We start from the raw sequence: 57,259 nt of genomic DNA, 5'->3' as shown, positions 1-57,259 counted from the left end.
GGAGCCGGGGGAACGCCCAAAAACTCCAGGTACTTTGAGGGGCTTTGTCCCGGCGAAGTTGCGCCAAAGCAGCGGAATTTGCTCTGGGAATTCAGAAATCGTAACTAACAATTGCAATTTTTTCCCGCATTTACTAAATTTTACCCCGTCAAAAAACCATTAGGTTTTAACCCCCAAATAAGGAACATTATCATGGCTAATAAGGTCTATAACTTTAGCGCAGGCCCGTCTGTCCTGCCCGAACAAGCACTCAAGGAAGCTTCTGAAGCATGCATCGACTATGCAAACTCCGGCATCAGCATTCTCTCCATGAGTCACCGTTCAAAGCCCATCGAGAACATGTTCCTCGAAACTGAACAGCTCCTTCGCGACCTCATGGGTATTCCCGCCAACTACGATATCATTTTCCTCGGCGGCGGCTGCTCTCTCTTGTTCTGCATGATGCCGATGAATTTCCTCCCGGCCGACGGCGTTGCCGACTACACCGACACTGGTGTCTGGGCAAACAAGGCTCTCAAGGAAGCTAAGCAGTTCGGTAACGTTAACGTTGCTTGCTCCACCAAGGCTGATGTGTACAACCACATCGACAAGAACCTGCAGCTCTCTGACAACGCAACCTACCTCCACGTTACTGCCAACAACACCATTTACGGTACCGAATGGCACAACTTCCCCAAGCCCAAGTCCGGCTTCCTCATGGCTGACATGAGCTCCGACTTCCTCGCCCGCAAGGTGAACGTGGAAGACTTCGGCGTGATCTACGGCGGCGCTCAGAAGAACATCTCCTGCGCTGGCGTTACCGTTTCCATCATCCGTAAGGACTTGCTGGGCAAGGTCGATCGTCAGATCCCCACCATGCTGAACTTCAAGACTCATCTCGACGAAAAGACCGGCGTGAACTCCATGTTCAACACTCCTCCGGTATTCGCAGTCTACACCATGAACCGCACCCTCAACTGGCTCAAGCAGATCGGCGGTGTTGACGCTATCGAAAAGATCAACCGCGAAAAGGCTGCTCTCCTTTACAGCGCCATCGACAACTCCAAGGTGTTCGTCGGTACCGCTGCTAAGGAAGACCGTTCTCTCATGAACGTTCCCTTCGTCTTCAACCGCGAAGTTGTTTCCGAAGAAAAGGATGCAGACATGGCTAAGGACTTCATCGAATTCGCAAAGTCCAAGGGCCTCGTCCAGATCAAGGGTCACCGTTCTGTTGGCGGCTTCCGCGCTTCCATCTACAACGCAATGCCTATCGAAGGCGTCCAGGCTCTCGTTGACTGCATGGGCGACTACGAAAAGAAGATCTTGGGCTAATTAGGTTCGAGGCTCCAGGCGCGAGGTTCCAGGATTCTGGTTCGCACCGCAAGTTTAAAGGTTGAAGGATTCGTCCTTTAACCTTTTTTGTATATTATTCGGTAATGAAGCTTATTCGAATCGCTTTGTTATCCCTCGCATTACTGGTTAACCTAAATGGTTGCACTCCCGCTGTCGGAGCAACTGCTGGTCTCGTTGTCGGTGGAACAGCTGTGTTAGTCAATTCATCCTCAAACAATCCCACCAACGCCCAAAGCGGGACAGCCGCATCTGTTCAGGATTCCACCTCCCAGCAGAGCGAATCCAACGATGAACCAGCGCCTGCGGAAAATAAAACAAGTGCCGCGGAAATCATTTTTTCCACTACCATGGGCATTCTCGCCATAGCCGGTGGAGTTCTCGTATTGGCCATGTTATTCTGCATAAGCGCAAGCCCCGGTCTTGGGGGCTGACATTCGGAAAAAAAGAACCCGAGTCATGGACCCGGGTTTCTTTGCTTACAAAAGGTTTGCGGTCGCGTTCAACCGCTACACTCGTCTCGAAATACTTTTTTAGAAAGTATAACGGCTCGGCAATGTCGGTGCATAAATGTCCCGCCGCTGCTCTCGCCTTGATATACTTTTTTAGAAAGTATAACGGCTCGGCAATGTCGGTGCATAAATGCCCCGCCGCTACACTCGCCTTGATATACTTTTTTAGAAAGTATAGCGGCTCGGCAATGTCGGTGCATAAATGTCCCGCCGCTGCTCTCGCCTTGATATACTTTTTTAGAAAGTATAACGGCTCGGCAATGTCGGTGCATAAATGCCCCGCCGCTGCTCTCGCCTTGATATACTTTTCTACTTTATGGGTATGAAGTTTTTTGTTAAAGTATGTTTTGCTGCAATGGCTGCCTTTGGGTTGGCCAGCCATGCAAATGCGGCGTCCGTCAATATGCCGGTCCATAAGGAAGTCCTAGATAACGGCCTTACGGTTTTGCTGCATCCCAATAAGCAGGCTCCTACGGTAAGTTGTCGCTTGTTCTACGTAACCGGTTCCGTTCACGAAGTCCCTGGTAAGTCTGGCCTGGCCCATATGCTGGAACACGAACTGTTCAAGGGCACCAAGAAGGTCGGTATCCAGGATAGTGTTGCCGACGCTAAGTTCATGGCAACCCAGGATAGCTTGCAGGCTTTGATTCGCCCCGCAGTCTTGTCTGGTGATACGGCAACCGCTAATAAGCTGATTGCAGAACATGATTCCGTTGTGAATGAACACCGTAAGATCTTTGTGAAAGATGAACTGTGGAGCGCTTACCAGGCTGCCGGCGGTACAGGCTTGAATGCCTTTACCACGGACTTGATGACAGCCTACATTGTTACTTTGCCAAAGAACAAGATTGAGCTTTTTATGTGGCTTGAAGCAGACCGCATGCAGAATGCTGTGCTTCGCGAATTCTATTCTGAACGCTCCGTTGTCCGTGAAGAACGTCGTATGCGTTATGACGACAAGCCGACGGGTCGTTTCTATGAGACTTTGAACTCCATGATCTATGAGGCTTTCCCTTATCGTGTTCCTACCATCGGCTGGCCCAGCGATATCATGAACCTGACTCGTGAAATGGCTGATGAACACTATCGCAAGTACTACAAGCCTCGTAACGCGATTCTTGTTCTTGCGGGAGATCTTGATACCACCTCTACCATGGAAATGGTGAAGAAGTATTTCGCAAAGATTCCTGCAGGGGAAACATTCCCGCCCTTGACAATCCGCGATCCGGAACAGGTCGGCGAAAAACGCTTGACGGTAAAGCGTCCCGATGCTCCGAACTTGTTTACCTTGGTGTTCAAGACGCCGGAAGTTGGAAACCAGATTCTTTATCCTCTGGACATTGCAGAAGGTGTGCTGAACGGTCGTTCTGGTCGCCTTTACAAGAGGCTTGTGGAGCAGGAAAAGTTGGCTGTAAGTGTTAGCGCAAGCAACAGCCCCAACAAGTATGTCAGCGAGTTCAGTGTTCGTGTGACCATGCGCCCCGATGCAGATCCTGCTAAGGTGGAGGCTGTTGTTTGGGATGAACTGGAAAAGCTTAAGACAGAAACGGTGAGCGCCCGTGATTTTGAAAAGGTGAAGAACCGTGCCTACGCAGGCCTTGTCCGTAGCCTTACGGATATGGAAAACGTGGCTACCATGCTTGCCTGGTACGAAATGTATGGAGACTATCGCATTTTCTTGCAGTGGGCTGATGAATTGAACAAGGTCAGCGCTACGGATGTTCAGGAAGCCGCCAAGGAAATCTTTGTTCGTGAAAAGTCTGTTGCAGGATTCTTGCTGAAGGAAAAGAAATGATTAACGAAATGCTTGCTTTTAACAAGGAATTTGTTGCTAGTAAGGGCTACGAAAAGTTCGCTACCAGCAAGTATCCCGATAAGAAAATTGCAATTGTCACCTGTATGGATACCCGCCTGGTGGAACTTCTTCCGGCAGCCCTTGGTATCAAGAATGGCGACGTGAAGATGATCAAGAACGCCGGTGGAACCATTACCAATCCCTTTGATAGTACGGTCCGCAGCCTTCTTGTTGCCATCTACGAACTTGGGGTGAACGAAATCATGATCATCGGTCATACCGGTTGCGGCGTGCAGGGCATGGATGCCCAGGAAATGCTTCACTTGATGAAGGAACGCGGCGTAGACGATGAGCATATTAGCTTGATGCGCCACTGCGGAATCGACCTGGATTCTTGGCTTCATGGATTTGAAGATACGGATGCCGCAGTTCTTGAAACCGTTGACTTGGTGAAGAACCACCCGTTGGTCCCCAAGGATATTGTGGTCCGCGGTTATATCATGGATTCTGAGACAGGTGCCTTGAGGGCTCTGTAACCGAACCCTGGATTGAGGATGCAAAAAGCCTCCCGTAGGGGAGGCTTTTGTACGTTAAAAGTCTGCCGGTATTATTTCTTGCGGGGCTTAAATGCGTTCCATGTCATGTAGCCGATGAACAGTACGCCAAGTCCCACAAGGCCGATGGACATTTCGTGGCTGTAGGCCTGGATAAGGTCCTTCTGGCCGTGGGCCACATAACCCAGCACTGCCAGGATGACGTTCCACAGGATGGCGCCAATGGCCGTAAAGATGGTGAAGGGGAGTAGCTTCATTCCGGCGATGCCTGCGGGAATTGAAATGAGCTGACGAATGACGGGGATGAATCGCCCGACCAAGGTGGAGATTGCGCCATGATCTCTAAAGAAGGCTTCCGCTTTTTCAACCTTCTGGCTGTCCAAAAGCAGGAAGTGTCCTAGGCGGCTGTCTACGAACTTGTAGATAATGGGGCGTCCCAGGAACTTTGCCAGGTAGTAGTTGATGAAGGCTCCGATAAGGGCGCCAATGCTTGCAAAAAGGACGATGAGGAAAATGTTGAGGCCGGAGTCTGACTGCAGAGCCTTGTAGGCTGCGGGAGGAACCACCAGTTCCGAAGGGAAGGGAATGAAGGAACTTTCTACGGTCATCAGGAGTGTGATGGTGCCGTAGTTCAGGTGGGCGTTATACCAGTCAATAATTACGTCGTAAATCATGATGGCAAATATAAAAAAGCGCGACTGGTAACAGCCGCGCTTCAATACTTTAGAACAAGCTAGAGTAAGTTACTTCTTCTTCTTGCCCTTGGCAGGCTTTGCCTTGGCTTTAGCTTTTTTGTCTTTCTTGCTAGCCTTGCCCTTCTTCTTGTTCTTGACAGGAGCTTCTTCTTCAGGTTCTTCGGCGACCGGTTCTTCGGGTTCCGGCTGGGCTTCTACTGCGGGAGGTTCGCTGTTTTGAACGTTTGTCTGGTACTCAATCATGGAGGCATCTTCGTTGGCCTTCTTGAGTGCAGCCTTTGCTTCTTCAACGTACTTGCCTTCGGGGAAGCGCTTCAGATAGATTTCGTAGTCTTTCAGGCGGTTGCCGGACTTGACCAGTTCAAAGATACCTGCTTCGGCTTCGTCGCGGAATGCCCCGTTGGGATTGTCGTTCAGGTAGGCGAGGTAAGCCTTGAAGGTGTTCTGCGCCTGAATGACGCGGAACTTGTCGTATTCGCTTAAGGATCTCAGCTTGTTTTCGACTTCAGCACGACGGGGAGAATCCGGATAGTACTGGAGGAACATTTCAAGCATTTCGGGGTCGTTGGAGGCCATGACCTGTTCGAAACGGCCGTCTTCCTGGCGGACCTGGTATTCCTTAAGTTCAACCTTGCTGCTATCCATGGCGGCGTAAAGCTGTTCCTTGGTGGCAAGGTCTGCCGGGTGGCAGAATGCCAGGTAGCTTTCAAGCACGTCGGTAAACTGGGTGCGGGTGTATGCTTCAGTCATGTCGGGCAGATTGCCGTCTTCGTCAAGATAGAAGCGGTAGTCGCGTTCAATGGCCATGCAGTCCCAGTCGGACAAGGTATCCTTGACTTCGCTGTTCTTGCGCAGTACGTCGTCGCGGTCATGAAGCTTGAAACGCATCTTGCGGTCTCGGCGGCTTTCGCGGCCGAAGTCAAAGGACAGTTCCAAGCCGACGCGTACGGGCCACTTGTATTCAATCTTGCTCATGGTCAAGCTGGAATAGGGAGAGGGGCTGGGGCTCCTGTCCTTCTTTCTAGCCTTGATGTCTTCGTAGGGGAGGAATTCCTTACGAACATTGAGACCAATCTTAAAATCAACATCCTGGAAGGCTTCGGTGATGCGATATTCCAAAGCGCCAGAAACGAATGCGGTGGGAGCGACTTCGGTATGCTGCTCAGTATTACCGGAGTAGTCGTCATAGAAAGAGAAGAAGTGCAGACCATAACCGCCCAGGACGCGGAGGTCAAAGTCGCCGGCCAAATTTACGGTGAAACCAGCCAACAGGGAGGGGGCGTAGGTCATGAACCACAGCTCGCGGTCGTCCTGTTCACCCTTGCGGTCACCACCGTATTCGTCGTCCCTGATGGTGTACTTGGGGTTGTCTTCAATGGTACCCAGCTGGATGGAGTTTACTTCGACGCCAAGCCAGATGGTGAAGGGAATGTCGGCCTTCCAGAACGGGGTGATCAGCGGAGACCACAATGCACCGACGGATACGGGAACAGTCAGGACTTCGGTATCGATACCGTCATCGAGAAGCTTGTTCTCGCCTTCAAAAGTCAAGAACGCAGGTTCACCCTGCAAATACAGCTGAGTACGCCAATTCGAACGTTCGTAATCGGCGGCATAGCCTGCAGCTGTCAAAAGTGACAATATGGTAATAAGTTTACGCATCGTCATAAATTTAAATTTTCTTATTTTGAGAGGAACAAAAAAATCAAAAATCTTTGTTTTTTTAGGGTGTTTTTAGGCTTTGAAGGATTTTTTGCTTAAAAAGCCAGGACAAATCCCACACTTAGCATTATAAGCCCCCCTCCTATGAGGGATCCCCCTGCAATCATCTTTCGGTCACCCTTCTTTACCAGATCATGGTTTTCCTTGATTTTTTCCTGGAATGTGGCTCCTGCAGAGGAAGCAGGGCGCTCCAGTTCCTGCTTGATTTTATCGGCATCATCATAGTCCTGGTTGGCCAGGTAGGTGAAAAGGGCTCCTATAACGATGGGGGCGATGGATGCTCCCATCAGAGTCTTGCCGATTCGTGATACTTTGCGCTGGTGAATCCATTCCTCTTGAGCTTTCAGTTCTTCAAGGTCTCGTATCGGTTCCATTTCCACGTTGATATCGGTCAGTTCGGTGGGCGGGACGAATACGGTAACCATTGTGTCGCGGTATCCGGCTTTTCTCAACTGGACGGTGGACATTCCCGGCTCGTAGATAGGATACTTGTCCGGCGTATGACCGATGGGCTTGGAGTCAATAGAAAGTTGGGATGAACCAGCGTAGATTTCGGCATCTCCAGGAATGGAGAAAACTCTCAGTTCCGGGCGAACGGGTTTAAGCTTAAGGGAAATCTTGATGGTGTCGGAACCAATGGGGTTTACGGTGCTGCTTGCTCCCCAAAGTTGCTTGTCTACGCCCCAGTAGGCGTACAAGGTTACTTTCCCGGAATCCTTGGTGGCAAAGGTGCACGGGGTCCTGCAAATGTCACCTTGACTGGACAAGGCGAGGGTAGCCCCTTCTGGATCGGTTTCAACGTGAATGTAGCTTCTCTTGGCTGCTTGAACGGGAATAGCTTCGCCCTGTAGCTGCATAATGAAATGCTTGAGCTTGTTGCCGCTTGTGGCATCGCTAATGGACTTGAATACGGACAAGTTCATTTTGGCGATATCGCCATCATGGTTGGCTGAATCTATAAAGGAATAGTGGCTTGCCTGGATGCTGATGGAATCGTTGGACGATGCTGGGGCGATTCTTCCCAGGTAGGCGGAGGCGGCTCCATAGGTGGCGAGAGAATCCTTGATGCAGGCGTTGTCGCGGCAATATCCGAAATCGGTTCTCTTTGCGATAACAACAGGAGTTCCAGATTCCTGCAGGAGACGGATGATGATGGGTGTGATTTGTTCTGCAAGAACTGAATCGATAGCTCGATGTTCCATGGCTACAAAAACATGCTTTCCTTGAACGGAATCAAGGAATACGGGGGCGGGTTGCGGCAGGGGCTTTGTACTTGAGTCCTGTTGTGCTTCTGCTGCTTGGCTGCTGTCCTGGACAACGCTGCTTGAGTCCGAAGACAAGGCGGCTGGAGTCTTGGATATGTTCATCAGGTCGTTACCCTGTTCGTCCACAATGCTCTTGATTCGATCCTTGAGGATATGGACGACTGTAAACTTTCCCTGGATGACACCGCCAAGGCTGACTGTGTCCTGGTTGACTCCTAGAAATTGAACTGTCTGCTTAGTGCCGGTGACCAGTTCAATATTTGCCCTTATGCCGGGAAGATCATCGGCAAGTACCGCACTGAGGGGTGCGAGAACTAACAGAAGAAAAAATGATAAAAGTCTTTTCATAAAATGCCTAGAACGATAAAACGAACCCAATGGAAAGCATTGCTAGGCCTGTGATTGCGCCTGCAATGGCTGTTTTTTTAGCCAACTTTGCGTTGTCTTTGTAGTCTCTGAAATCTGATTGAGTCTGTTTTAGCTTATCTCCTGAAGATACGACCGTTTCTTCTATGTTCTTCTTGGCTTTATTTGCCTGGTCGATTTCGTAAAAGGTTATAAGACCTGCAGCACCACTAACAACGAAGGGAATTATGGAAGAAAGCATTATCTTATGGCCAAAGGATCTGCGGCTTCGCTTGGATAGTTCTCGATTCTGGTCCTCGATGACCGACGACTCATAAACAGGAGTCATGGATACAATGAGATAGGACGTGTCCTTTGGAGACAAGGCTACATAGATGGAGGTATCTCTAAATTCGGGCTTGAAGAGAGAAATAAGGACTCGTCCGTTTTCAAGGTCGTTGTCGGAAATCTCAATGAAGGAAGGTGACCTGTAGTTTGGAAGGTCGCTGTGATCAGGGTGAATGTTGCCGAGGTATATGTCGGTCTTCCCGGGAATGGTGGAAACGTGTAGAACTCTCTTGGGTTCTTCAGCTAGGCAGAACGCGGTAAGGCTCAGTAATATCAACAAGACGATTCTTGCGCAAAATCTCATGCTAGTAGTCCTCCTTTGGGAAAGGACCGTCTAGAAAAACTGAGTCTCTGGTTGCGTGAATGTTCCAATAGACATCGGGTAGTTTGTTTCTTGCGTAGTCCTCGCCCTGTATGGTGACGCGGCATAAGGATGCGCAAGGCGTAGAAAAGCGCAGGTATGGCTGCTGATAGGAATACTTCAGTGTGTCGTTCCCGTATAGGATCTTGAACTTGTTGGGGTTGATTCCTGATCCGTCATCGTATACGTTGAATGTGAGACCGGATTGAATTCTATTGGCGGTTGAATATGGTGCAATCTGGGGGATGTCCTTGTCTACCATGATTACGGGGGGAGTAACAAGGATTGTGCTTGGAGGAACGTCAACGGTGAGTGATTCCGGCCTGTATTCCTGTCGATAGGTCTCGTTGATGATAATGCGCAGGCCTGATTGGGGTTTTACCTTTGCAGAAATTGTATCCGAAGGCAGAGTGTTATAAAGGAATTGCAGAGTGTCACCTTGAGCAGAAAGCAGGATGATTTTCGTAAGAATGACGCTGTTGTCCCTGTAGTTAGAAAGTTCAAGGGGAATCTTTACGGTGGAATATTTCTCGTCAAAGGTTTTGGTCGAGAAATGATGGATTTCTGTGGAGTCGCGGTATTCTCGGCCACTTTCGCTGGACGTGATCAGCTTGACGGCCCAGTAGGTGGTGAAACTGGTGTCCTTGAGATTTACGCCCTTTTTTACAAGAGATGCGGAATCTCCGATTAACGATCCATTCAGGTAAACCTGGTCGTTACAATCTACGGATCCGATTTCGCTGGACCAAACATCCTTATAGGAGTCGGACATGTATACGACACAGGTGTTACGCTCCCATTCGTCTGTGCCGATGATGTCCCATCGTAGAGGCAATCGCTGGGTTGATGTAGGCTCTGCCTGGTTATAACCATTGTAAGGAAAGTTGATGGAAACCCTGTTTGGATTGTTGACGTAGATGTCTAGGTCTGTATGGATTGTGTCTCCCAGCAGATCTACGGTTTCAAGGTATCCGTACTTGTGGCCCGGTTGTGAAAAAGTGTGCCTTAGGTTGTTTATGTTGTAGTATTCCCCGTCGATGTTCCACAATATGCTTTTGACGTAGTTGGACAAGATGTCATCTGTGTGAATCTCTCCGTTGACGGCGATACCCGCAATAAACTTGATTGTTTGGCCAAGTTCAACGTACACGTTGGTGGTGGGCGGGAAGTAAATTCCTATGTCATCGTTAAAGTGCTCGGGTACTGCGTATACCTGTTGCTTGATGATGGATACGTCGGATTCATCCAGGTAGTGACTATCTCCACAGGCCAGGAGAAGTAGGGCAAAAAGCAGGGCTATAGGGCTTTTCACTGTATTACCTCCGGCAAGGTGGAGTTTGGACGTAGGAAGAATGTGCGGGTTGTCTTATTGCCGCTCATATCCAATGTGGTGACAATGAGAGTTCTTGTGCTCCAGGACTGATTCAGGGCTGCCCCTATCGAGTTCAGAGGAACAACAAGAGTGTCGTTGTCAAGGAATATTTCTGGAATGACGATGGATTCTAGACGAACGCTGATTCTAGATGAGAGAACCTTTCCGCCGCCGTCCTTTACGATGAACTTCAAGGTGTCAGCGATATCCAGGGAATCGTTGTTGCTGACGTGTCTTATGGCGGTCTTGACATTGTCGATGAGACGAATCGTGTCTAACAAGGTTAGCTTGTTATTGATAACTTTGGCATGGGTGGAAACTTCCCCAAAGTCTGGATAAGAATCTAGGGAAACCTTCAATAGGTAATCTCCAGGAACCAGGGGCGCAATGCTAAAAAATGCCTGGCCGAATCCGGATGATTCCTGAATTTTATCAACAACGGTCTGTTCCAGGGAGTCCTGGAGAATCAGGTGATACTTGAGTCCGACTTCGTTGGAGGAGGCTGCAAGATTCCCTTGAACCCCGCCTTCTCCTGCATAACCTGCTGTAAACAGTGTTCCGTAGACGGTGTCCCGAGATGACTGATTTAGTTCATTGGAGGCGCTTACAACCCATTGATACTTGGTAAGAGGCTTTAATTCGCCAAGGTAAGAAAAGTTTGTTTTAGTGATGACAGTATCTACCAGGATTTTTGAAGAGTCCTGGCCGGCAGAACTGGCTTCCTGTAGCTTGAAATGGTAGAACACATCCCAAAGGCTGTCTGGGTCGTCTGCAGTCCAGGCAAAGCTTATGATGTCGTTAGGGGAAAATTCCTGCGAGTTGTTTGCGGGAATAATGTTTTCTGTGACTAGACTAGGCGGAGTTGCAACGTAAAGATGCAATGTGTCGCTGAGGGTGTCTCCAAAATAGTCGACAAATACGAAGGCTATTTTATGACTTCCCGGTTCAGTAACGGTGTTCTTGAAACTATACTCGTTGGCAAAGGGCTTGCCGTCAAGAGTCCAGTAGTATCTCGTCCTTCGAATAGACTTGGACGGATAAATTTCTGTAAGGAAAATGAGAGAATCCCCAGGACAGATTGTTGCAGTCTTGTTTCTGGTGTAGGCGGTGTCAAAGGATTCAGTCATGAAGGCATCTATGCTGATATCCCTTGCGTCATTTTCGTCAAAGAGATAATCGTCGGAATTTACGCATCCTAGGAAAACGGCTGGAATCAGCATGGCCAAAAGGAGCAGAACTGTTTTCATCAGTTGTTCTCCTTGGGTGCGATAACGTAGAAACTTTGAGTTCGGGTACTATCCATGTCACCGTATGCATCGGTAACGATGACCTTGAATAGGTGTTTTCCTTTGCCAAAGCCTGATTGCTTAATGCTGGTTATATCGTCTAGTTCATAGTGAACTCCATCCAGTACTAATGTGTGGCTCAGATGGTCTATGTAGTCAGGGTCAAAGGATTTCCATTGGAATTGGATTGGGGTGTCCCTGCTTGCAACAATGGTGTCTCCATCGGCGGGAACGGTTTTTGGACTCAAGGTAGGTGGTGCGTTTACGATCAGTCGTATACGTTGGCCAATCTTGTTTCCTTCTTTGTCGACAATGACCAGACTGTCTGGTACAAAGGGGTACTCCTTGATGTAAATGAGGTAGGTGGATCCGCTGTCAAGAATTTCGCCTCCGTTTATCCAGTAGAACTGAAGGTCTTTTTGTGCTTTTTGCGGATGGACCTTCGCAACGATGGCTGCGGAGTCATTGGAATTAATCTTGAAATAGGTGGAGTCCTTTTTTCCGTACTGTTCAACGAAAATGCTTACGGAGGTCACCAGGGAACTGGTGTCGGGGTCGCTTGGTATATCTAGACAGCCCCAAAGTAGACACCCTGCCAAAAGAAGGGGCCCGAGCTTAAACAGTCTGCAAATGTGGTCTCGAATAAAACTCACTTCCATAAATGTACTATATTCTGGCTATGAGTCAGGAAAACTTTGAATACAAAAACGCCATGGATCGATTGGAAAGCATCCTTGAACGTATCGATAACTCGGAAATGGAAATTGACGAGCTTGCCGGACAGGTTCAGGAAGCGACGGAATTGCTTCGTAAGTGCCGTCAAATTCTGCTGAAAACCGAGAAGAATGTCCAAGAAGCGCTGTCTAGTCTTGATGGAGAGGTTGACCAGTAGGCAAATGTCCTGCCGGGTATCCCCAAGTCACTATGGAATGTGTTGACAAAGAAAATTTGCCCTTTGCCTTGGAAGTGGATCACCTTTCGGTGAAGTTTCCCGTTCGAGGTGGCGTATTCAGCAAAATCAAGAGTTATTTTACCGCTGTAGACGATGTGTCCTTTAAGCTTCCTCAGGGAAAAATCCTGAGTGTTGTAGGAGAGTCCGGCTGTGGAAAGTCTTCACTGGTTAAAGCCTTGGTTGGCTTGAATCCTATAGCGGGTGGGCAGATTAAGCTGTTTGGAGAACCTGTCCGAAATGGTCTGGTGGGTAAGAACCGCCGTGTGTCCGATGTGATGCAGATGATTTTCCAGGACCCCTTTAGCAGCTTGAATCCGCGGCAGACCGTGGGTGAAATCCTGACGGCTCCGGTAACAGCCCGCGGAGTAAGCTTTGATGTAGCGCAGGAACGTGCTAAGAAACTGTTGGAACGAGTTTCTATTCCTGCTGGAGCATTGGACAAGTTTCCCCATGAATTTTCCGGCGGCCAGCGACAGCGTCTGTGTATTGCCCGTAGCTTGATGGTGGAACCCAAGGTGCTCTTGTGCGACGAAGTGACCAGCGCCCTGGATGTTTCTGTCCAGGCGCAGATTCTCCATCTCCTGGACGACTTGCGTAATGACTTGGGCCTATCCATTGTGTTTATCAGTCATGACATGCAAGTTGTTCGCGCCCTAAGTGACGAAGTCCTGGTGATGTATTTTGGCAAGGTTGTTGAACGAGGTCTTGCCGATGATGTGCTTGTCAATCCAAAACACGAATACACCCAGAAACTTCTGGCTAGTGTCCCGACTATAAGACGTGCTTAAGTATGGCTGATTATCGAAAGAGATTTTCCCGAAAGCCGGTAGCGGCAGCCCCTAAGGAATACACCCTGCGTATTGAAAAGATGGTGCAGGGGGGCGATGGGCTTGCCCGTTTGGAAGATGGTCGAGTGTGCTTTGTTTCTGGCGCATTGCCGGGAGAACTTTGTAAGGTTCGTTTGACTTTCCAGAAGAAGGATTTTACCAAGGGCCGTTGTATCGATGTCTTAGAACCGAGTGCAGACCGTGTTAAACCGCGCTGCCCTTTGTATGGCAAGTGTGGTGGTTGCAGCCTGCAGCACCTGGATCCTGAGAAACAGGTGAAGTACATGGAACAGGTGGAACGCGAAAACTTCAAGCGTCTGGCCCATGCTGAGCTGCCGCTGGATTTCAAGATCCATCATGGTTCTCCCTGGGGCTATCGTAATCGCGCCCGTGTGGTTGCCATGTTCGGCAAGCCCCTCGATGGCGAACCGCCCATGGTTCGTTTTGCTTTCCGCGAGCAGGAAAGTAACGATGTCATTCCCTTTAAGAACTGCCCGGTTTTGACAGATTCCCTCAACAAGTTCCTGCAGGAATCTGCTCGTGAAGCTTTTGTAAGGTCTTTTCAAGACAGGATGCCTCCTCGAGAGATTGATGTCAACATCTTTGACAATGGCAAGGGGGAAGTTTCTTTCTTCTATCGGGGAATGAACTCTACTGCATTCAAGGAGTGCGCAAATTCCGTGGTGGAAATTGCTGGAAAGAAAATTAGGTCCGACGCCTCGGTCTTTTTCCAGAGCAATCTGGGGCTCCTTCCTGAACTTGTGGAGTCTGTGCGTAAGGCGGTAGACGAGGGCTTGGCAAATGGCGAAGCAAACGATGAATGGCTGATAGACCTCTTTAGCGGAGTCGGGTTCTTTGCGTCCATTTTGCAGGACAAGTTTAAGCGAATCACTACGGTGGAACGTGAGGATGGATGTCTTCGACATGCCAAGATAAATCTTGAAGGCAAGGCGGAAAACGTTTCCGCTCCCGCAGAAGAATGGCTTGTAGAGAACGTTGTGGATACTCCGGCGACTCTGATTGTTGACCCGCCTCGAACTGGTCTTCCCAAGGAGGCTCTGGACGCCATTGTTGCAAGCTCGGTCAACCGTTTGATTTATGTTTCCTGCGACCCGGTTACATTGGCTAGGGATTACGCAAAATTTGCTGCCGCGGGATTTTCCTTAAAGCATGCGGAGGGCTTTGCCTTCTATCCTCAAACTCCTCACTTGGAAATGTTGTTTGTTCTAAGTCGCTAAGAGGCCTTCATAACCTCAGTTTTTGATGTGTTAACTCTATTTAACCTGGGGTTTTGCTAATTTGAAAAAACGGAGGTCTTATGAAAAGATTTTTTGTTGCTCTGTTGATGCTTGCTGCAGTTTCTTTTGCGGCAAGTCCGGCTTCTAGCAAGAATATGGCCGTTGGCGGCTGGCTTCAGGGTGGAAATCACGGTGAACACGCCGGTCTTGATTTCCAGATGCGTGCCGGAGATGCGAACGTGTGGGATATCTATGCTCATTTGTACTTGAGCAACGGAGATAATTCCCTTGGTGCCTACATCGGTTACTATTGGAACTTCTTTCTGAACATGCCCAGTGATATTGGCCGTATGGGTTTCTATGCCGGTCCTGCAGGTGGTATTGGCTGGTGGGACGAAGAATGGTATCATGACAAATTTAAAACGGACTGGGATGAAGGTGGCCTTGCCATTAGAGCAGGTGTCGTAGGTGGTTTCCAGTGGGAATTCCCTGTTATTCCGCTTCAACTCTTTCTCGAATTGAATCCGGTTGGGGAACTTCATTTTGTCTGGTGGGATGATGACGCTGGCCATGATGATTCCGAAGTGCAGTGGAAGCTTCCGGATTTCTATTTCCGCATAGGTCTGCGATTCTGGTTTTAATTAGATGGGTATAGGGTTTAACATGAAAAAGATCTTTTTGTCTATTGTTTCTGTTGCTGCATTCCTTATCGGTTGTTCTTCTGAGGAACCTTCCATAGTTTGCGGCCGTGACTGGAATCCCGGTTCCTCGGTTGTAGCAGATACCACCAGTGAATTTGACTTGGCTGACCAGTTGATTGTCCAGCTCAAGTATGGCCGTAGTTTTGACTTTACCAAGCTGAAGACTTCCTTTTACGAAGGCTCCTTGGCAAATAAGGGCAAGGAACTTTGGTCTCATGAGGTTTCTGTGTCCGAGAAAAATGATTCCTATACGCTGCAAGGTAAATCCAAGCACGGAGGTTTGATGACAGCTCGCGAAATGTGCCGTCAGAGACAGCCGGGTTCTGTGGTTATAGAATTCAGCGCCGATGGAAAGGTAATTGCCCAGAAGGAAATTTCCCTGGTCAAGACCCGCTAACTTTTTGTTGGTCTTTTTGTATTTTGAAAAATACGATTTTCTGTAGATTTTAATGGGACGGTCTTAGTTATGCTTAAAAAGATTGCTGCTTTTTCATTTCCGTTTTTAATGCTTGCCGGTTGCTCCTCTGATGAAGTAACCGTTAGCTACAAGGTTTCCGAACCGACAACGGTAAAAGTTGTTGAAAACGGTTTCTTCTCCACTATTGATGAACAGGGGGAAGAACGCGTGGGTACGGAAGTAAAAGTGTTTACGGAGATGACCTATTCCAACGCAGGTGATACCATTAAGGCTCATCGTAAGTATGTGATGAACGATTCCCGTGGGTACCTTAAGAATTACATGCCGTCGGAATTGGCTTGGCGAGTTCAGTCTGTGGACTTGGCTGCAATTGATCGTGAAGTTCTGAGCATTGACGGACTTCTTGAAGGTTATGATTCCCTGGTTGAAAAAACTCCCATGCCTAAGAAGTGGAAGGAAGAACTGCTGAATCCTGAGTTCAAGCCTCACTTGAAGCGACTTGAAAAACAGCGCTGGGAAATGGAACATCTGCTTTCGGGTACAGTTCCTACCAAGGGAAACATTACCCAGTTGCTAAAGGACCAGGGCCGTTTAAACTATGCCTTGATCAAGATTGATTCCGTGGTGGTGAAGGGCTTTGAAAACAGAGACCATAGACGTTGCCTCGACTACGTAGTCTACATGCAGGACACCGAACATTTCCCCTATTACATTTGGGAGCAACATGTCAATAGCAATATTGTTCCTGAAAAGTATAAGCATTATAATACTGGTTTGAAGGGCGAATACATTACAGCGTACGAAGTGATGGTTGAACCCAAGACGGGTATTCCTTGCATTGTCCATATTTCCAAGCAGGGAACTCATACGATGGTAAATCCGGCAACAAAGGATACCGCAACGTTTAAGAGCCTGATTACCCTGGAACAGCTCTACGAGTTGAAAAAGCCGGGTGATGAGGAATAGAGTTAATCCATTGAACTCCGTTTTGACGAGATCACATATGTCTTCAAAGTTTCTTTTTGCGATTTCTTTTGCCGCGATGACCTTGGCGGGATGTGCGACTCATCCGTCTCCTCAGCAGACTATGGTAGACGATCGCTATCTGGTGTACCGCCAAACCTATAGCGCCTATAAGGAAGCCGAAGAAAACTATCTGAATCTGCTGTTCAATATCGAGCGAATGCCCGAGGAAGAAGAACTGTGGATGATGAAACGAGACCGTATGCTGGAACTGAGTCAGTTGAAGGAACTCATGCTTAATGCCCGCGCGGAACTGGATGAGGCTATGCGTCAATGGGAAATGCATCTGACCGATATTCAGGCAGATTTAAAACGCTCCCAGATGAAAGTGTACAATCCCAATTTTACGGGAGTAGATGGACAGAGAACCAGTCCTGGCCAATTGCTTCCTGGAGAAGCAAAAGCTATCAAGAAGTAAAAAAAAAGCCGCGTGTTCGCGGCTTTTCTTTTGTTCAGTAAATAGCTTACTGCCAGGTATTGGCAAAGCCCATTCCGATGGCAAACTTGATTCTGGTGGGGGCTGCCGCTTCGGGAATGATGGGCAGGTCTATGGGGGTAAGTTTCTTTCCGCCCTTCAAGTTGTCGTCTTCTCCAATGCGGCTAAGACCTCTTGCCAACGTAAGGCTGATGTCGAAGGGAATGCTGTAGAACAGTTTGTTGCTCCAGCGGAGGCTAAAACCAACATCCCTGTCCCAGAATCGATGGTCGGTAAGCTTGTCGCTGTCGATCCACTTGCCGGTCCATGCTGCACCGATCTGTGCGAACAAATCAAAGTAGAAACTACGTGTGCTGAAGATCCAGGCGGATTTACGCCAGTCGTCGTAGATGGGGAAGAGGTAATGGACTTCAGCCATGGCGGTCTTGGTTCCGGCCAAGGTGTAGTCTTCTGAACTGCGAAGATAGGGGTAGCCTTCCAGGAACAGGGGGCTGTAGTAATAGGAGTCCAGCGTGTCTTCCTTGGCGTCGGTATCCCACTTGATGATGCCGCTAAGTTTACCGCCGGCGGCTAGACGGGCGCCGGTCCAGGGACTCTGAAGACTTCCGTAGAGGTTGACGCCGACTTCGTTGATGTTGAAGTTTCTGTACTTGGGCTTGATGGAGCCGCTGGATGTTACGGTGAAGCTTTCGGAGAAGGTTCCCGGACGGTAAAGGTCGCTGTTGGCGTACTGGTAGTAGAGCAAAAGCCCGTTGCCTTGGCCGCTGATTCCTGTTCCGCCTTCACCTTCCTGGTCGCCATAAAGACCCAGGGCAATCATGGCGCTGAGACGCTTTTGGTAGGTCCATTCGAACTGGTCTTCGTAAAGATTGAAGTTGGCCCAGTCATAACCTACAGCGACCTGCAGGGTATCGATTGTCTTGAAAATGCTGTAGCCGGCTGTACCGACGATCGATTGCATGGGGATGGCGTAATTGCTTGTGCCGATGCTGTCGCCCCCATGAGCTCTGACGTCTTCGTAACGAACGGTATCTCTACTAGTGTAGTTTGCGTAGGTATAGGAAACGCCAAAGTCTAACGGAGTACTGTGGTTTTCCCAGGAGACGAAGAATTCCTTTTCCTGTTCGGGGTTCAAGCCAGAACTGTTGATGTAGTCGAATCCTGCTCCCAGTTCCAGCAATAATCCCATTTGTACGGTATTCTTCTTGAGAGGATCGCTAAGAACAACTGCGAGGCCAGCCTTTGTCTTGAGCTTGCCTTCGCCGAATACGGTCAGGTCAGGTGCATTTTCGTTAAACACCAGCATGGGGACAAATAGGGGTACATTGGGAATTGGCTTGTAATCTTCTTCAATTCCGCCGAGTTCACGATCCTGAAGTTCAAGAGGTTTCTTTACGCGCTTGGGAAGTGTGCCATGGAGGACGATTTCCCGGGTACCTTCCTTCGGGGTAATCGTTCTTGTGGTGTCCTGAATCTTGATGGTGCTGTCACGGTGTGCGACGGATGGAACAGAAATGCAATCTTTTTGAATAAGGAGTAAACTGTCCTTGGCTGTGGAGTCTGCCAGGAGGTTCTTTTCTGCAAAATAGGTTTCCGGAGAAGTTGAATCTGCGGAAACAGAATCAGCGGAAAGGGAATCTGCAGGATTTTGCTCCGTGCAGTTGGCCCACGTGGTATCTGCAATCTGGATTACTGAATCACGTTCTGTCACAGAAATTGTCGTGTCTGCGCTGGCGGGAATAAAGATGCTGTAGGCCAGCTTGTACAGGGAGAATCCGTCCTTGTCGTAATTAGTATAGTAAAGGGTGTCTCCTGCAAGAACCGGGGTAAAAGCGCCGCCTACTACGTTTGTCAGGGGATGCTCGATGCCTGAACTTAGGCTCTTTTCAACCAGGTTGAAAATGCCGTTCCTGTTGCTTGCAAAGACAATTTTGTCGTTATCAAGCCAGTTTACGTCTCGTTCGTCATAGTCCGGATTGCTTACGGTCTTGAATCCGCTACCGTCCGCATTGATAACCGCAATACCGCGAATTTCGTTGTCGAAATAGCTGAATGCGATTCGCTTTCCGTCGGGGCTGAACTTGGGACTATAAATGTTGTAGTAGTTGAATTTTTCGTCTGGGACGTAGATGTCCTCGGGATCTTCGACGGCGTAATCCTTCAAGTCGGAGGGAAACTTTGCCTTGCTCAAGATAAAGCGTGTTGTTCCCTGGGGACGGCGCACAAATACGACGGATTTGCCCGTAGGGTCGATAACGGGGTAGACTGCGTCCGCCAGGTAGGTAACGGTAGTCTCGTTCTTGTTTGTGTCTGCAATGGCGATGTCAAAATGGGCGTGTCCATCGCGGTCGCGATTCTGGTAGGTAACGTAGGCCAGCATAGGGCCGCGGGAGGAGTCTTCGTAGACGTCGATGCCCTTGTCGAACCAAGCCTTCTTGGCCTTAAAGCCGGTTTTTGCGTAGTCGCCGATATTGATTGTGCTGTCTGCGCCCTCTATGTCGACTTCGCCGACTTCGACGTTGCCGGTTTCTGTGCTGTCAGTCTTGGAGGAATCCTTTGCCAGGGAGTCCGGGGTGACACTGGTTGAGTCTTCCAGCGGCATCTTGAAAAGGCTTCCGTCAAACCAGGCTCCACCGAAGTTGGATATGCCGTAGATATTCTTTCCTGCAACTACAGGAAAGTCTTGCCAGTAGGCGTCTGCAGTAAGCTTGGTTCCTTCGACAAGTTCACCCAGGGAATCCTTTTGCGCCTGGTAGGCTTCGGTGATTTCCTTTTTCCAGTTGTCGTAAAGTTCCTGTTCCCCGATGCCGAGTACTGCTCTCATGGCTCCGTCCAGGGTCATGCGGTGGTACTTGGAAAGGTTTGCCCAAATCTTGGGAACAGCGTCTTCGCCGTAGTGCTTGTCTATGTAAAGCACAAGGGAGAAACCTTGTGTGTAGGGCCCCAGTTCAGACAGCAGGGAATTGTCCGCGAAGTCGTGCATGTATTCAAGAGACATGAGACTGTCGTTCAGTGTTGCAATTCTCAATAGCATGTCGCGGTGACTGTCCCAACCGTCAAAACCCATGCGGCTGGATTCGTACTGGGCAGTACCTTCTGCAAGCCAGAGGGGCTGCATGGTGAATGGCAACAGTGAAACGAAATCGCTGGTGGTGCGTTCGTTGTAGTAGTCCGTGTAGCTTACCTGCAATCCGTATACGTGGGGATTGACCTTGCTGCCGCTTTCGATACTGACAAGATGGCTGAATTCGTGAGTGACCACATCGGTAAGCCACCCATGACTGCTTCGAACCTTGAAATCCCAGTTGGTGAGCCAAAGGTTAAGGGCGTTCTCGCTGGGAACGGCACTGCCATTACTGTACAGGGCGTTGTTTAAAGTGACGTTGACGCGACCGGCTAAACCTTTCTGGTAACGACTTACAACGCTGTCGTAAACGGCTTCTGCATAGGCGGATGCCTTGGATGCGTGGTCTGTGTATTCAGCAGGGTAATGGAACTGGAAATGTTCCGTTCCCGCCGTTTTCCAACGGATGTCGCTTTGGTTACCGTAAAACTGAACTGCAAACGTGGCAGAGGCGCAGAAAGCGGTTGCGGCAATGATCTTTTTCAGGTTCTTCAAAATTCAATCCAATGGGTCGTTTATTCTGCTACAAGATACAAAAAATGCCGTCTCCAAAAGGAAACGGCATGTTCATAATCACGATGGTTATGATACTTAGACCAGATATAGTATCGAGTCTAGGTTACTTAGCTTCGGTAAGCTTCATGGCTTCGGCCAAGCCTTCATAGAGCTTGCCGTCGTTGTCTACAACGGAGAAGCCGCCGGTGTAGCCCCAGTGAGTCCAAGGAATCTGCAGGGTGTCGCAGATTTCTGCCATGGCCTTGTAGTAGTTCAGCACGGATTCTGCGTCAGACTTGTCGCGGAGGGCGCCGAATTCGTTGATAATCACAGGAACGTTGTTTGTAACAGCCCATTCCTTGGCCTTGAGTACAGACTGGAGAATGGCTTCCTTGCTACCGGTCTTGTAGTACTGCTTGATGGCACCAAGAACCTTGCTCTTGTTGGCTGCGCTAACGCCGAAGTCAGCGGAGTATTCAGACCACTTTTCAACGCTGTAGGGGAACGGAATGTTCTTGACTGCTGCGTAATCGGTCCAGGAACCGCCCTGGTGAGTGAACACGAAGGGTTCGTAGGTGTGGATTACGTAGATGATGTTGTCGTCGGTGAACGGAGTACGCTTGGCGAGGAGGCTCATGGAGTACCACTGAGCATCACCGAAGAGGATGGAGTGCTTCTTGTTCACTTCGCGGATTGCGTCGATCATGGCCTGGGCTGCAACAGTCCACTGGGCTGCGGTAACCTTGCCAGCGCTCATGTCCGGTTCGTTCAGCAATTCGAAGAAGATGTCTTCGCGTTCGCTTGTGGCGAAATGTTCTGCAACGTGCTTCCATACGCCAGCCATCATCTTGATGTAGGTGGAGTCGTCTGCAGATTCCTTGTTGTAGCTGTTGTCATATTCATGGTAGTCGATGTCGAAGGACATGCCGTTTTCCTTGGTCCACTTGTCGAAGGAGTCGAGAACCAGGAACAGGGTGTCGTCATCGAATTCCAGCTTGTCGGCCTTACCTGCAAGGAAGTCCTTCTTGTTGGTCACGTAGAGGTCCAGGTCGATGGGGAGACGCAGGGACTTGAATCCGTAACCGGCGAGAAGTTTGATGTCGTCTTCGCCGAATTCAAACTTCTTGAACTTGCCATCGGCATTTTCCAGCCAGTTGGTGAAGTTTACACCCTTGTTCAGGTACTTCATGGCCTTTTCCTGCAGCGGGTTGCTGATGGTAATGTCGCCAATGGTGACTTCAGGAATGACTGGTTCATTCTTGGTCAGGTCGGCAACGTCTGCGGGGAGAGCGTCTTCGTCAAGGAAGGCGATGTTGTCAATGATGAGGGAACCGGTGGTAACCTTGGAACCGCCCTTGATATGGAAGCTAATCTGATTGATGTTAGCCTTGTCGAAGGGAACAGCTGTACCCCAGCCTTCCTGGGACAGGTCGCGGAACTTAACATCGACGCACTTCCATGCGCTGGTGGATGCCGGCATCACAGAGCCGTGAACATCGTAGTCGGTTACATCGGAAGTTTCGACGCGAACGGTGTGCTTGCCACCCATGTAGCAATAGTGAATGCCGCCAATCTTGGAGAAATCTTCTGCGCTGATGGCGACGCCAAGTGCTACGTACGGGTCGTAGGGGTAATCGCCCTTATCCAAGGTGTAATTTACCTGGAAACCGTAATTGGAATTGTAACCACCAGGAACGGCTACGGGGTAGCCTTCTTCGCCAACAGCAGTTTCAATCACGGAAGCGCCACCGTTGGTCTGGTCGTCGTAGGTGAACCAGCCGTTACCCTGTGCGGTTTCGCCGTTGCCGTCTTCAAAGTCGTCAATCAGAATGCCCTTGGGAGCAAACTCTTCAATGACACCCGGAGTTACGTCCGGATTTGTTCCCGGAGTGACGTTAGAAGGATCGTCGGGTGTGGCTGCGGTGGAGTCACCGGGGACAACTGCAGTAGAGTCGCTGGGTGTAGTCGCAGTGGAGTCACTGGGAAGGTCGGGATTCTCAATGGGGTCCTTGGTGGTGCCGCTGCTGGAGTCATCGCCGCAAGCGGTTGCCAGCAGTGCAAAAGAGGCCACTGCGGACAGGGCCACTACAGATTTGATTTTGGAGTTAATATTCATTACAACCTCATTTTAACCTTTAGTCCTATAATCTAATCTTTAAAAAATCATAAAAAGTATATTTTTTCGCTAATTTTGACATTTGCTGTACTAAATGGTGGCGTATTTTGCGTAGAAAATACTTATATATTTAGTACTGTTTTCCATGAACTTCTATTCCGAAACATACCACGAGTCGATCAAGTACGCATCAAAGGCTGTTGCGGACCCCATTGTGCTTCATTGGGAAAATCAAAAAATCGCCGATAGACGTTATAAGGGCTGTGATCGGATCGATGTCCATGAAGGAGAAATTCCCGGTTATGGCTTTGTTTCGGGTGACGGAATAAAGCCCGTTGGCGTTTATGTGATTTTGCGTGGAAGAAGTTTTCCAGATGGCGTATATGCCTTTGATGGAAATTCGCAGTCGTCCCTGCCCGGAGTAGTGGGACAGTTGGTGAAAATCGGCGGCAAGGATGAAATGAAGAAGATTGCTGCCGCATTCCCCGATAAGGATTTTGTTCTGGATACTCCGATTCTATACATTTTTACAGGAATTCTGGAACGAGCTGTTTGGCGTTACAAGGAATCTGCCTATTCCCAGGTGCAGCGTGATGTTGGCGCCTGCGTGGGTAGTGTGCTTCTGCATGCAAAGTCGAAGGGCGGAAAGTCCTTTGCACTCGGTGGTTTCGTTGACGACGATGTTTCTGTAGCCTTGAAACTGGGAGCGACTGAAGTTCCCTTGGCAGCTCTGGCGGTTTTTCCAGAATATTGTGAAGTTGCCTATAATTCCGTAGATGATGGTGTAGGTGAAGCAGCTTATTCCAACCGCAGTGAAATGGATGTGATGACTGGTGTTTCCATGGATTTGTTTGCTAATTACGATGCGCTGGCTCGTTATCCGTCGCGCTTCATGAAACAATGCCATGGGGAGTGCATTACAGACCTGAGTCGCTGTATTCGAGTTAGGCGTTTGGCGACTCAGGCATTGCCCGGTGACGAATTCCCCCTGACTCCCGCCAAGTTTTCCAATGAATCCTATTTTAGCCGTTTGGCGGAATTGGGTACGGCAAATTTGAAGCATGTGCCCTTCAGAAAATCCAGCATGGATCTAGATGATTTTTCCAGTTTTATGCGCTGGCTGGAATTAGGACAAATTAATCTTTTTGGCGCAGGTCTTTTGAAAATCTGGTTGGTGACCTTTGACGTGATGTTCGTGTACCCTGGCGTGTACCGCTATGTGCCTGTGCGCAAGTCCATTTACATGCAGTCTGGCCAGGTGATGATGAAAAAGTTTGCCAAGTGCCATGCCGCCGCCGAAGAGGCTGATGGCGCCGCCTTTGCTGTGCTGCTCACCGCCGACCTGAAGGAAGCCTGCAACTTGCTGGGCGAACGAGCCTACCGCTACTTGAATTTGAATGCGGGATACATTCTGCAATCTCTGCACTTGTCTGGACGAGTGTTGAACAAGACCGTTCGCAGCCCTCATTTCTTTTTCGAGGACGACCTGAAAAAGCTCTGCAACATTCCCGAAGGGGAGTCTGTTATTTCCGAAATCCTTGTGGGGAAGTAGATTCCGATGTCATTCTGAGCGGTGCCGCAAGGTGAAGCGAATGAATCCAGGGATGGTTATGCAATCGCTTGCAATAGAATCGGTGCCACCACGGCGGTAAAGATGCCGGCGATGCCGATGGCCAGGGAACTCATGGCGCCTTGGGTTTCTCCGATTTCCATGGCGCGAGTGGTGCCTAGGGCGTGGCTCGCGGTACCGATGGCGATACCTTGGGCAACCTTGTGCTTAATGCGGAAGAACTTGCAAACCACAGAGGCGGTGACGGCGCCGGTAATTCCTGTAATCACGATGGAAATAATGGTAATGCTGGGAATGCCGCCAATCTGTTCGGAAACTACAGAGCCCATGGGAATGGTGATGGACTTTGGAACCAAGGAAAGCATCAAGGTTTCGCTAAGACCTACCAATTTAGAGGTTGCCACCACACAACAAATGGAGGTGAGGCTACCGACGGCGATGCCTGCCAAAATCGGGAGCCAGTGCTTTTTGAGGTTGCCCAGCTGCCTGTACAAGGGAACTGCCAAAACCACGGTGGCGGGGCCAAGCATCATGGAAATGTAGTCGCCGCCTACCTTGTAGCTGTCGTAGCTGATTCCCGTAATCATCAGGAATCCCACAATGAGAATGAGGCCGATGAGCAGCGGGTTCAAGATAGAGTACTTGAATTTCTTGTTCAGAGCCACGCCCACTTCGAAGGCGGCCAAGGTCAGAAAAATTCCGAACAGGGGCGAGTTGATGATGGTGTTCATTTCTTCCCCCTAGTGGCTTGCTTCATCTCTTCATCTTCAAGTTGTTCGATGTTCAGACGCTTTTCTTGACGGCCAATGAGAAACTGCGTGGTAAGGCCGGTGGCTGCCAAGCTGATGAGCGTCAGCACAATGCAAAGAAGGAGTAGGGTGGGCCACTGGCTGAGAATGTCGTCGCCAACGGTCATAATGGCGATGCTTGGCGGCAAGAAGAAAAGTGCCAGATGGTTCAAGAAGAAACTGGAAACGCCGGAAACCTGTTCCGGTTTAAGAATTTTAGTACAAAGTAATATAAGGAGCAGAACCATGCCGAGAATGTTACCCGGAATAGGAATGCCAACCACTCGGTTCAGAAATTCGCCTGCCAGGCAAATGACGAAAATTACGGCAATTTGAAGAGGTATTCTCATAGCGGCCCAAATATAAAAGTTATTGGTTAAAGGAACAAGGGTAAAAGAGAAATATGGTGATGTTGCCGCGGTTATATCTGCTAGCGGCTAAGGGCTCTTGGCTGATAATCCTGCTTTAATTGCTATATTCCTACATATGAAAATTGTATTTATGGGTACGCCGGAATTTGCGGCTTGTTTCTTGAAGCACTTGAAAGAAAGTGACTTCGCTGATGTAGTTGGTGTTGTAACTCAGCCGGATCGCCCCGCTGGTCGTGGCCGCGTGCTGACTCCGCCGCCTGTGAAGAGCCTGGCTCTGGAATATGGCTTGCCGGTGCTGCAGCCTGTGGACTTGAAGGCCCCGGAATTTGAAGAAGAACTCCGCGCCTTTGGTGCAGATCTTTTTGTGGTGGTGGCTTACTCCATCTTGCCCAAGAACATTCTTGGTGTTGCCAAGTTTGGTGCCGTGAATGTTCACGGCAGTATGTTGCCGAAGTACCGCGGTGCCGCTCCTGTGCAACGCGCTATTGCCGACGGCCTGCCTGCTACTGGCGTTACCGTTTTCCGCCTGGACGAAAAGATGGACCACGGTCCTATTCTTGCCCAGCGCGTGATTCCCATCGACCATCAGGATACTACTGCAAGCCTGCTTGAAAAGATGGTGGCTCCCGGTTGTGAAGCTTTGGATGATGCCATCAACCAGCTGATTACCGGCACCGAAAAGGATTTGACCCAGGATCACGCCCAGGCATCTGGCGCTCCCAAGCTGAAGAAGGAAGAAGGTCTCATTGACTTTAGCCTGTCTGCTCTTACCATCCATAACCGCATCCGCGCCTTCAATCCGTGGCCCGGTGGATACGGCAAATTGGGTGGCCGCATGGTTTATCTCCGCGTTACCGATGTGGTGGGCGTAGGGGAATGCAAGGCTCCCGCAGGCGTTGGCACTCTCACCGTCGGTGCAGTCGCCTTCAAGGACAAGCGTTTCTTTGTGGGTACAGGTGAAGGTCTTCTGGAAGTGATTGAAATCCAGGCCGAAGGCAAGAAGCCTATGCCCGTAGCTGACTTTATGCGTGGCATCCAGAATCACGAGGGACTTGCATTTTGCTAAACGAAGTCAAGGATCAGCTTAAGGAACGTCGCGACGCCTATCGTGTCTTGATGCAGTGGGTAGACGAAGGTGCTTTCATCAAGGATAGCGGGCTTTCTCCCTTTGCTATGGAAATTGCATTGGGCGTCTGCCGCCGCCATCTTTATCTGGATTATTTCATCAAGACTCTGACCAAGAAGAAACCCCTTCTGGAACTCCAGATGATTATGGAAATGGGTCTCTTCCAGATGTTCTTTATGAGCGTTCCTGATTACGCCGCCATTAGTACCTGCGCAAATCTTGCAAAGCTGGTGGGCTTTGGTGATGGCGCCGTCCGCTTGGTCAACGGTGTACTGAATGCCGCCAAGAAATCGGGTGTCCCCCAGATGCCGCCCCAGCGTGTTCGTCGAATCTCTGTAGAGAACTCTGTGCCAGAATGGCTTGTACGCCGTTGGTTTGACGTGTATGGCGCCGATACCGCAGAACTGCTTGCCAAGCGAACCTTGGAACGGCCGGTGGAGTGGCTGCGTGTAAACCTGAAGAAAACTTCTGCGCCTAAACTTGCTCAAAAGCTGGGCTTTGAAAACGCCTCCATCTTGTACGATCGTTACATTCAGGTTCCCGCTGATGCAAAGCTGAAGGCTGTCCTAGAATCTGATTCCTTTGCAAAGGGCGAGTTCAGCCTGCAGAATCCTTCTGCCTACGAGGTGGTAAGACTGCTGGACTTAAAGTCCGACCTTCGCGTGTGGGATGCCTGTGCTGCGCCTGGAGGCAAGTCGGCCCTCATGGCTGAAATGGATCCCTCCCTGGATATTTACGCCAGCGATGTCTCTGCAAATCGCCTTGACAAGATGAAGGACTTGGCGGATCGTCTTGGACTGATGAATATTCGCACGGCATGTGTAGACGTACTGAACCTGGATCAGGCCTCGGGCCTCGAGCAGGGAACCTTCTTCGACCGCATTCTTCTTGATGTGCCCTGCAGCAATATGGGTGTCATAGCTCGTCGCCCGGAAGCGATTTACCGCTTGTCCCTGGAATCCATCAAGGAACTGGCAGAACTTCAGTACAGGATTTTGGAAGGTGCTGCAACCCGTTTGAAGAAAACGCCGGATGCCCGCCTGGTTTATGCAACCTGTAGTCCGGATCCTGTGGAAACTACGCAGGTCATTGCAAAGTTCCTGAAGGCCCATCCGGAATTTGAAAAGGCTGGCGATGCCGTTCTCCCTGGCAACATGGATTCCCGTTTTGATGGATTCTTTGCACAGGCTCTAGTGAGAAAGACGTTATGAAAAAACTAAAACACTTTGCCATTGCAATCCTTTGCTTTGCTTCGTTGGTTTTCGCACAGGATTCACTGCAAACGTCGGTGTCGAAACATCCTGCAGATTGGGCATTTGCCAATGGTTTTGTATCTGTTGAAGCGGGTGAGATATATCCTTTTGGTGATCTCATTGACGCTGTAGACAACTCCGCTTATGTCGGCTTGGGCTTTCGCTACGCCTATTGGGAAAATGTAGATGGAATAGTCAAGTTTGAGTATTCCTACTTCGAACCCGTTCCTAAGACGAAACTCTATGGAGTCCATCAGTTCTCAGGAAAGGTTGGCCTAGATTTTAGGTGGACGTACATAAGTCCTGTAATATTCGGTGCTGGATTTACCTGTAACTGGACTCGAGCAGATGTCCGTGAGGGGAAAACTCTTAATTTCGAAAAGGATCTTGGAGGCACCTTGGCGGACAACGAAACTGAATTTGGTTGGTTTGCCCGCTTGAATCTGCCCATCTGGAAAACCGAAAATTATCGCGTTGGTCTTAACGTTCTTTGGGAAGAACTTTGGACCTTGCCGGAACGTTCTGACATGTTGAATGTCGGTGTATATGTTGAAAGGAGGATTTGGTAATGAAAAAATCCTTGATTCTATTCGCCTTGGCGGCATGTACATCCCTGGCTTCCGCTCAGGTAGTTGAAGAAATGGAAGGCATGGGCTATGAAACCCGTGCAGATGGTACGTTCCTGATTGGTGGACCGACCTTTGTATACGATCGTATTTTAGGCGCAGGCGGAATTCATTCGGAAAGCGAATTGTGGAATCCGTCGAAGCTTCGCGATCGCCTGCTTTTTAACCGGATGTCAGTAACCCCTTCTTGGACACCGCTGGAAGCAGGCGTCTGGATGAAAACAGGTAATGAACTGGGTGACTTGATTTATCAGGACTTTGTTACTCCTGAAGACCGACCTGCCAATCGAACTCCGATTCTTGAAGCCGGCTTTAGGACTCCTGTGGTAAAGGGATTCTGGGCCACAGCACGTCTTTTCCAGGATGACCATTTTTCTTCTGCCGCATATGGACCTCGAGTTCGTATGGTTGATGATAGTTTCAGTTTCTTTGGTGAAAACTGGCCCTTGTTCAGCTCTGCCTATGGTGGGCTAGGTTACACGAATTCTCTTGTGAATGCGTCTGTCTTGGCAGGAGAGGAATATATTTGGGTGTATTCCGAAACATCCCGCTGGATTCCGATTCACTATAAGCCTCGCGTTGAAGCACGTGTCGACGTAGGTAACCTGTCTGTCACGGCGGTTTATGAGGATGCTGAATACCAGAATGTTCCTAAGAAGGAACAGGGCAGTCGCAAGGAAGTTAGTGGATCCATTTACTACAAGTGTGGCGAAGCCTGCAAGAAAGGCATGCTTCAATTATCTGCGGGCTTAGCCTTTAGGGCTGTAGATGATTCTGGTACAGTTTATACGGAACTGGAAGATGATAGAGTGTTCCTGCCTTTCATGGAACTTCGCGTACAGCCGGTAAAACGCTTGACTGCCGATGTCATGTTTGCTGTAAATGAAAGGGACTGGCTTGTTCAGGATAGTGTCCAATTCCATATACCAGTCCCCAAGGACATGGCTGCTGTTGTGGGTGTAAAGAATATTTCAGGAACCCGAATGAATCCCATTGCAGACACAAGGGAGTTTTATGGGGAACGATCCATAGACTTGGTTGCCGATGGTCAGATGAATTTAATCCAAGGCTACGCTGGACTTGTTGACACCCTTGGAGACAATGTAAGTATTGGCGTTCGTGGATCCTATTGGGCTGAGTATGGCGCAGAAACTTTTGATCCGGATGCCTTTGGTAATGAAGAGGGCATGAGGACGAGATATGGGGATGCGTCTAGAATCAACACCTGGATCAAGGGCATTACAGGTGAGCTTAGTTTCGATGCGTGGTATGGAAGATTCTTTGACTTTGAAGCCTCAGCAGGCTTTGAACACATTGACGGCCCCGTGCGTCGTTTCGAAGTTACGCCCGCTGAATATTTTGTTGGCTTTGCCGGCAACTGGCTGATTAATGAAACCTTCAAGATTAGTCATTCCGTGCATTACCGCAGTGATGCAGAATGGAATCTTAGAACTATTGGCCCCATGGTGGCCAAGGGTGGCTGGTTCTGGGATGCGTCCTTTGAACAGCAGTTCCCCAAGTATGGTATTTACCTGACGGGAACGCTGATGCACGCACTTGGCGATGAAATGATTGAAGTTCCCAATGGCGGCTTTGATCGTTTCCGCTTTATTTGTGGAGCAAAGAAAACCTTCTAGGCCTAATGCTTAAAAACGCAGTCTAAGGCTTTAAGGCAAAAGCTATTGGCGAAGATCTCTGAGGTCTTCGCTTTCTTTATCCATTGAAACTTGCCATTTGTTCTGCTTGGTATGACTGCGCGTTTTGCAGAAGTTTGCAGCAGAATGTGCATAACGGAACAGTCCATTTTATGAATGGTGATGTTATGCTTGAAGGAACCGTGACTGGTGACCTCTGCAACCTGGTCTGCGTTGACATAATCTTCTGCCTGTGCGGGGAGACCTGTCGACGCATTTCGAGACGTTTCGAAATGAGGAAGGGAAAGCTGGTTCTTGAAAAATTTTTGGCCACCGTGTACAGCAAGAATATGACCGTCGGCACTTTCTATGACGAGAACTGTTCCGTGCCAGTCCTTATGAACATGTATTTTTGAAGGGGGATAGTCGGCTGTTTTCCCGAGGCTAAATGCCTTGCAACTCTTGCGGAGGGGGCAGGAATCGCATTGAGGATTCTTGATTTTGCAAACTGTTCTGCCCAGTTCCATCAACGCCTCGTTATGCATGTAGGCCTTCGGTGAATCTGCTACTGCCTGGGCATATTCCCAGTAGGTTTGCGCGCAGTTCTTGTCTTGGGTGGGGAGAAAATCCAATGCGTAGAATCTTGAAAAAATACGAACCAAATTGCCGTCAAGAATGGCTTCGGGCTTATGGTAGGCAAGGCTGAGGATTGCGCCTGCTGTATAGGCGCCAATGCCAGGCAGTGCTTCCAGTTCTTTTCGGGAAGAAGGCATTTTTGCGGGATTGCATCCGCTTTCGCGGACCAAACCGTTTACAATTTGCGCTGTCTTGAGGATGTTGCGAGCGCGGCTATAGTAACCCAGTCCCTGCCAGTATTTAAAGACTTCTTCCTCACTCGCCGCAGCTAATGTCTCAATGTCCGGGAATCGCTTCATCCAGCGTATGTAGTAATCCCGAACGGTGGAAACCTGCGTCTGTTGCAGCATGGTTTCGCTAATCCATACGGCGTAGGGATCTCTCGGGGCGTCCAGATCGGGCAAACGCCACGGTAGTTCCGCAGCGTTTTTCTTGAACCATTCCCGTAGGGATTTTAGTATGGTTGCGTCCATGAGAGATGATGTTCTTTCTAGAGGTTATTTGAGATAGTAATCCTTGACAACCTGACGGAAGAATTCGAACTGGGCCTTGCTGGAATTTTCAAGAGTGTAGCGGGTGCTACGTTCGTGGCAGTCCTTACGCATTTGCTCGTAGGCAGCCTGGTTTTCCAGTTTCATCTTGCGGCAATCTTCCAAGGCTTCAAGCCATTTGTCTTCTTCGATGGGGAGAATCTTGCCGTACTTCTCGTTATCCACAATGTTACGGGGGCCGCCGTAGTTGCTGACGATGGCGGGCGTACCTGTAGACATGGCTTCTACGACCACGTTTCCAAAGGTGTCTGTGGTACTGGGGAACAAGAAGAAGTCGGCGTCGGCATAGAGACCTGCCAGGGTTTCACCGCCTTGTTCTCCGGCGAAGTTGACGCTATCCTTCACGGCGTCGTCGTTAGAGAATCGTTTCTTGATTTCTTCCAGGTACCAGCCGTAGCCAACGTACATCAGTTCAACATCGTTGTACTTGGTGGCGAACTTGGTCCAGACATTGTTCAAGAATTCAAGATTCTTTTCCTTGGAAATTCGTCCGATGAAGGCGAAACGAACTTTCTTCTGCTGGCGGGTGCAGCCGAACTTTTCCCAGGTTCCCTTGTCGCGCATTTCCGGGGAGAATCTTTCTAGGGGAAGACCGCGGGGCATCAGCTTTACCTGGTTTCTGGGAACCTTCAGTTCATTGACCAGAGCGTCGGAATAGTCGTCGCAGGGACTGATTACCGGGCGGGCCATTCTGTAAAATACCTGCATCAGCCAAAGAACATAGACGTGCATCCACTTGGCCTTAACCAAGGTTCGTGTGTACTGAGGAACGTCGGTACGGTAATGACTCATGACCTTGATGCCGGCAATCTTTCCGCAAATGGCGATAAGCCATGCGCCGGGGCTCGGTGTTTCAAGTTCGATGATGTCGATGGGATAGCGCTTCATTAAGCGAATCACGGGGCCGACACGGGGAATTGCCAGTTCACTGTTGGCGTAACCCAGCTGTTCCATGCTGAACATTCGAGGCAACAGCATGCAGTAACCGTTTTCAACAACACCGCAGGGGCGAGTGTTGAAGGCGCTGCCTGCAAGGAAAGCCTTGAGACCGTGCGCGCGCATGTAAGGGATTACATTACGCAGGTTGTTTGCGATGCCGTTTGTTTCGTCAAGATTGTCTGAATAGTAGAGCACGCTGACATCGTTTGGGTCTTTGGCAAGACGGGCCTTGCGTTCCTTATTCAGATGAAAACGAAGCTTCAAGAGCTTGGGCAGGTTCAGCAGAGCAGAACCGAAAACGATAGGCGGAATCCAGCAAGTGCGAACATTTCCAGGGGGCTTGTGCTTGATGCCGTACTGTTTATGGAATGTGCTGGTTACGGTGCGTCCAAAGATTTCTGGACGGGAATCCAGGTTGTCCGTCGCTTTAAGCTTTGTTGAATTCGACGCATTCGTCATACTTCACTCCTTTACCACCAAAAAGGTCCAATGCGCTTCCGATGGTGAGGTCAATCTTTCCGCCAGAAATTTCCTTGCAATGCTTAAGGTCGTCGAGACTCTTTGCGCCGCCGGCGTAGGTTACCGGAATGGGGCTGTTCTCTGCGAGGAATCGAATCAGTTCGTCGTCCATTCCTTGCTGCTTACCCTCGACATCGGCTGCGTGAATCAAGAATTCGTCGCAGTATCTTGCAAGGTCGTTGAGGTTTTCTGCGGTGATTTGAATGTCAATTAAGGTCTGCCAGCGGTTTACGGCAATGTTCCAAGTGGGCTTGCCGTTGGCATCGACGCCAGTACGCTTACAGCTAAGATCAAGAACCAGGTGTTCCTTGCCGACAACATTGACTAAAGCGTCAAGGCGGCTGCGGTCCAGCTTTCCCTCTGGAAATATCCAGCTGGTGACAATGACGTGGCTGGCCCCTGCATCCAGGTATTCCTTGGCGTTGTCTGCAGTAATTCCTCCGCCAACCTGAAGCCCGCCGGGGTAGGCTCCCAGTGCCGCCTTGGCTGCTGCTTCATTGCCTTTTCCCAGCATAATCACGTGACCGCCGGTAATATGGTCTTTCTTATAAAGTTCTGCAAACCAGGCGGGGGAACGGTCCGTCTCGAAATTGGTCTTAAGGCCTGCTCCGGAATCGCTAAGGGAGCTGCCAACAATCTGTTTTACTTTTCCGTCATGAAGATCGATGCAGGGTCTAAATTTTGTCATCAGTCCTTGACTCCTGTAATAGCCCAATCCAGTTTCTTGCCGTTTTCCAGTTCGCTGCGGCCCCTGTAGAACAGGACTTCGCCGCCGGCGGCAATCTTGAAAGCCTTCTTCGCAATCCAGCCCTCGACCTTGTCGAGGATGCTTGCCTTTTGGAAGGGCTTCTGGGCGTTAAACTTTAAAGGGGGAACATCCTCATTCCACTGGATAGTAATGTCACCCTTGGGGAAACCTTTCCCGCTGTAATTTTCTTGTCCGTCACTGATGGACTTTGGTGTAACAACCTTGATTCCGTTGCCGCTGTTATAAAGAGCGTATCCCACCAGTTTCTTGTCGTGGGTAATGGAAATTCTTCCTGCGTATAGGGGAGAACGTCCATTAGTGCTAAAGTTGATGGAACGGATGGCGATATCCGTTGCCTGGCTTGTTTGCCAGGTTTGATCCATGTAGGCGTAACCCTTGACTTGCAGTGTATCTTCGTTGTAGGCAATCTTTCCGGATACTCGTCCGTAGGGAATGTGAACGTACTGTGCGAACTTATCTTTGCCAATATTCCAAACGTGATTGCTTGCGTTGGGAGCGCCTTCGGCACTTTCGAAGGTTACATCCAGAAGGAATTTACCGCCCTTATCGGCGGAATACATGACTCGGTGGCCCTTTCCAGGCTTGTGTTCCATCAGGTATTCGCCCTTGATATCTAGGGTAGCGTTTGCCTTGTCTGCCTTGAGACGTTCCGGAGGATACTGACGGCCAACAGTGTATGTCTTGCCTTTAAAATTCCAGAAAGTCAGGTCACAACCGATTTTCTTTCCGGTGGCGGGAATGTACAAGGTTGAGTAATTTACGAATGCCCTGGTGCCGTTGTCAAATACGAACTGGTAGCTCCAGGTTTCGTTGAATTCCTTGGTTGTATTCTGGTGTGGCATGAAATCGTCAACGGAGGTTGCTCCTGCAAGGCAGATGCAACCTAAGACCACTGACGCGATTACAGAAAGGATTCTAGCCATGCTTACAGACGAAGGTCCTTGCCCATGCCAAGTTTCAATTCGGTTCTTCTGCGCTGGACCATTTCATTGAAGAGGTCGGTAAGGCTGTCTTCCATGCTGATCATGGGCTTCCAGCCGATGTCCATTGCCTTGGTGGGATCGCCGATAAGCAGGGGAATTTCGTTATTGCGTTCGTAGCCGGGGTCGAAACGGAAGTCAACGCTGACGCCTGCGATGTCTACCAGGGTTTCCACGACTTCGCGGAAGGTGTAGGACTTGCCACAGCAGAGGTTGTAGACTTCGCCGGAGTCGGCCTGGTTCAAAATCTGGATCATGCCTCGGGCCACATCACGAACGTCGATCATGTCACGGCTGATATCCAGACTGCCGGAATAAATGGTTGGCTCGGTTCCGTAGTACTTGATCTTTACTAGCTGGTAAGTGATAGACGGAATTACGAAGCGGCGGCTGTGATGGGGACCGGTGAAATGGAAGGGACGGACGAACACAATATGCAGGCCGTATGCGTTACGGAATTGGTTTCCCAAAAGCTCCATGCATGCCTTGGAGGTGGCATAAGGCGTCAGGGGATTGGGAAGGTCTGTTTCCTTGTGGAGGTAGGTCAGGTTCCTTTCTGTTCGTCCATAGATTTCGCTGGAACTGAGCAGCATGATTTTTGCCTTGGGGCAAACCTGTCGTGCAGCTTCCAGAAGATTCTGGGTACCAAGCAAATTGATGTTCAAGGTCTCGTAAGGCTTCTTGTAGCTGAGACCCACAGAAGACTGGCTTGCCAGATGGTAGATGTGGGTCGGGGAGACCTTTTGCAAAACGTCAAGCATGTCCTTGAAGTTAAGCAGATCTCCGTTAAGATACTGAACTCCTTCAACCTTTTGCCAAGGTTGGGGCTGTTCATCGCTAAAGCTGTACAGGTCATGGGACGTTCCCATTAGGCTAGAAAGAATGTGGAAGCCAAGAGCTCCTGTACCACCAGTAACTAGAATACTCATAAACACCTCAAACTTAATATACTACTAAACGGCCCCTTGCGAATCTTACAAATTCGTTGCCTTACTTGATGGCCTGCCAGGACTTGGCGACAATTTCCTTGTCCACGTTGGTCACCTTTTCTACGACGCCAATCTTTGTGGGGAGAATGTACACGCGAGTTCCCTTTTCGGCCTTCTTGTCTACAGCCATGGCATCCCATGCGGCATTGACGTCGATATCATAGGTCTTGGGGAAGTTTAGGTCGTCCAGCAACTTGTTCTGTCTTGCCTCGTCTTCGGCGGTCATCTTGCCCAGGAGAACGGAGCAGCGGGCTGCAACGCGCATGCCGAGGGAAACTGCAATGCCGTGGGTGAACTTTTCGTAGTGGGTCAGGTTTTCGATGGCGTGACCGAAGGTGTGACCGTAGTTCAAAATAGCGCGAAGACCGGCTTCCTTTTCATCGATGCCGACGACTTCGGCCTTAATGGCGCAGCTACGCAGAATCAATTGCTTCAGGACTTCTTCGTCGTGGTTCTTGATCTTTTCGACGTTTTCTTCCATGTACTTGAAGAAAGCTTCGTCGTAGATAACGCCGTATTTCACGATTTCAGCAAGACCGGCCAGGTATTCGGTTTCAGGCAAGGTGCTGAGAACGGAAATGTCGCAGACCACAGCTTCGGGCTGGTAGAATGCACCGATCATATTCTTGCCTTCGGGATGGTTCACTGCCACCTTGCCGCCGACGGAACTGTCCACCATGGAAAGCAAGGTTGTGGGGAACTGGATAAAGGGGATGCCACGCTGGTAGGTTGCTGCGCCAAAGCCTGCCATGTCACCAACCACGCCACCGCTGAACTGCAACAGGCAACTCTTACGGGTGTAGCCACGATGAAGCATAAAACTGTACAGCTGGTTCAGGTTGTGCAAGGTCTTGTTGCGCTCGCCAGCCTGGAACTTGAACACCGGGCAGCGTCCTGCTTGGATTCTCAGGTCGGACAGGGTGCGGTTCTGTGCCTTGGAAATGTTTGTGTCCGTGCAGACCAGGAACTCGTACTTGGGAGAAAGCTTGAGAACTTCCAGCAGGACTCCTACATCGGAAATGATGTTCTTGCCGATAAAGATGGGATAGCGACCGCCGCTGCTGGGCATGACGTTCAAGGCGTGACTTTCCCAGAACTTCATTATGTGCAAAATCTTTTCGATGACATGGTCTTCAGAAAATTCGTTGGAACTTTCTACGCTGAAATCGGCATTGGCATAGTTAGGCTCGCGGTCCTTCAGCATCTGCTTGATCTTTTCGAGGCGTTCCTCGTCAGAGAGATTTGCCAGGAGAGGGCGGGTGTTCTTGCGGCCAATGCGTTCAGAGAGAACTTCGGGCTTAGCCCACAGGCGGATGATGGTTCCGTTTTCGCGGATGACTTTCAAGTTTGCAGGCTGGGTCAGGGCGCCACCACCCAAAGAAATGATGTGGGGCTCTGTCTTGACAGCAAATTCAGCTACCACGTCTCGTTCCATTTCGCGGAACTTGGTTTCGCCGTCCTGTTCAAAGATTTCACTGATGGTTTTGCCGGCGCGTTCTACAATGACAGCGTCGGTATCTACGTAGGGGCGGTTTAGACGTTCTGCAAGGGCTCTTCCGGTGCGGGATTTTCCGCTGGCCATGAATCCAGTAAAAAATACGTGCTTCTTCATAATTAACCTTGCATTCCTTTACGCATGATTTCAGCCATTGCGTCGTTAGTGATATTCTTGGTTTCGACCGGGAACCATTTGCGGAAACTTTCAATGCCCTGGTGGACAAGCATCCCTTCGCCTGTTACGGTCTTGCATCCCTTGGCTTCTGCCATCTGCAGGAGTTTTGTACGGGGCGGGTTGTAGACGATGTCGTAGACCACCTGGCCCGGGGTAAGGTCGTTTTCTGCCAAGGGAGATTGATCTACGTTGGGAGACATGCCTACCGAGGTGGCGTTGATGATGATCTTTATGTCCTTGGAAATGGACTGGAACTGGTCGAAAGTGACTACCTTGACCTGCTTTGCCTTGCCATTAAAGAACTGGTTCAATCCATCTGCAAGAGCGCTTCCTTTTTCGGGCGACCTGCATACGATGGTAAGTTCGTTGCCTAGTTCCACAAGGGTGTAGGCTATGGCTTTTGCTGCACCACCGTTACCAAGGAGGGCGACTGTGGTGTTGGCCGGGGAGCCCCCGAATTCTTCCAGATTGCGAATGCATCCGTAGGGGTCTGTAGTGGTTCCACAGAGGGTTCCGCCTACGATTCCGTCCTTCCAGTACAGGGTGTTGACGCTTCCGGTAAATCTCGAAATGTCAGAAAGTTCGTCTACAAGGTCCATTACGGGAGTCTTATAGGGAATGGTAACGTTTGCTCCACGAATCTTTAATGCCCTGAAACCCTTGATGGCGTCAGCCAACTTTTCGGGTTCCGGAGAAAAGGGAACGTAGGCCGCATTGATGCCAAGAGCTTCGAAAAGAGCGTTGTGCATCAGGGGCGACTTGCTATGACCGATGGGATTACCGAAAATACAGAGAGTTTCGGTCTTCCCGTTAATAATTCTTTGGCTCAAAAAAACCTCTTTTTTTACATCATAAAGATATATAAAAAAGAAAAATAGTAGCACTCAGGGTATTCTTTTAACGGGGTATTTTTACTAACTTTGCGCCCTATGAATCCCAATGGCGCTATTATTGTTCAGAGTAACATGGAAATTATGGTGGAAGTGGATGCTCCCACCTATGAAGCAGCACGTGATGCAATCGCTCCCTTCACCGAACTGGTAAAGAGTCCGGAGCATCTTCACACATACAAGATTTCTCATTTGAGTCTATGGAATGCTGCTGCAACAGGCCTTCGCGCCAATGACGTTGTTGAACGCCTCGAAAGCCAGAGCCGCTATCCCATTCCCCAGACGGTCATTACCGAAGTCGAAGACTACATGGCTCGCTATGGCCTTCTCCGCCTAAAGAAGGATGATGGCGACAACCTGCTGATTGAATCCGATGACAAGTTCATGTTCACCGAAATCTGCAAGCTACGTGAAGTGGAACCTTTCATCAAGGAATTTATTGATGACTGCCATGCAATTGTTGATCCTGAACGCCGCGGCCATTTGAAAATGGCTTTGACCAATGCAGGTTTCCCGGTGGAAGACCTTGCTGGTTATACCGTGGGCGATCCTTTGCCCATCAAGCTTCGTGATACAATGCTTTGCGGTAAGGAATTCAAGCTCCGCGACTACCAGAAGGAAGCTGCCCAGATTTTCTATGCCAGTGGTTCCGAAAAGGGCGGCTCCGGTGTAATCGTGTTGCCTTGCGGTTCCGGTAAGACTGTCATTGGTATTGCTACCATGGCTTTAGTACAAACTAAGACTTTGATCTTGACTCCGAATATTTCTGCATCCCGTCAGTGGATTCGCGAAATTTGCGACAAAACGGACTTGACTGAAGACATGGTGAAGGAATATTCCGGCGAAGTCAAGGAAATCGGACCTGTAACGGTTGCCACCTACCAGATTCTGACTCAGCGTAAGCGTGCCAAGAAGGCTGGGGAAGAGGTGACTGAGGTTGACCTGTCCGAGGGAACCGAGGAAGAAGTCAAGAAGGAACTTTCCAACTTCCCGCTGTTCAGTCAGCAGAAGTGGGGACTGATGATTTACGACGAAGTCCACTTGCTGCCGGCTCCTGTGTTTCGCCTGAGTACTGAAATGCAGGCGACCCGTCGCCTTGGCCTTACCGCTACCTTGGTTCGTGAAGACCATAAGGAAACTGAAGTCTTTAGCTTGATCGGTCCTAAGAAGTACGACATTCCTTGGCGCATTCTTGAAGCCCAGGGCTGGATTGCTACGGCGGACTGTAACGAAATTCGCATTCCCATGGAAGCGGAACTGAAGATGAAGTATGCCTTGGCTCCTGTTCGCGATAAGATTACCCTGGCCAGCACTAATCCCGAAAAGACTGACATTGTACAGCGCTTGCTGAAATTCTATGATAAGCCCGAAGACCGTGTGCTTATTATTGGCCAGTACATTGAACAGCTGGAAACTCTTTCCCAGACATTGGAAATTCCTCTGATTACAGGAAAAACTCCTAACAAGGAACGTGATCGCCTGTATGCTGCCTTCCGAGATGGTAGCCTTAAGAACCTGATGATCTCTAAGGTGGGTAACTTCGCTATCGATCTTCCCGATGCAAATGTGCTAATTCAGATTTCAGGTACTTTCGGAAGCCGTCAGGAAGAAGCCCAGCGTCTTGGTCGAGTGCTTCGCCCCAAGAGCGATGGCGGTGCCGCTCATTTCTACAGCATAGTGACCCAGGATTCCAAGGAACAGGAATTTGCAATGAATCGTCAGCTGTTCCTTACCGAGCAGGGCTACGCCTACAAGATCATCAAGCGTGGTGATTGGGATATTCTTGCAAGAACTCCTGAGGAACTGGCTGCCAGGTCCTAGCTTATAGGATAAAGCGGAAAGGATAAAGATTAAAGTCTTTACGCTATATCCTTTTTCGCTTTACACTAAAAAATGCCCGCCTAAGAAAGGCGAGCATTTTTTAATCGAGCCACCCAGCAGACTTGAACTGCCGACCTGCTGATTACGAATCAGCTGCTCTACCAGCTGAGCTAGAGTGGCGAAGCGGCGAAAAGGTAGCAATACGGCACTAATTTGTCAAGACTGGCTGACAAAGGCCTGTTTTTTTGCTAAAATGTGCTTCACAAAAATTTAAAATGGACATTTACAATGGCTAACGAAAACAATACCAATAATTCTGAAATTAAGGCATTCTTTGTTGCTCACGGTTCTAAGATTGCTGCTGCCCTGGTGGTAGTTATTGCAATTGTAGTGGGTGTGGTCCAGTACAAGGATTACAAGGTCGCTGCCGCTGCAGAACAGGCTGAACTCCTCGGTCCGGGTATGGCTCTTGTCTATGCTGGTGACAAGGAAAATGCTGTTGCAGAATTTGAATCTAAGATCAATTCTGGCAAGCTGAGCGGTGTTGCCCTTGCAAAGGCTGCTCTCTACGCTGCAAACATCAAGTACGAAAATTCCGACTACGATGCTGCAGCAGTCCTCTTCCAGAAGTCCTTGGACAATGCCGGTTCTGTTGCCTTGGTTCGCGCAGCCGCTCTTCATGGTCTTGCTTCTGTCAAGATCGAAAAGGCCGACTACTCTGCCGCTGCCGGTCTGCTGGAAAAGTTCGTTGCTGAATTTGGCAAGCGCACTGGCGATAAGGAAGACCGCTACCAGAAGGACGAACCGGTTGACGAAGTTGCAAACGTGGCCGACGCCATGTGGAAGTTGACTCTTGTTTATCAGCAGCTCGGTGCAAACGACAAGGCTAAGAAGACTGCTGAACGCATCCTGGTTGTCTACGGCGACAATCAGAACTATGCTGACAAGGCTAAGAAGTTCCTCGCCGAATAGTGACCACGCCGATCGTTCGTTGGTTATAGAACCTCCGGTTATCGGCACTAAGCGCAGGATAAAAGCGCGTACTTGAAAGAAATATCATAAAAGCTCCGCTACAGGCGGAGCTTTTTTTACAAGGCAAGATTCCAAGCCAGGGCGAAAAGTCCGTAATAAGCAAGAAGGCCCAGGCCGTCTACGGTAGAAAGAGGTGCTCCCCAGCGGAGCGCCTTTGTTGTAGGGATCAGTCCGCAGACAAGTCCTGCAACGAAACCGTATGCATGCCCAAGGATATCTGCGTTTTCGCCAAGGCCAAGGAATACGGCTAGGGATGCCGCGCCACAAAGAGGGGCGAACCGACGAAGGAGTCCGTGACTTTCCCTGGGCATTAGACGGAATTCCATAACGGCTAGGCAGCCGATGGCCGCGAATACAAAAGTTGAAAAGCCAAGGGAGCGGAAGTCGGTCTTTACTGTTAGCGATACGCAGATGTTGGCTATGGCGCTGGCGACCGCGATGAAGGGGGCCAACCGCAAAAGAGGAATGCGGTAGGTAATCATGTTCATGACGATGTATCCGCAAAGCAGGTTCGATGCCAGGTGTCTTGCGTCTCCGTGTAGGGTCAACGCGGTAATGCTTCGCCACCATTCTCCCCGCAGGACTTTGCTTGCGTCCGATATTCCTGCGCTATGAAGTTTTGCGGCTTCTGCGAAATCAATAAGAGTGAACGTCAGAGGGGCAAGAAGTATCCAGAAGGGTTGCAGGCTGAAACTTAAGGGAATGGGAGGGTTATCTTCCCTTGGAGGATTTTCCTTGTGGAATAGCGCAAGCTGAACACGCGCCTGCGCCTCGTGCTCGGGAATGATGAATATCTGGAAAGGACCTTCTTCTGTACGGATAAGTCGGTGCTCTATACCTTGTGATAAAAGCAATAGACTGTCGTCTCTGATTCTTCTTAGTGAACCTTCTGAAATGCAGGAAGTTTCTGGATATTCAGGCTCTGCATCGCCTGTTATACTTGTTTCGGAAGTCGAGTCTGCAGCTTGTTTTTCCGGATTTACAGATGGTGTGATGGAAGAGACTTCCTGAAGGTAATTGCTCCGCATGTGTCGCGGACGCAGTGGTGACATAAAGCGTGACATGCGGATCTCCTGTATGCTTTAAAGATACAAAGTCGTATTGGAGAAAAACAACTTCGAGGTTGGAGAGCTGCTGCGTTACAGCTTACTTGAAACGCTTTACGGCGGCAGATGTCAGTGCGAATTTACCTGTGGCGGTTTCACATTCCGCACGGAGATAGGCGTAGTCGTCGAAATATATCTTGATGTCTGTGGCGGGGCGGGCGGCCACCTGGCTTGCCAGGTGTAGCTCTTCCCTGGGGGCGAGCTTGCCGTTGTTCAAACGGCGCCGCCCGTATATCCGGATGTACCTAAAGCCACCGCCCAAGTCATTGTTACTGCGGGCGTGGAATGTTACTGCCTGGGATGTCTCGTTGACTTCTGCATTTTCTGTCGCTTCGTCACTTCGTTCCCACCAGAGAGCGGGACCGTCGGTAATGTAACAGTTGTCTCCGTTGAACGCTCTGTTCAGCATTTCAAGAGTCAAACCTGCCGAACCGTCCTGCAGTTTTCTGTAGTCATCTGCATTTAGCTTCACGACGGTTCGTACGTTTCCGAAGACATGTTCCCTGCTGTGCTTTAGGGATATCAAGGGAAGGTTTACTGCGGTTGTGTCATTTAGGTCGCCATGAGCGTCGTTACCGCCAATCGGCAATACGAAGTTTTCCTTTCCAAGTTCCTGAATCCACCATTCACGCCCCAGCTTGAATCCTTCGTCGCGGATTCCATTCCAGAATTGAATTCCCCGAACGGGATGCCTTGACTTGCTCTGCAGATCTTCTGAACTCCAGTAGCCTCTTCTGAAAACGAACTTCTCCAGCAAACCCATCTGCTGATGGGGATGGGCGGCAAAGCAGTGTGCTTCAGTCATGTCCGTAATCTTTGCCAGACTGAAGGTGGGCTTGTTGTCAAGCCAGTTTCTCCCGCAGTCACCAAGTCCCGGTAGATAGTCCCTAGGGCCCATGACCGTCAGGTGAACGTTTTCCTTCTTGGAGTTGCCTGCGGAAACTTCCTCTCCGGCGATCATCAGCGGGAGAGCCCTGGCGGAACCGTTTCCGCCGGCGTTGTCTCGCTGTTCATTACAGCGGGCTACATCCAGTCTCAGTGCGTTGAACCTAGGGTAGGGTGACTCCGCTTCCTTTGTGTAGTCTTCCGTCAGGAAGGCGAAATCGTAGGCATGGTCGGTGCAACTGACAAAGTCAAGTCCAACAGCATTAGCCGCCTGCTGGAATACTGCAGGCGTGGCGCCGTGTTCTACATGGTCAGCGGAATAGTGGGTATGGCAGTGGGTTTCTCCGGCAACAAATCCGGGCGCCTTGGGAAGATCCTCTTCCAAAATCTGGATTTTTAAAGGCTTCGGTTTTAGACCAGGCAAGTTCCATCTGGAAAAAGTCCTTCTTTGGACTTTTCTGGAAATGTCGTCATTCTTAGAAACGTTTTCTTTTTCGGAAAAGCCTTCTTCCTTGGATGCTGTAATCTGGCAATGTATGTTGTACCTGCCCGGAGGAAGCATGCCAATTTCTACCGGATAGAACCCAAACTGCTCTTGGGCAAGAATGTCCAGGGGAACTTCCTTTTCAAGAATCGCTTCGCTAGAATCCTTGCAAATTTGAAAATGGATTTTTTCGATGCGGACCGGGAACCTGTGTGCGTCTCGGACCACAATCCATAGGGTCGGTGTAACCCCGGGAACAAACTGGAACGGGGCGTCAACAAGGATTTCTGGCCAAGGCTTGTAAAGCAGAGACCAAGGCAACTTAAACTTGAAATGGGATTCTGCGTAACGCAGCGTTTCGCCAGGCAGGAGGCTCATTAGTCCTCCGCTTTCTTGTCGTCGTCAGACTCTTCAATAGGCTCAGGTTCGTTCCACAGACCGAAGCTGACACGAACCTGCATTTGGAGGCCTCCGATGTTCCATTTTGCCTTTTCATCCGGACCGTCGGGGACGATGTCGGCAAAAGACTTCTTTGACTTGACAGAAATGGAACTGAAGCCGATGTCTCCATAGACGTTGAAATTCTTCCAGCTGGCAATCAGGTAGCCGACGCTCAATCCAAAGCCGGAGCCTGTGGCGGGAGTTTCCGCTTCCAGTCTTCCCCAGGTCGAGTAAATCTCTGTACCAGGCAGAACCCAGTACCAACGTACTGCAATGCTGAACAGGGATTCGCCGGAAAGGGTCATCAGGTTGCGAGGAATCCCAAGGCGGTATTCCAGGAACAGGGGAACGCCCTGTATCGTGTAGTTGTAGTTATGGGTCCTGCTTTTGCGGTCGGTAAGAACCACGGATTCGTTGTCATAGATGAATCCGATGCCTGTGCTGATGAACTGGTCCCGGAAAACCTGGAACTGGAGACCTGCGGTTACGGGAAAGCAAAAGTTGACCTTCTGAAAATCCTGCTTGGCGACACTTAGGGATTCGCTTTCTGTAAGTGCGTCTTCCTTGAAACTCTTATAGATGGTGTCCACCGCATCCTGAAAATATTCGCGCTGATCGAAACTTAGGAATGAAACGGAGGGCTGCAAGAAAATGGATAGTCTAGATCGATCGTGCTCCACCTTGTCTTCTGCCAGGATCGGTGAAAATCCAAGGCACAAGGCGAATAGAACGACGAAAAAAGACCAGGCTCGCATTGTGTAGTCCGCAGTACGATGCAGAAATTAGCTCTGCAGTTCCTTGTCTTCCTTCTGGAAGCGCTTCTTCTGGGAATCTTTCTTTAAGCGTTTTTCAAAGGCTGCTTCGGATTTCTCGATTTTCTTTTCGATTTTTTCAATCTGCTTCAGTCCGTCCTTGTTATCTTCGGTAACTTCCTTGCGGGCGATGTTTAGATAGAGCTTTGCTGTTTCGAACTGGTCCAGTTCATTGTAGGCCTTTGCAATCATGAACAGGGCTTCTTCTCGACGCTTAGAGTTCGGGTAGGTTTCCAGAAATTCCTTGAAATAGATAACGGCTGCCTGGGGCTTATCCATTCTTGAATAAAGACGGGCGGTCTGGAATTCCTTTTCTGCCATGCGTTCTACAAGAAGGTTGTAGTAGTAGTTGACGGAGTCACGCAATGGGGTGTCGGGATGGTTGGAAAGGTAGCGTTCGAAATCTCTCATGGCGATGGTTGTGTTGGCATCGTCGCGGGAAACCCTGAATTCCATGTTGAAGGATGAAACGGCCTTTCTGAATTCTGCTGTTTCAATGAAGGGGGAACCGGGGAAGTTGATAATGAAACTGCCGTATTCTCCACGGGCTTCAATCCAGTCTTCCTGATTGAAGTAGCTCTCTGCCAGAAGGAACTGAGCCTGTTCCATGAAACCGGTTCCAGCGCAGGTCGCCAGGATTTCTTCCAGTCGTTCCGTTGTTCGTCCGTACTTTTCGGCCTTGAATAATTCTTCGGCCTTTTCATAGCGGGCTCTACACCATTCGGTGTACTTCATCTTTTCGCCACGGGAAGACGAACAGCTAGTCATCATGGCTGCTGCGGCAAAAAAGCAAAGGAACAAGGGAATCTTTTTTAACAGGTTCATTTTATTTCTTTGGTTAATTCTATTTTTTACAGCAGTAAATTAGAAAAAATTGGCAGCCCAGAAAAATGATTTTAGTCCGGTATGTGTTGAAAGAGCTAATTGCCCCCTTCCTGGCGGCTCTTTTTGGCATTACCTTCCTATTTGTGGTGGACTTTCTTGTAAAAATCCTGGATAACGTGCTGTCCAAGGGTTTGCCTACATCCACGGTCATTGAAATTTTTGTGCTGAATTTGGCGTGGATGCTTTCCTTGTCCATTCCCATGGCGGTCCTTGTTGCAAGCTTGATGGCCTTTGGGCGCCTGTCCGGGGACCAGGAAATTACCGCCTGTAAGGCTGCTGGTGTGTCGCCCTTGTCCTTGATGCGGCCGGTGCTGCTTGTTTCCTTGCTGATTTCGGTGTTGATGGTTGTTTTTAACAACTGGGTTCTTCCAGAGGCTAACCATAGATCTGTGGAACTGATGAGTGCTGTGTCTCGCAAGAAGCCACATGCCTTTATTGATGCTGGTCGATTGATTACCCAGTTCCCGGATGTCCAGCTTTGGGTGAGCCGAATTGACCCTGCGTCCGGTACTCTTTACGGTATCCAGATTTTTGAACTGGAAAAGCGCGGGGCTCCGCGAATTGTTTATGCGGATAGTGCATCCATGGAGTACGCAGATAATGGAGCCACCCTCATGTTGCGCCTTCGTAGTGGTGAAACCCACATGACCGATGTGGACAATCCGGAGAATTACTTCCGAATCAGGTTCTTCAGCCAGGATCTGGCAATGAAGAATGTGGATGACCGTCTGGAACGCCGTAATCGTAATTATCGTAGTGACCGCGAAATGCCCATAGAGATGATGCAGGAAGTGGTGGAGGATGCCCGCAAGAAGTTTGTCGAGGCGAAGGACCAAGCTATCGATAAGCGTTTGTCTACCCTGGTCTCCTTGGTGGAAAACGTTCGGGGAGACTCTGTTGTTCCCGAGGGTGTAGAAAGCAGCATTACTCAGGATTCTGTCCAGCGTAGGCGGTCTCTACAAAAGCTTCGAATTCAGGAAATTGCGGCCCTCCGCACTACAGAACGTTTTTACGGCCGAATGGAGAATGAGCTCAAGCGTGAAGCGCAGTACACAGTAGAAATCCACAAGAAGTTCAGTACGGCCTTTGCCTGCTTCATCTTTATCCTTATTGGAGCGCCCCTGGGAATTATGGCTCGCAAAGGTGGAATCGGTACTGGAATCCTGTACAGCCTTGCGTTCTTTGTCGTTTACTGGATCTGCCTTATTGGTGGTGAAAATCTTGCGGACAGGTTGCTTTTGGATCCGATTCTTGCCATGTGGGCGTCCAATATTATCATCGGTGCTTTCGGCATTTTCATTACCATAGCCATGGTTCGAGATAGGTTCTCCGGCGATTCGAAGTTCTTTAGGGCTATTAGGGCAATCAAGGGTTTCTTTGTCCGTATCTTCAAACGTCTCACAAAGAGGTTCGGATGAAATTCACCCGCTACCTGATCTGGAACTTCCTGAAGATGTTTATCCTGGTGCTTCTTGGCGCCATCTTCATGTTTGTTGTTATTGACTTTGTGGGTAACATCAAGACATGGCTTGCTCGAGATGTCAAGGATGCCTTGGACTACTATGTCTGCTACCTGCCCTACATGATTTACCTGATTACGCCTGTGGCCTTGTTCATCGGTGTACTTGCTTCTGTGGGTAACATGGCTCGCCATCTGGAGATGAGCGCCATGCAGAGTTCGGGACAAAGTCCCTTGAAGACACTTTTCCCCATTTTCGTTTTTGGATTTTTCGTGTCCTTGGCTTCTTACGAAATGAGTGAATATTGGCTTCCTGACGCGAACCATAAGCGTCTTGAAATCATGGAAACCAATGCACAGAAAAAGAAGAATCCGCGCGTGAAGGAAAAGGTTGAATTTACCTTCATTGACAGTGAAAAGGCCAGCTGGTTCTTTAGACATTACTCGGGAAGGAACAAGGTGGGACGCGATGTTGTCTTGCTACTTAGAGACCAGGGTAGGCTTCAGGAACGTTTTGACGCGAAGCTGGTCCGTTGGGTGGAGGATGATAGCACGGGCTCTGGTTGCTGGCAGTTCGAACGGGGCTTCCGTAGAGAATTCCATAAGGATGGTTCGGTTAACGTATTCAACATGCGCAAGGAAAAAATCTGCGGTAAGGTATCCACCCATCCGGATGACCTCATCAACGAACGCCAGGTTTCCGATGAAATGGACTCTAAGATGGTGGAAGCAAGAATTGAGGTCCTTAAGCGCTCCGGTGAAGATACCAAGGTGATGGAGACTGCCCTGCATTTCAAGAAATCGGCCCACTGGATGAATTTGATTGTTTTGCTGATTGGTGCGGCCCTTTGTCACAGGTATAGCCGTTCTGGAGGCCTTTCTCAGAAGTTTGGTGTTGGCTTGCTCATTGTATTTAGCTATTATATCCTCGAACGTATTGGACTTAAGATGGGAGAGAATGGTGCCTTGTCGCCCTTCTGGGCAGCGTGGATTAGCCATGCCGTTTACGGAAGCATTGCTACCGTGATGCTATACCGTTCCTTCCGCTTGTAGCTTGTAAAAAGACCTAGGAACCAGATATGTCAGTTGCGGAAATACTATTTGTTCTTTCGGGCCTGCTTGTGGGCCTTGCTTTCCAGGGGGGAATGCTTCTGTTCCTTATCCCCTTTGCCATTGTGGCTTTTGTGCTTGCTTGGCTCAATCGTCCGCGTTTGGCTGGGCCGAATAGTGCAAATCAGTCCACGTCTACTCTTCCGGTAATTCTTACCCGTAAGACAAGTACCCAGCCTATTATGGTCGCTCCGGATCTTCGTACCGAATTCCGCAATGCTAACGGTATGGTTAATGAACCTGAGTCCGCTTTGAAGGTTAGCCAGGTCTGGGCCCGCGCCAATGCCGATATCAATAAGGGCATGTCCTCCATGATGCGTGCCCTTAAGTACGTGGTGCCTCACGTAAATACGGTTATTGCCTTCACTCAGATGGATAATCCCAAGGAATGGGGTGTTCGTAACTATGTGAACGACAAGGAACTTTCTGTAAACCCCTGCATTCGTATTTCCGAGAACTCCGGCTTGGTTAGCCAGCTTTTCCGTTCTGGCGTAAACCGTATTCTCGAAGGGGATGTTCCTAGCAACAAGAGCCTGCAGTACTATACCGATTCTACTCCGATCAAGTCTGTTGTGGGAGTGCCTATCCTGGACAATAGTGGAATGCGTGTTGGTGCCCTTGTTCTTGATTCTGTTTATCCTAACGCCTTTAATGACCAGACTGCCCAGGCTCTGGTTTACATCGCTAGCGCTATTTCCATGCTGGACTATAAGGGTTTCTACTCCGCTCAGAAGCACATTGCCCTGCAGCAGTATAGCGGGCTTTATAACTACCAGCGCAAGTTCTTCCAGACCATGACGGTGAAGGATATCTACAAGCAGATTATCAACTATGTCAATGACAATGTCGCTTATGATCGTCTGACTATTCTTGCCATGAATAAGGTGAACGAATCTGCCGGTCGTGTGGTGTTCTGCCATGGTCTTGATGCAGAACAGTTCTCTGAAAAGCGCTTTACTTTGAACGACAAGGGCATCTTTGTTCTGTCCCTAATGCGCAATCGTCCTGTGGAGCGCACGTTCTCTGCTGGCTTTACCGAATATGTGCCACGTCTTAACGACAACGAAAAGCGTAATCTTGAATTGCGTCAGCTCTTCGTGATGCCTATTGCCGTTGAACCTGATTCCGCTGTGGCAGACATTGCCATCTGTCTTGAAAGCCGTAGTTCCAGACCTTACAGCGACCACGAAAAGGAACTCCTGAAGGCTTTTGCCGGCGTGGCAGGCTTTGCCTATGATCGTGCACGTAAGTTTGAACATGGTCGTGATCTCGCCATGCGAGACGGCCTTACGGGCCTTATCAATCATCGTACGCTCCACGAAAATCTCCGTACCGAAAAGATTCGTGCTGACCGTAAGAAGTATAACATCGGTGTCCTTATGATGGACATTGACCATTTCAAGCGCGTTAACGATACCTACGGTCATCAGATTGGCGACGTGGTAATCAAGGGATTTGCCGATGCCATTAGTGGTGAAATCCGTAAGGATATCGACATCGTGTCCCGCTATGGCGGTGAAGAATTTGTGGTGGGCCTTATCGAGACCACGGCGGAAGGCATGTTGGAAACTGCAGAACGCATTCGTAAGGCAATCCAGGCCTTGAGTTTTGATGTCCATCAGGCAGAACCTTTGCGCGTTACCGTAAGTATCGGTGCCTTCCTGGTCACTCCGGACTTCCACGACATGAAGAAGGCTGTAAATCTTGCTGACCAGGCTCTCTATAGGGCCAAGGAAGGCGGCCGTAACCAGGTTATTCGCTACGAAGAACTTGAGTTTGATCCTAACGAATCTTCCGCTGATAAGTAATCATGTTCACTGTTGTCGACTGGTTTGTTTTAGCGGCTTACCTGCTGGTGTCTCTTTTTATTGGCCTTTGGGTATCCAGGGGTAATAAGAATCTTAAGGAATACATGCTGGGTGGTGGATCCATGCCTTGGATTGCCGTTGGCATTAGCCTTATTGCAACCTCCGTCAGTGCCACTACGTTCCTAGGGGCTCCTGCGGATGTGTATGGCGACAACATGACATTCCTTATGTTCCAGATAGGTGCGTTCATCAGCATTTTTGTGGTGGGGAAGGTCTTTATCCCTAGATTCCAGAATTCCGGTATTAGCAGTGCCTACGAACTATTCGAAGTCCGTTTCGGAAAACCTGTCCGTCGCCTGGCCGCCGTTTTCTATTGCCTTCATCTTTTGCTTCGTACAGGCATTCTTCTTTATGCTCCGTCCCTTGTGCTCGCTCAGATTCTGCACATTGACCTGAAGGTCGCGATCATCGTTTCTGCGGCGGTTGCCATTTTCTATACCTGGTTTGGCGGCATCAAGGCGGTTATCTGGACCGATGTAATGCAGTTTATCGTATTCTTCGGTGGCGGCGCCTTGGTTCTTTTCCTCATCTCAAACTCCGTAGGTGGTCTTGGCGAGATGGCCCGAATGGCAGGGGAGGCTGGAAAAACCAAGTGGTGGGACGCATCCTTTGACATTTCCAACGCGCGTACCCTGGTGTCTGCAGGTTTTGCCTACGCCGTGCTTGAAATTGCTATTCGTGGTTGTGACCAGCAGTTTGTACAACGCTACCTCAGCTGTAAGGACGTAAAGGCCGCAAATCGTTCCAGTATTCTTTCCATGGTACTTGGGGTTGTTGTCTCCATTCTCTTCTATTGGGTTGGCGCAGCCTTGTACGTCTATTACCAAATGGCAAAAGCGGCTTCCCTTCCGGCAGGACTTGGTCAAAATGACGTCTTCCCGTACTTCATTGTCAACGGGCTTCCGCAGGGCGTTACAGGCCTTATTGTTGCCGCAATCTGTGCCGCCGCCATGAGTTCCCTTTCCGGTGCGATCAACTCCCTTAGTAATACTTCCGAAAGAGATTTCTTCGGCTGGAAGGAAAACGAGGGCCTTGGCGGATTGAAACGAGCTAAGCTCTGGACGGTGCTGTGGGGCGTTCTTGGCGTGTTTGGCGCCTTGTTCGCAGCCACCCAGCAGGGAAGCCTTCTGAAGAACGCCGTATTCTTTACGGGACTCTTTACTGGCCCCCTCCTTGCCATGTTCCTGTTGGCTTTCTTTGGCGACAAGATTCTGGGAAACTGCGCTCGTCATCTTCGTGGCTGGTGCGTCATTGTTGCAGTTCTCTGCGGTATGGGTAGCCTTATTCTTGTTCAGGGAATCCCTGCATTCCATGTGCCCGCCTTGCTCGGTGGAATTTTCAGCTGGCCCTGGATGCCTCTTATCAGTATGACGACAACCGTGGCTGTAGCCCTTTTATCAAGCTGGCTGAGCAATCTGTTGAGGAGCAAGTAGCAACCTCTTGTTAATGAATCCGGCAACACCGGATTTTTTTTTTATAGGTTTTGTATATTAGGCCTTGAGGTTATAGATGTCTTCAAAATTTTTTAATGTCGTTTGTATCGCAGGTCTTGTTGCTTGCGTCTATATGGTTACCAATGGCGGTCGTCCCTGCGTGTCCGGCGGTACTGCTTCGGTAGAGACTCCCCGTGTGGAAGTTTCCGCAATGGAGTCCAAGAAGGTGGCTGCCGACAAGTTTGTGACTGGGTTCCGCCTGGATCTTCGTGATAAGGACAAGGACGTCCTTTTCAAGAAGGTTGCAGAACGTAGGGCAGCTATTTTCGCAAATGTTGCTGCACTGGACATTCCCGAAAAGAATGTGGAACAGAATAGCGTTGATGTGCGTAAGGAATGGTCCTACCACGACGGCAAGCGTAATCTTGCGGGCTATGTGGCAACCCAGAGCTTTGAGGTTTCTGTAGACAACAAGAGCGATGCTGCCGCCTTGGTGGAGGCCCTTGCCTCGGAACCGGATGTAGAAATCGATCGCACTAGTGCAGAACTTAAGGATGTGTCTGCAGTTCAGTCCGAAATTATTGGGCTTGCAAGCAAGAAGGCTCTGTCTCAGGCCAAGAGCTATGCCGATGGCGTCAATGCCAAGCTGGGCGATGTTATCTATGTGGGCGGGGATGGTGGAGTTAACGTCTATGGCGGTTATTCCATGCATCGTAGAGCCAAGGGGCTTGCTGTAAATGCCATGATGATGGATGGTGCAGCTCCAGATGAATCTGCTATTGCGGACTCTGTGGAGGTTAGTGCGTCGGTGCGTCTGATTGTTGAATTGAAGTAACAAAACAACGTATTTTTTAAAGGCGCTCCTTGATTTTGTCAAGGGGTGTTTTTTTTATCCTTTAGGGGTGTTTTTTAATAACTCATTGAACTATAATGAGTTAAGAAAATGTAGTGAAAATAAGTTTTTTGTAATTTAATTTTTTACAAAAATCCGAAACCGGGATAGTGTATTAATTAACGAAGTTTTTGCGTAAATAAACGAGCGTAAATAAAAATTATCAAGATTTTTTTTTGACGATTTCGCATATATAGTGGTTCTTTTATTATCTTGTGTCCTACATCTTGGGGTGGTTAGGTGGCATTTGCCACAAGATGTAGGCTTTATGCTGATTTTGAGCGAATTTGAAAGATTCTTGGGATTGCGCGCTTTTGGGTGGTTGTATTCCTGTTGAATAAAGAGAATTTTGGCCTTTTTTTAGAGTTTTGTTAATTTGGAGTTTACAAATCTCGCGATGAAAAAGCCTAGAGCCGGCGGAATTAGAATTGTTTGAATAAGAAGGATTAAGCAATGATTTTTGCTGTGAAAAAACGTGACGGCCGCGAGATGCCGTTCAACATTGAGAAGATCGCTGGTGCCATCGTTAAGGCTTTCCGTGCCTCTGGTGAACTTGAAGAACAGATTAAGGCTTCCCAGTCTCAGCTGGACCTTCTCGGTGGTGAAGACGTTTTGAACAGTACCGCTCTCAAGGTTGCTGCCTATGCAGTAGGCCGCCTTGAAGCCGAAGGCAAGACTCGTCCTGACATTGAAGAAATCCAGGACGCAGTCGAAAAGGCCTTGACCGAAGCCGGCTACGGTGACACCGCCAAGAGCTACATCCTTTATCGTGCAGAACGTACCCGTGTTCGTGAAGTGAACACTCGCCTCATGCACACCCTTCGCGACATTACCTTCAGCTCCGCCAAGGAATCCGACCTGAAGCGCGAAAACGCAAACATCGATGGCGACACCGCCATGGGTACCATGCTCAAGTACGGTTCCGAATCCGCAAAGCATTTCTACACCATGATGATGCTGAAGCCGGAACACAGCCGTGCTCATTCCGAAGGCGATATCCATATCCATGACCTGGATTTCTACGCCCTCACCATGACCTGCTGCCAGATCGACCTAATCAAGCTTTTCAAGAATGGTTTCAACACGGGTCACGGTCATCTCCGTGAACCCAAGGACATCCGCAGCTACGCAGCTCTCGCTGCAATTGCTATCCAGTCCAACCAGAACGATCAGCACGGTGGTCAGGCTGTTCCTAACTTCGACTATGCCATGGCCGACGGCGTTCGCATCACCTACCGCAAGGCTTACCTGAATAACATGGTGAAGGCCTTGATTCTTCTCACCGGTAAGGAAGAAGAAGAAATCCGTCCGGTTATCAAGAAGCTTCATGAAGAAATGCTCGAAATGGGTATGGTGGCAACTCTCGTTCCTAACGAAAAGTTTGTCCAGACCGAAGCTCGTGAGCTTTCCAAGATCTACAGCACCGAAATCGTTATGGGTGCACAGAAGTTTGCCGAAAAGCAGGCTTACGAAGAAACGGACAAGGCTACCTTCCAGGCTATGGAAGCTTTCGTTCATAACCTGAACTCCATGCACAGCCGCGCCGGTGCTCAGACTCCGTTCTCCAGCATTAACTACGGTATGTGTACCGATCCCGAAGCCCAGATGGTGATGCGTAATTTGCTGCTCACTACAGAAGAAGGCTTGGGTGGTGGCGAAACCGCAATCTTCCCGATTCAGATTTTCCGCGTAAAGGATGGCGTGAGCCTCAATCCGGGCGACCCCAACTACGACTTGTTCAAGTTGGCCTGCCGCGTTTCTGCAAAGCGCCTGTTCCCCAACTTCAGCTTCATGGATGCTCCGTACAATGCTGCTTACTACAAGCCGGGCCACCCTGAAACTGAAATCGCCTACATGGGTTGCCGTACTCGCGTTATCGGTAATACCGCCCGTCCCGAAAACGAAATCACCTTCGGCCGTGGCAACCTGAGCTTTACCTCCATCAACCTGCCTCGCATCGCCCTCAAGATGAAGTCCATCGACCTGTTCTACAAGGAACTGGATCGCATGCTGGCTCTCGTCCGCGATCAGTTGCTGGAACGTATGGAAGTGCAGAGCCGCAAGCGCGTGAAGAACTTCCCCTTCCTCATGGGCCAGGGCATTTGGATTGGTTCCGAAAAGCTGGGCTGGAACGACGAAGTCCGCGAAGTCCTCAAGGACGGTACCCTTTCCATCGGTTTCATTGGCCTTGCCGAAACCTTGGTTGCCCTCACCGGCAAGCATCACGGCGAATCCGAAGCTTCCCATAAGCTTGGTCTCGAAATCGTTCAGCACATGCGTGATTTCTGCGACCGCGAATCCGAACGCCTCCAGCTGAACTTCTCACTCTTTGCTACTCCGGCAGAAGGCCTTTCTGGTCGTTTCCTCCGCATGGACAAGAAGAAGTTTGGCATCATTCCGGGTGTTACCGATCGTGACTACTACACCAACTCCTTCCATGTGCCTGTATACTACAAGATCAGCGCATTCAAGAAGATTGAATTGGAAGCCCCGTATCACGCTCTCACCAACGCTGGCCATATCAGCTACATCGAAATGGATGGCGACCCGACCCAGAACCTGGATGCATTCGAAAAGATCGTTCGCTTCATGGCTAAGTCCGGCATTGGCTACGGCTCCATCAACCATCCGGTTGACCGTGACCCTGTCTGCGGTTACGTTGGTGTGATTAACGATGTGTGCCCCCGTTGCGGTCGTGCAGAAGGCCACGCCATCGATCCGCAGAAGATCGAAGAACTCCGCAAGAAGTTCCCGGGCATGCCCGCCTTCCTGGGAATCCGCTAAGGTTTAAAATAAAGAAAAGTTTATAGGCTGAAAATCAGTCAAGGAGAAATACAATGTCTGAAAAAGAAAAGTCCCAGTATGGAGAAGGCGTTGGCTTTGAACGCATTCGCCGTATCACCGGTTACCTGGTTGGTACAATCGATCGCTTCAACAATGCAAAGCTTGCTGAAGTGAATGACCGTGTGAAGCACGGTTGCGACAGCAATAACTAGTTTGTATTAAATGCCCACGGTGACGCCCGTATGATGCGGGAGAGGCCGTGGGCTTTTTCTATTTGCGGAATTGTCCACAAATGTCATCCTGAGCGAAGAACCGTAAGGTTCGTAGTCGAAGGATCCAGCAGTTTCGAATGAGAAGAGAGTAAAATGGATTTTCAGAATGTAGATAACCAGGAAGATGATTTGCACGAAGTAAGCTACCCTGTGCCGGAAGGCTTCGAAGGGAAGAAACTTCGCATTGCAGGAATTGAACCTGAATCTTTCGTGGATGGTCCTGGTATCCGTTTTTCCATTTTCACTCAAGGCTGTTCCCACAATTGCCTCGGTTGCCATAATCCCCAGACCCACGATTTCAATGGCGGCCACGATATTTCCCTCGCAGAATTGCTTTCCATGATCGAGGAAAATCCGTTGCTGGATGGTGTGACTCTTAGTGGCGGCGATCCTATGTTTCAGGCGAAGACGCTTGTTCCCTTGGCTCGCGAAATCAAGGAACGCGGCTTGAATCTGGTCATTTTTTCTGGATTTACCTATGAACGCTTAATGGCTCTCAAGGATGAAAAACCGGAATGCCTGGAATTGCTGACCTTTGCGGATATTCTTGTTGATGGTCCCTTCATCTTGGCTCAGCGCTGCCTTGACTTGAAGTTTCGCGGCTCCAAGAACCAGCGTCTTGTTGATGTGCAGGCCAGTCTTTCCGCAGGCCGCGTTGTTCTTCACCAGATCCAGTTGGACGAGATGCAGAATAGGCCGGACTTGTTTGAATAGAAATGCTTTAAAGAAACTTCTGTTTTTATAAAGAACGTCAGAAAGACGTTCTTTTTTCCGTTTGGCTATGTTCTTTCAAAGTGTAGATGTAATATAACTATCTAAAAATCACACCCTATTAGAAACTGAGATTTACCTACCTAAAAACTGTATCTTAGATACTTGGTCTAACCTAATTTTTGTTGGATTAGACCATTTTTTAGTATTTTTTCAGCAAATTCAACATAAAATGGCCGTCCTACACATTAGTAGAACATAGCCATTTTATTTGGAGCTATTCTCATGAACGAAAAAAAAGAAAATAAAGCAGCCAACTCCCTTCCAGAAGTTGTCTGGAACGACGGCAACATGAAAAGCCTTTACGTGAACGCAACGAACGTCGTGGGCGGCCGTGAAGAAATCATGATGCTTCTGGGCTTGAATCAGGCCTGGAACATGAACCAGGGCAAGGTGAACGTGGAAATAGCCGAGCGCGTGGTGATGACCCCGTACACGGCCAAGCGCCTCGCCATCATGCTTGGGGCCACCTTGAATGCCTACGAAGCGAAATTCGGAAAGATTGACATCGGCATGCAGGCTGCCGCCCCTGCCGAAAAGCCGAAGAAGGCTTAATTGATTCAAGACAAGCGAAGCGACAACTTTACTAGACGTCGCTTTTTTTTGTTTCAATGTAAAGTGAAATTTCCATAACCACCAACTTATTTTTAGTTTATCTCTTTGGAGTGAACAAATGAAACGATTGCTACCATTTGCCCTCCCAGCGGCCCTGTGCGCCATGTTGGCTTTCTCCTTCGTCGCCTGCGGTGACGACGACAGCAGTTCGGGTTACGTGCACAAGAACGACGCCTCGGCGTCTTGCGGAGTAGACGACGAAAACTGCGAATGCGATGACGATGATTGCGATGTTTCGTCGTCTTCGAAAAAGACTGCTGCGTCGTCCTCGGCTAAGGAAAAGAACGATTCGTCGTCTGCGAAATCTAGCTCGTCTACAGGAGACAAGAACAGTGGCGGTGAGTCTAGCCCAGCCTCGTCAA

Annotated in this window: 49 protein-coding genes, 1 tRNA gene and 1 pseudogene; 28 read left to right on the top strand and 23 right to left on the bottom strand. The window is 49.5% G+C overall.

What is annotated here, in order from left to right:
- Positions 1-192 precede the first annotated feature (192 nt).
- The 4 genes from serC to MJZ26_08345 all read left to right on the top strand — a co-directional run bounded on the left by serC (position 193) and on the right by MJZ26_08345 (position 4,172).
- Positions 193-1,311 (top strand): 3-phosphoserine/phosphohydroxythreonine transaminase, encoded by a 1,119-nt coding sequence (serC, locus tag MJZ26_08360; GenBank protein MCQ2105788.1) that lies wholly within the window; start codon positions 193-195, stop codon positions 1,309-1,311.
- Positions 1,312-1,415: 104 nt separating this feature from the next.
- Positions 1,416-1,763 carry a hypothetical protein gene (locus tag MJZ26_08355; GenBank protein MCQ2105787.1) on the top strand — a complete coding sequence of 116 codons (348 nt, stop codon included), beginning with the start codon at positions 1,416-1,418 and terminating at the stop codon, positions 1,761-1,763.
- Positions 1,764-2,163: 400 nt separating this feature from the next.
- Positions 2,164-3,636 carry an insulinase family protein gene (locus MJZ26_08350; GenBank protein MCQ2105786.1) on the top strand — a complete coding sequence of 491 codons (1,473 nt, stop codon included), beginning with the start codon at positions 2,164-2,166 and terminating at the stop codon, positions 3,634-3,636.
- Positions 3,633-4,172 carry a carbonic anhydrase gene (locus tag MJZ26_08345; protein ID MCQ2105785.1) on the top strand — a complete coding sequence of 180 codons (540 nt, stop codon included), beginning with the start codon at positions 3,633-3,635 and terminating at the stop codon, positions 4,170-4,172. The genes MJZ26_08350 and MJZ26_08345 overlap by 4 nt, the downstream gene beginning before the upstream one ends.
- 71 nt (positions 4,173-4,243) lie before the next feature.
- Here the strand turns inward: MJZ26_08345 and MJZ26_08340 are convergent, their stop codons facing one another.
- From MJZ26_08340 to MJZ26_08310, 7 genes are all read right to left on the bottom strand, one after another.
- Positions 4,244-4,864 carry a DedA family protein gene (locus tag MJZ26_08340; GenBank protein ID MCQ2105784.1) on the bottom strand — a complete coding sequence of 207 codons (621 nt, stop codon included), beginning with the start codon at positions 4,862-4,864 and terminating at the stop codon, positions 4,244-4,246.
- Between the two features lie 69 nt (positions 4,865-4,933).
- On the bottom strand, positions 4,934-6,547 hold the full coding sequence (locus MJZ26_08335; protein ID MCQ2105783.1) for a hypothetical protein: 1,614 nt from the start codon (positions 6,545-6,547) through the stop codon (positions 4,934-4,936).
- A gap of 95 nt (positions 6,548-6,642) precedes the next feature.
- Positions 6,643-8,220: a PEGA domain-containing protein gene (locus tag MJZ26_08330; protein MCQ2105782.1), complete on the bottom strand. Its 1,578-nt coding sequence runs from the start codon at positions 8,218-8,220 to the stop codon at positions 6,643-6,645.
- A gap of 7 nt (positions 8,221-8,227) precedes the next feature.
- Positions 8,228-8,869 (bottom strand): hypothetical protein, encoded by a 642-nt coding sequence (locus MJZ26_08325; protein MCQ2105781.1) that lies wholly within the window; start codon positions 8,867-8,869, stop codon positions 8,228-8,230.
- 1 nt (position 8,870) lies between these two features.
- Complete coding sequence (locus MJZ26_08320; GenBank protein MCQ2105780.1) at positions 8,871-10,238, bottom strand: hypothetical protein; 1,368 nt, start codon at positions 10,236-10,238, stop codon at positions 8,871-8,873.
- Positions 10,235-11,545, bottom strand: a complete 1,311-nt coding sequence (locus MJZ26_08315; GenBank protein ID MCQ2105779.1) for a hypothetical protein — start codon at positions 11,543-11,545, stop codon at positions 10,235-10,237. Before MJZ26_08315 ends, MJZ26_08320 begins: the two co-directional genes overlap by 4 nt.
- Positions 11,545-12,183, bottom strand: coding sequence for a hypothetical protein (locus MJZ26_08310; GenBank protein MCQ2105778.1), 639 nt, complete (start codon positions 12,181-12,183; stop codon positions 11,545-11,547). Before MJZ26_08310 ends, MJZ26_08315 begins: the two co-directional genes overlap by 1 nt.
- 80 nt (positions 12,184-12,263) lie before the next feature.
- On the opposite strand from MJZ26_08310, the gene xseB reads away from it, so the two are divergent.
- The 7 genes from xseB to MJZ26_08275 all read left to right on the top strand — a co-directional run bounded on the left by xseB (position 12,264) and on the right by MJZ26_08275 (position 17,161).
- Complete coding sequence (xseB, locus tag MJZ26_08305) at positions 12,264-12,476, top strand: exodeoxyribonuclease VII small subunit (GenBank protein ID MCQ2105777.1); 213 nt, start codon at positions 12,264-12,266, stop codon at positions 12,474-12,476.
- Between the two features lie 32 nt (positions 12,477-12,508).
- Positions 12,509-13,324 (top strand): ATP-binding cassette domain-containing protein, encoded by an 816-nt coding sequence (locus MJZ26_08300; protein MCQ2105776.1) that lies wholly within the window; start codon positions 12,509-12,511, stop codon positions 13,322-13,324.
- Between the two features lie 2 nt (positions 13,325-13,326).
- Complete coding sequence (locus MJZ26_08295) at positions 13,327-14,601, top strand: TRAM domain-containing protein (protein ID MCQ2105775.1); 1,275 nt, start codon at positions 13,327-13,329, stop codon at positions 14,599-14,601.
- 80 nt (positions 14,602-14,681) lie between these two features.
- Positions 14,682-15,242, top strand: a complete 561-nt coding sequence (locus MJZ26_08290; GenBank protein MCQ2105774.1) for a hypothetical protein — start codon at positions 14,682-14,684, stop codon at positions 15,240-15,242.
- A 22-nt stretch (positions 15,243-15,264) separates the two neighbouring features.
- On the top strand, positions 15,265-15,699 hold the full coding sequence (locus MJZ26_08285; protein MCQ2105773.1) for a hypothetical protein: 435 nt from the start codon (positions 15,265-15,267) through the stop codon (positions 15,697-15,699).
- A 69-nt stretch (positions 15,700-15,768) separates the two neighbouring features.
- On the top strand, positions 15,769-16,686 hold the full coding sequence (locus MJZ26_08280) for a hypothetical protein (GenBank protein ID MCQ2105772.1): 918 nt from the start codon (positions 15,769-15,771) through the stop codon (positions 16,684-16,686).
- Between the two features lie 37 nt (positions 16,687-16,723).
- Positions 16,724-17,161 (top strand): hypothetical protein, encoded by a 438-nt coding sequence (locus MJZ26_08275; GenBank protein ID MCQ2105771.1) that lies wholly within the window; start codon positions 16,724-16,726, stop codon positions 17,159-17,161.
- Positions 17,162-17,207: 46 nt separating this feature from the next.
- Here the strand turns inward: MJZ26_08275 and MJZ26_08270 are convergent, their stop codons facing one another.
- Together MJZ26_08270 and MJZ26_08265 are read right to left on the bottom strand one after the other, a co-directional pair.
- Positions 17,208-20,798: a hypothetical protein gene (locus MJZ26_08270; GenBank protein MCQ2105770.1), complete on the bottom strand. Its 3,591-nt coding sequence runs from the start codon at positions 20,796-20,798 to the stop codon at positions 17,208-17,210.
- Positions 20,799-20,922: 124 nt separating this feature from the next.
- A pseudogene (locus tag MJZ26_08265) lies at positions 20,923-22,785 on the bottom strand (cellulase family glycosylhydrolase).
- 274 nt (positions 22,786-23,059) lie between these two features.
- Between MJZ26_08265 and MJZ26_08260 the strand changes: the two are divergent.
- A complete protein-coding gene (locus MJZ26_08260; GenBank protein MCQ2105769.1) occupies positions 23,060-24,466 on the top strand; it encodes a nitroreductase family protein in 1,407 nt (468 codons plus the stop codon).
- A gap of 56 nt (positions 24,467-24,522) precedes the next feature.
- Here MJZ26_08260 and MJZ26_08255 read toward each other — a convergent pair whose 3' ends face one another.
- Both MJZ26_08255 and MJZ26_08250 read right to left on the bottom strand, forming a co-directional pair.
- Positions 24,523-25,215 (bottom strand): LrgB family protein, encoded by a 693-nt coding sequence (locus tag MJZ26_08255; protein MCQ2105768.1) that lies wholly within the window; start codon positions 25,213-25,215, stop codon positions 24,523-24,525.
- Positions 25,212-25,622, bottom strand: coding sequence for a CidA/LrgA family protein (locus tag MJZ26_08250; protein ID MCQ2105767.1), 411 nt, complete (start codon positions 25,620-25,622; stop codon positions 25,212-25,214). The genes MJZ26_08255 and MJZ26_08250 overlap by 4 nt, the downstream gene beginning before the upstream one ends.
- Before the next feature lie 136 nt (positions 25,623-25,758).
- On the opposite strand from MJZ26_08250, the gene fmt reads away from it, so the two are divergent.
- The 4 genes from fmt to MJZ26_08230 are packed head-to-tail and all read left to right on the top strand — an operon-like array spanning position 25,759 to position 30,285.
- On the top strand, positions 25,759-26,709 hold the full coding sequence (gene fmt / locus MJZ26_08245) for a methionyl-tRNA formyltransferase (protein MCQ2105766.1): 951 nt from the start codon (positions 25,759-25,761) through the stop codon (positions 26,707-26,709).
- Positions 26,703-27,980 (top strand): RNA methyltransferase, encoded by a 1,278-nt coding sequence (locus tag MJZ26_08240; GenBank protein ID MCQ2105765.1) that lies wholly within the window; start codon positions 26,703-26,705, stop codon positions 27,978-27,980. Before fmt ends, MJZ26_08240 begins: the two co-directional genes overlap by 7 nt.
- Positions 27,977-28,591, top strand: a complete 615-nt coding sequence (locus MJZ26_08235; GenBank protein ID MCQ2105764.1) for a hypothetical protein — start codon at positions 27,977-27,979, stop codon at positions 28,589-28,591. Before MJZ26_08240 ends, MJZ26_08235 begins: the two co-directional genes overlap by 4 nt.
- Entirely contained in the window at positions 28,591-30,285 is a 1,695-nt protein-coding gene (locus MJZ26_08230; protein MCQ2105763.1) for a hypothetical protein, read from the top strand. Before MJZ26_08235 ends, MJZ26_08230 begins: the two co-directional genes overlap by 1 nt.
- A 2-nt stretch (positions 30,286-30,287) precedes the next feature.
- Here the strand turns inward: MJZ26_08230 and MJZ26_08225 are convergent, their stop codons facing one another.
- From MJZ26_08225 to aroE, 7 genes are all read right to left on the bottom strand, one after another.
- Positions 30,288-31,391 (bottom strand): A/G-specific adenine glycosylase, encoded by a 1,104-nt coding sequence (locus MJZ26_08225; protein MCQ2105762.1) that lies wholly within the window; start codon positions 31,389-31,391, stop codon positions 30,288-30,290.
- Positions 31,392-31,415: 24 nt separating this feature from the next.
- Complete coding sequence (locus MJZ26_08220; protein ID MCQ2105761.1) at positions 31,416-32,867, bottom strand: glycosyltransferase; 1,452 nt, start codon at positions 32,865-32,867, stop codon at positions 31,416-31,418.
- Entirely contained in the window at positions 32,836-33,615 is a 780-nt protein-coding gene (gene hisA, locus MJZ26_08215) for a phosphoribosylformimino-5-aminoimidazole carboxamide ribotide isomerase (protein MCQ2105760.1), read from the bottom strand. The genes MJZ26_08220 and hisA overlap by 32 nt, the downstream gene beginning before the upstream one ends.
- Entirely contained in the window at positions 33,615-34,619 is a 1,005-nt protein-coding gene (locus MJZ26_08210; GenBank protein ID MCQ2105759.1) for a hypothetical protein, read from the bottom strand. The genes hisA and MJZ26_08210 overlap by 1 nt, the downstream gene beginning before the upstream one ends.
- Positions 34,620-34,621: 2 nt before the next feature.
- Positions 34,622-35,605 (bottom strand): GDP-mannose 4,6-dehydratase, encoded by a 984-nt coding sequence (locus tag MJZ26_08205; GenBank protein ID MCQ2105758.1) that lies wholly within the window; start codon positions 35,603-35,605, stop codon positions 34,622-34,624.
- A 61-nt stretch (positions 35,606-35,666) separates the two neighbouring features.
- Positions 35,667-37,277: a 3-dehydroquinate synthase gene (gene aroB, locus MJZ26_08200; protein MCQ2105757.1), complete on the bottom strand. Its 1,611-nt coding sequence runs from the start codon at positions 37,275-37,277 to the stop codon at positions 35,667-35,669.
- 2 nt (positions 37,278-37,279) lie between these two features.
- Entirely contained in the window at positions 37,280-38,167 is an 888-nt protein-coding gene (aroE, locus tag MJZ26_08195; GenBank protein MCQ2105756.1) for a shikimate dehydrogenase, read from the bottom strand.
- Between the two features lie 99 nt (positions 38,168-38,266).
- Between aroE and MJZ26_08190 the strand changes: the two genes are divergently transcribed.
- Positions 38,267-40,048, top strand: coding sequence for a DEAD/DEAH box helicase (locus MJZ26_08190; protein ID MCQ2105755.1), 1,782 nt, complete (start codon positions 38,267-38,269; stop codon positions 40,046-40,048).
- A 107-nt stretch (positions 40,049-40,155) separates the two neighbouring features.
- Here the strand turns inward: MJZ26_08190 and MJZ26_08185 are convergent.
- Positions 40,156-40,228, bottom strand: a tRNA-Thr gene (locus tag MJZ26_08185).
- A gap of 108 nt (positions 40,229-40,336) precedes the next feature.
- Here MJZ26_08185 and MJZ26_08180 point away from each other — a divergent pair.
- Positions 40,337-41,020, top strand: a complete 684-nt coding sequence (locus MJZ26_08180) for a tetratricopeptide repeat protein (protein ID MCQ2105754.1) — start codon at positions 40,337-40,339, stop codon at positions 41,018-41,020.
- A 116-nt stretch (positions 41,021-41,136) separates the two neighbouring features.
- Here MJZ26_08180 and MJZ26_08175 read toward each other — a convergent pair whose 3' ends face one another.
- From MJZ26_08175 to bamD, 4 genes are all read right to left on the bottom strand, one after another.
- On the bottom strand, positions 41,137-42,144 hold the full coding sequence (locus MJZ26_08175; protein MCQ2105753.1) for a rhomboid family intramembrane serine protease: 1,008 nt from the start codon (positions 42,142-42,144) through the stop codon (positions 41,137-41,139).
- A gap of 82 nt (positions 42,145-42,226) precedes the next feature.
- A complete protein-coding gene (locus MJZ26_08170) occupies positions 42,227-43,933 on the bottom strand; it encodes a hypothetical protein (GenBank protein MCQ2105752.1) in 1,707 nt (568 codons plus the stop codon).
- Positions 43,933-44,751 (bottom strand): hypothetical protein, encoded by an 819-nt coding sequence (locus MJZ26_08165; GenBank protein ID MCQ2105751.1) that lies wholly within the window; start codon positions 44,749-44,751, stop codon positions 43,933-43,935. Before MJZ26_08165 ends, MJZ26_08170 begins: the two co-directional genes overlap by 1 nt.
- 27 nt (positions 44,752-44,778) lie before the next feature.
- Positions 44,779-45,633, bottom strand: a complete 855-nt coding sequence (gene bamD / locus MJZ26_08160; GenBank protein MCQ2105750.1) for an outer membrane protein assembly factor BamD — start codon at positions 45,631-45,633, stop codon at positions 44,779-44,781.
- Positions 45,634-45,716: 83 nt separating this feature from the next.
- Between bamD and MJZ26_08155 the strand changes: the two genes are divergently transcribed.
- From MJZ26_08155 to MJZ26_08110, 10 genes are all read left to right on the top strand, one after another.
- The gene (locus MJZ26_08155) at positions 45,717-47,111 is read left to right on the top strand and encodes an LptF/LptG family permease (protein ID MCQ2105749.1); all 1,395 of its coding nucleotides are present in this window, start codon (positions 45,717-45,719) and stop codon (positions 47,109-47,111) included.
- Entirely contained in the window at positions 47,108-48,205 is a 1,098-nt protein-coding gene (locus tag MJZ26_08150) for an LptF/LptG family permease (protein MCQ2105748.1), read from the top strand. Before MJZ26_08155 ends, MJZ26_08150 begins: the two co-directional genes overlap by 4 nt.
- Before the next feature lie 26 nt (positions 48,206-48,231).
- Positions 48,232-50,070 (top strand): sensor domain-containing diguanylate cyclase, encoded by a 1,839-nt coding sequence (locus tag MJZ26_08145; protein MCQ2105747.1) that lies wholly within the window; start codon positions 48,232-48,234, stop codon positions 50,068-50,070.
- A 2-nt stretch (positions 50,071-50,072) separates the two neighbouring features.
- Positions 50,073-51,563: a sodium:solute symporter gene (locus MJZ26_08140; GenBank protein MCQ2105746.1), complete on the top strand. Its 1,491-nt coding sequence runs from the start codon at positions 50,073-50,075 to the stop codon at positions 51,561-51,563.
- A 76-nt stretch (positions 51,564-51,639) separates the two neighbouring features.
- The gene (locus tag MJZ26_08135; GenBank protein MCQ2105745.1) at positions 51,640-52,398 is read left to right on the top strand and encodes an SIMPL domain-containing protein; all 759 of its coding nucleotides are present in this window, start codon (positions 51,640-51,642) and stop codon (positions 52,396-52,398) included.
- 510 nt (positions 52,399-52,908) lie between these two features.
- On the top strand, positions 52,909-55,239 hold the full coding sequence (locus tag MJZ26_08130; GenBank protein ID MCQ2105744.1) for an anaerobic ribonucleoside triphosphate reductase: 2,331 nt from the start codon (positions 52,909-52,911) through the stop codon (positions 55,237-55,239).
- Between the two features lie 53 nt (positions 55,240-55,292).
- On the top strand, positions 55,293-55,451 hold the full coding sequence (locus MJZ26_08125; GenBank protein ID MCQ2105743.1) for a hypothetical protein: 159 nt from the start codon (positions 55,293-55,295) through the stop codon (positions 55,449-55,451).
- A 153-nt stretch (positions 55,452-55,604) separates the two neighbouring features.
- On the top strand, positions 55,605-56,225 hold the full coding sequence (gene nrdG / locus MJZ26_08120) for an anaerobic ribonucleoside-triphosphate reductase activating protein (protein MCQ2105742.1): 621 nt from the start codon (positions 55,605-55,607) through the stop codon (positions 56,223-56,225).
- Positions 56,226-56,507: 282 nt separating this feature from the next.
- On the top strand, positions 56,508-56,837 hold the full coding sequence (locus MJZ26_08115) for a DUF3467 domain-containing protein (protein ID MCQ2105741.1): 330 nt from the start codon (positions 56,508-56,510) through the stop codon (positions 56,835-56,837).
- A gap of 118 nt (positions 56,838-56,955) precedes the next feature.
- A partial coding sequence (locus MJZ26_08110; GenBank protein ID MCQ2105740.1) for a hypothetical protein occupies positions 56,956-57,259 on the top strand: 304 nt, incomplete at its 3' end.

Source organism: Fibrobacter sp., from assembly GCA_024398965.1.
Lineage (GTDB): Bacteria > Fibrobacterota > Fibrobacteria > Fibrobacterales > Fibrobacteraceae > Fibrobacter.
This window is presented reverse-complemented; position numbering and strand designations above follow the sequence as displayed.

Excerpts from the sequence above, each read along its gene's own strand:
- MJZ26_08315 (MCQ2105779.1), bottom strand. The coding sequence starts at position 11,545 with ATGAAAACAGTTCTGCTCCTTTTGGCCATGCTGATTCCAGCCGTTTTC.
- MJZ26_08190 (MCQ2105755.1), top strand. The coding sequence starts at position 38,267 with ATGAATCCCAATGGCGCTATTATTGTTCAGAGTAACATGGAAATTATG.
- fmt (MCQ2105766.1), top strand. The coding sequence starts at position 25,759 with ATGAAAATTGTATTTATGGGTACGCCGGAATTTGCGGCTTGTTTCTTG.
- MJZ26_08230 (MCQ2105763.1), top strand. The coding sequence starts at position 28,591 with ATGAAAAAATCCTTGATTCTATTCGCCTTGGCGGCATGTACATCCCTG.
- MJZ26_08145 (MCQ2105747.1), top strand. The coding sequence starts at position 48,232 with ATGTCAGTTGCGGAAATACTATTTGTTCTTTCGGGCCTGCTTGTGGGC.
- MJZ26_08280 (MCQ2105772.1), top strand. The coding sequence starts at position 15,769 with ATGCTTAAAAAGATTGCTGCTTTTTCATTTCCGTTTTTAATGCTTGCC.
- nrdG (MCQ2105742.1), top strand. The coding sequence starts at position 55,605 with ATGGATTTTCAGAATGTAGATAACCAGGAAGATGATTTGCACGAAGTA.
- MJZ26_08285 (MCQ2105773.1), top strand. The coding sequence starts at position 15,265 with ATGAAAAAGATCTTTTTGTCTATTGTTTCTGTTGCTGCATTCCTTATC.
- MJZ26_08250 (MCQ2105767.1), bottom strand. The coding sequence starts at position 25,622 with ATGAGAATACCTCTTCAAATTGCCGTAATTTTCGTCATTTGCCTGGCA.
- MJZ26_08165 (MCQ2105751.1), bottom strand. The coding sequence starts at position 44,751 with ATGCGAGCCTGGTCTTTTTTCGTCGTTCTATTCGCCTTGTGCCTTGGA.
- MJZ26_08150 (MCQ2105748.1), top strand. The coding sequence starts at position 47,108 with ATGAAATTCACCCGCTACCTGATCTGGAACTTCCTGAAGATGTTTATC.
- aroB (MCQ2105757.1), bottom strand. The coding sequence starts at position 37,277 with ATGAAGAAGCACGTATTTTTTACTGGATTCATGGCCAGCGGAAAATCC.
- MJZ26_08210 (MCQ2105759.1), bottom strand. The coding sequence starts at position 34,619 with ATGGCTAGAATCCTTTCTGTAATCGCGTCAGTGGTCTTAGGTTGCATC.
- MJZ26_08330 (MCQ2105782.1), bottom strand. The coding sequence starts at position 8,220 with ATGAAAAGACTTTTATCATTTTTTCTTCTGTTAGTTCTCGCACCCCTC.
- MJZ26_08175 (MCQ2105753.1), bottom strand. The coding sequence starts at position 42,144 with ATGTCACGCTTTATGTCACCACTGCGTCCGCGACACATGCGGAGCAAT.
- MJZ26_08345 (MCQ2105785.1), top strand. The coding sequence starts at position 3,633 with ATGATTAACGAAATGCTTGCTTTTAACAAGGAATTTGTTGCTAGTAAG.
- bamD (MCQ2105750.1), bottom strand. The coding sequence starts at position 45,633 with ATGAACCTGTTAAAAAAGATTCCCTTGTTCCTTTGCTTTTTTGCCGCA.
- xseB (MCQ2105777.1), top strand. The coding sequence starts at position 12,264 with ATGAGTCAGGAAAACTTTGAATACAAAAACGCCATGGATCGATTGGAA.
- MJZ26_08300 (MCQ2105776.1), top strand. The coding sequence starts at position 12,509 with ATGGAATGTGTTGACAAAGAAAATTTGCCCTTTGCCTTGGAAGTGGAT.
- MJZ26_08130 (MCQ2105744.1), top strand. The coding sequence starts at position 52,909 with ATGATTTTTGCTGTGAAAAAACGTGACGGCCGCGAGATGCCGTTCAAC.
- serC (MCQ2105788.1), top strand. The coding sequence starts at position 193 with ATGGCTAATAAGGTCTATAACTTTAGCGCAGGCCCGTCTGTCCTGCCC.
- MJZ26_08255 (MCQ2105768.1), bottom strand. The coding sequence starts at position 25,215 with ATGAACACCATCATCAACTCGCCCCTGTTCGGAATTTTTCTGACCTTG.
- MJZ26_08140 (MCQ2105746.1), top strand. The coding sequence starts at position 50,073 with ATGTTCACTGTTGTCGACTGGTTTGTTTTAGCGGCTTACCTGCTGGTG.
- MJZ26_08290 (MCQ2105774.1), top strand. The coding sequence starts at position 14,682 with ATGAAAAGATTTTTTGTTGCTCTGTTGATGCTTGCTGCAGTTTCTTTT.
- MJZ26_08260 (MCQ2105769.1), top strand. The coding sequence starts at position 23,060 with ATGAACTTCTATTCCGAAACATACCACGAGTCGATCAAGTACGCATCA.
- MJZ26_08275 (MCQ2105771.1), top strand. The coding sequence starts at position 16,724 with ATGTCTTCAAAGTTTCTTTTTGCGATTTCTTTTGCCGCGATGACCTTG.
- MJZ26_08220 (MCQ2105761.1), bottom strand. The coding sequence starts at position 32,867 with ATGACGAATGCGTCGAATTCAACAAAGCTTAAAGCGACGGACAACCTG.
- MJZ26_08325 (MCQ2105781.1), bottom strand. The coding sequence starts at position 8,869 with ATGAGATTTTGCGCAAGAATCGTCTTGTTGATATTACTGAGCCTTACC.
- MJZ26_08180 (MCQ2105754.1), top strand. The coding sequence starts at position 40,337 with ATGGCTAACGAAAACAATACCAATAATTCTGAAATTAAGGCATTCTTT.
- MJZ26_08355 (MCQ2105787.1), top strand. The coding sequence starts at position 1,416 with ATGAAGCTTATTCGAATCGCTTTGTTATCCCTCGCATTACTGGTTAAC.
- MJZ26_08335 (MCQ2105783.1), bottom strand. The coding sequence starts at position 6,547 with ATGCGTAAACTTATTACCATATTGTCACTTTTGACAGCTGCAGGCTAT.
- MJZ26_08125 (MCQ2105743.1), top strand. The coding sequence starts at position 55,293 with ATGTCTGAAAAAGAAAAGTCCCAGTATGGAGAAGGCGTTGGCTTTGAA.
- MJZ26_08295 (MCQ2105775.1), top strand. The coding sequence starts at position 13,327 with ATGGCTGATTATCGAAAGAGATTTTCCCGAAAGCCGGTAGCGGCAGCC.
- hisA (MCQ2105760.1), bottom strand. The coding sequence starts at position 33,615 with ATGACAAAATTTAGACCCTGCATCGATCTTCATGACGGAAAAGTAAAA.
- MJZ26_08205 (MCQ2105758.1), bottom strand. The coding sequence starts at position 35,605 with ATGAGTATTCTAGTTACTGGTGGTACAGGAGCTCTTGGCTTCCACATT.
- MJZ26_08135 (MCQ2105745.1), top strand. The coding sequence starts at position 51,640 with ATGTCTTCAAAATTTTTTAATGTCGTTTGTATCGCAGGTCTTGTTGCT.
- MJZ26_08235 (MCQ2105764.1), top strand. The coding sequence starts at position 27,977 with ATGAAAAAACTAAAACACTTTGCCATTGCAATCCTTTGCTTTGCTTCG.
- MJZ26_08115 (MCQ2105741.1), top strand. The coding sequence starts at position 56,508 with ATGAACGAAAAAAAAGAAAATAAAGCAGCCAACTCCCTTCCAGAAGTT.
- MJZ26_08225 (MCQ2105762.1), bottom strand. The coding sequence starts at position 31,391 with ATGGACGCAACCATACTAAAATCCCTACGGGAATGGTTCAAGAAAAAC.
- MJZ26_08350 (MCQ2105786.1), top strand. The coding sequence starts at position 2,164 with ATGAAGTTTTTTGTTAAAGTATGTTTTGCTGCAATGGCTGCCTTTGGG.
- MJZ26_08340 (MCQ2105784.1), bottom strand. The coding sequence starts at position 4,864 with ATGATTTACGACGTAATTATTGACTGGTATAACGCCCACCTGAACTAC.
- MJZ26_08170 (MCQ2105752.1), bottom strand. The coding sequence starts at position 43,933 with ATGAGCCTCCTGCCTGGCGAAACGCTGCGTTACGCAGAATCCCATTTC.